The following is a 57,671-nucleotide window of genomic DNA, read 5'->3' on the forward strand; positions in this document are numbered from 1 at the left end:
TTATGTGTATACAAAGGAAAGGAATGCGTGGTCACAAAGATGGACCGCTGGGTCAGAGGTCTAGATATATACCGGTTCCACGTAGGGGTCAATCTTTGAGCGAAGGTGAAAGAATGACGGAAAAAGATGAAATAATTCTTTTGGAGCAGATCCGTAACATGATGGAAAATAAGCCGGTGAGCGGAGAGATAGAAGGAACAGACCAGGTAGGAAAGGACCTTCTGGAAGCGTTAAAAAAGCTTTCTCACTGCCTGACGGAGGCCAATCAGTTTCTTAAAAATCTGGCAGAAGGAAATCTTCTTGCAAAACCTCCTGGACGGGATAATTATATGGCAGGAGAGCTTAAGAAACTTCATGCATCCTTAAAGCATATGGTCTGGCAGACCAGACAGGTGATTCATGGAGATTATAAACAGCGGCTTAATTTCATGGGGGACTTATCAGAAGTATTTAATGAAATGGTGGTTCAGCTGGAACAAAGAGAAAATAAATTAAGGGAACAGGCGGAGAAGGAAAGAAAGTTCAATACCCTTTTGGTGTCCATTATGAACAGCTTAAAGGAGTGGGTGGTGGTTACTGACGAAGAAACCGGGGAGATACTCTATACCAATGAACTGGCGAAAAAGCGGTTTTATGATTCTTCTAATAATACCACAATTTTTGGAAAGGATTTTCCGTTGTTAACCAGGCTTCAGTCCTGCCAGGGGGAAGAACTGGAGCAGAGGTATGAATTTACATGTTCCCATGACCAAATATTTCAGGTAAAAGCATATTCTTTGCTTTGGGAGGATAGAAAAGCAGTGGTTCATCTCATAACAGATATAACCTATCAAAAAGAAAATGAAGCGTTTTTAGAAGTCATGGCTTATAAAGACGAGCTCACTGGACTGAATAACCGTAGAAACTGCCTTCATACCATTGAGTCTTATATAGAAACAGGAGCTCCTTTCTCCATTTGCATGATTGATCTTGATGATTTAAAGCAGATCAACGATATGTACGGCCATTTGAATGGCGATGAATATATCAAGCTGGTATCAGAGGAGCTTAAAAAGTCCGCCGGTGAGGAGGATTACACCTGCCGGTTCGGCGGCGATGAATTCGTGGTGGTATACAAGAACTGCGGCGAAAGGGAAGCACTGGAAAAATTAAGAGCCATTGACGAGAGGGTGTCCGATGGAAAGAAGGAATATCCCATGTCCATCAGCTATGGCGTGGTGTATGTTGGAAACAGCCCTGACATTCTTTCAGAAACTATTTTAAAAATGGCAGATGAAAAAATGTACTGCTTCAAACGGACCCGTAAAGAAAAAAATTGCGGGTAAAAGGGAGTCATTTAGCTCCTTATCTTTCCTTGTGTTTTTTCCGGTTTTCCTTTATAATGATATGCAGGTTAAAAGGAATGGGAGCAAGAAAAGAATGAGATTTATTGGAAGCAAGACACTGCTGCTGGACCAGATCAAGCAAGTCATTGATGAACGGGCTCCAGAAGCAAAAAGCTTTTGTGATATATTTTCCGGCACTGCTGCGGTAGCCAGATATTTTAAACAGTGGTATCAGGTCAGCTCCAATGACCTGTTGTATTTTTCATATGTACTGCAGCGTGCCACCGTTGAGAATGACACGATGCCTGAATTTACCCTTCTTAACGAAGTGTTAGGCATTGAAGATCCGGTGGTTTATTTAAATGAAAGAGAAAAGAAGGATTTAGAAGAGCTTCCAACCGAACGGAGGTTTTTTCAAAATACCTATGCCCCGGTAGGCGGGCGCATGTATTTAAACGACGAGAATGCCCTCCGTATCGACTTTGCCAGATGCACGGTTGAGGACTGGAAGGCTGCCGGTCTGCTAAACGATCATGAGTACTACTACCTGGTAGCCTGCATTGTAGAGGGAATCCCCTTTGTGTCCAACACCTCAGGAACCTATGGAGCCTTTCATAAGACCTGGGAGAGGCGCAGCTACAAACGGTACGAGCTCTACCGCCTTTCTGTGAACAGCAACGGAAAAGAGAACCGAAGCTATAATAAGAACGGGGCAGAGCTTTTAAAAGAGATTGAGGGGGACATCCTCTATATCGATCCGCCTTACAATGCGAGACAGTATCTCTCCAATTACCATGTGCTTGAGACGGCTGCCAGATACGATTATCCGGAAGTAAAGGGAGTCACTGGTCAGAGAGCAGACGAAGGTCAGAAGTCGGAATTCTGCATGAGAAATAAGGTAGTTCCTGCTTTTGAGGAGCTGATTGCCAATGCCCGTTTTTCCCATATCATCTTAAGCTACAGTACCGATGGGCTTATGACAGTGGAGGAGATTGAAACGGCTATGAAGGCCCACGGGAAGCCGGAAACCTTTCATGTGTATGAGATTCCCTATCGAAGATATAAAAGCCGAAAGGTGAAAGAGACAGAAAGGCTTAAGGAGCTGTTGTTCTATATAGAAAAGCAGGTGCCACCATGTACATAAAAAGTCCTCTTAACTATACAGGGGGAAAGTATAAGATACTAGAGCCAGTCTTTCAGGCATTTCCAAAAAGGATAAGGACCTTTGTGGATGTGTTTGCTGGAGGTTTTAACGTGGGAATCAATGCAAAGGCAGAACGGATCATCTGTAACGATCAGATTACTTACCTAATTGAATTGTTCCAGCTGTTTCAAACAACAGAAATCCATGAGCTTTTGAAGGAAATCCAGAGCATCATTGACACGTACCAGTTGACCCAGCAGAATAAGGAGGGCTATTATGCCCTTCGCTCAGAGTATAATAAAAGTAAGGATTTGGTGATGCTGTTCGTGCTCACCTGCTACGCCTTTAATCACCAGATACGCTTTAATAACAGCCATGAGTTCAACTCCCCCTTTGGGAGAAACCGAAGCTCATTTAACAAAAACATTGAAAAGAATCTGACCCAGTTCTGCCAGGCACTGCAGGAAAAGAACATAGAGTTTTCCAACCGGGATTTTATGGAGCTTGACTATTCCTCTCTTGGAAAGGAAGACCTGGTCTACTGTGACCCTCCATATCTGATATCCACAGGAAACTACAACGATGGAAACCGTGGGTTTAAGGATTGGAAGGAAAAGGAAGAAAAGGAATTGTTAGGGCTTTTAGATAAGCTGGATTCCATGGGAACCCGGTTTGCCTTATCCAATGTGCTGTATCATAAAGGCATGTCCAATGAGCTTTTGATTGAGTGGAGTAAAAAGTACAAGATTCATTATATTGACAAGACCTATTCCAATTGCAATTACCAGTTCAAGGAGCGGAATGCGGTTACGGTTGAGGTATTAATAACCAATTATTAATATTAAAAAGAGTAAACATTAAAAAAGCGGAAGCAAGGATTTTAAAATCCAGAACTTCCGCTTTTTCTATTGCATTGATTTAATTTGATTTTACTTCTTTCCACGCTTCATTATAAAGAGAATCAACCTCATCCCCAAGATACTGATAAACTTCACTGTTCTTTAACAAATCATCCCCAGGGAACAGCGCTTTGTTATTTTTAATCTCCGGGTCAAGAAGATCGAAAGCTCCTTTGTTTGGAGTCGGATAAGTGATATATTCAAAGTTCTTCTTAGCGATGTCAGGACGGCATAAGAAATTGATCCATTTCTCTGCATTTTCCTTATTGGGTGCATTGGCAGGAATAACCCAGGAATCCAGCCACAGGTTGGTTCCTTCTTCCGGAATCACATATTCCAGGGAGTAATCCAGGTTTAGATCCTTAACTTCATTTTGAATATAAAGCATTTCGCCAGAGTAGATCACTCCGATTGCAGCCTCTCCACCGATCATCTTATCTCTGACCTGGTCAATGACATAAGCCTGTACCAGAGGCTTCTGCTTAATGAGAAGCTCCTTGGCTTCCTTGATTTCCGCTTCGTTGGTGGTATTCATGGAGTAGCCGAGAGATTTTAAAGCTACCATAAAGGCATCGCGTACGCTGTCCTGCATCAGAATATTGTCTTTGTATTTCTCATCCCAAAGATCAGACCATTTCTTCGGTGCATCCTTTGGGTCTATCATCTTTGTGTTATAAAGAATTCCTACGGTTCCCCAGTTGTAAGGAACGGAATATTTATTTTCCGGGTCAAAGCTTTTGGACATTTCCATGTACTTGGGATCGATTTCCTTTAAGTTTGGAACGTTGTCCGGATTGATCTCAGCCAGAAGATTGTTTTCTCTCATCTTCTGAATCATGTAATCAGAAGGGCAAACCGCATCGTATTTCACCGCGCCAGCCTCAATGACTGGATACATCTCTTCATTGGTCTCAAATAAATCATAGACAACCTTAATGCCGGTTTCATCCTCAAACTGTTTGACGACGGATTCATCAATGTATTCGCCCCAGTTGTATACATAAACCTCACCAGCGCCGCCGGCCTTTGCTTCTTTTTTTCCGCAGCCACTGAGCAAAGCAATGGATAAGAGGGAAAGGGCGCCAAAGGTGAGCACCTTTACTAAACTTTTTTTCATGAGCATATTCTCCTATTTTTTTCTCTTGGGTGCAAAATTGGTGATGAGTAAAAGCACCAGCACCGTGATAAAGATAATGGTTGAAAGTGCGTACATGGAAGGCTTAATGCCTCGGCGCACCTCACTGTAAATCAGGGTGGATAGAGTATTGATTCCGGCTCCTCGTGTAAAATGGGTGATAATGAAATCATCCAGTGACATGGTAAATGCCAGGAGAAAACCAGAAAGCACTCCCGGAAGTATATCCGGAAATACTACCTTAAAGAACGCCCTTATAGACGTTGCGCCTAAATCCATGGCGGCTTCATAGGTACTTTTATCAGTCTGCTTTAACTTCGGCATGACGCTTAATATGACATACGGAATGTTAAAGGTAATATGTGCAATCAAAATGGTGTTAAAGCCCAAAGAGATTCCAAAGGCGATAAATGCAAGCATCAGAGAAATTCCTGTCACAATATCCGCATTCAGCATGGGAATGTTGGTAATTCCCATAAGAACAGATCTTGGCACCCGGTCCATGCTGTTGATGGCAATGGCTGCTGCCGTACCGATAATAACCGCAATGAGAGAAGATAAAAAAGCGATTAAAAGCGTGTTGTAAAGAGCATTCATGATGGTTGCACTGGAAAAGAGATCCGTGTACCAGTTCATGGTAAAGCCGCCCCATTGGGTTCTTGATTTGGAACTGTTAAAGGATAAGACTCCCATGGTGGCAATGGGTGCATAAAGGAACACCAGAATAATCACCAGATAAAAATCCTGAATGATTCGTTTGATAACATCTATTTTTCTGCTCATCAAAATGCGGTTCCCTCCCCGTTCTTATCATATTTGGCAATCAGTGCCATGCTGATCAGGATGAAAATCATAAGGACTAAGGAAAGGCCGGAGCCTAGATTCCAGTTGCTGCCCTTTGTAAATTCCTGTTCAATGACATTACCGATTAAGAGAATCTTACTGCCTCCCAACAGGTTTGAGATAACAAAGGTAGTCAGGGCCGGAACAAATACCATGGTGATTCCGCTGACAATGCCAGGTATGCTTAAAGGAAGAAGGATACGAATGAGCACCTGAAAGGAGTTAGCGCCTAAATCCCTGGCGGCATTAATCACATTGTCATCAATTTTCATCAGTACATTATAAATAGGAAGAACCATAAATGGCAGGAAGTTATACACCATACCAAGGATAATGGCTCCAGGAGTGTTGATAAGGCTCTGTCCGGGAAGATGGAGTGTGGATAAAATTCCGTTAATAACTCCGTTCTTCTCTAAAAGGGTCTGCCATGCCAGGGTGCGTAAAAGAAAGTTCATCCACATAGGCAGAATAAAGATAAAAACAATAAAGCTACCCTGTCCGATTCCTCTGGAACGAAGAATCATGGCAAGAGGGTAGGCTAAGATCAGGCAAAGGACCGTACTGATAAAGGACAGTAAAAGAGAAAGCCATAATGCCTTTGCATGTTCCTCGGTGCTGATGGAAATTACATTCGCCAGGGTAAAGCTGCCGGACCGGTCCGTCAATCCATAAATTACGATTAATACCAGAGGGATGATGATAAAGCCGATCATCCACATGAGATAGGGGCCGGATAATACTTTCTTATTCATTGATTCCAACCGCCTCCTCATCTTCTGACGCAGGCTTATTCATGATCTGGATATCAAATGGGTCCACATGAATGCCTACATTCTGGCCTACCGGGAACATATCAGTGCTGTGTACCAGCCATTCAAAGCCGTCTGGAGTGGTTACCTCCATCTCGTAATGAACGCCTTTAAAAATCAGATGAGTTACAACTCCGGAGATGCTTCCCTGATCTGGTGTAACCAGGTCAATGTCTTCCGGGCGGATAACAACGTCTACCGGTTTGTTCACTCCAAAGCCCTTGTCCACACAGGCAAACTTAGCGCCAAAGATGTTGACCAGCTCATCCCGAAGCATAATGCCGGGAACGATATTGCTTTCGCCGATAAAGTCAGCCACAAATGCATTTTCCGGCTCATTGTAGATGTTCTCCGGGGAACCCATCTGCTGGATATATCCCTGGTTCATAACAACGATGGTATCTGACATGGTAAGAGCTTCTTCCTGGTCATGGGTCACGTAGATAAAGGTGATGCCAAGTTCATTTTTCAGACGGATCAGCTCATACTGCATATCCTGTCTCAGCTTTAAATCAAGGGCTCCCAAAGGTTCGTCAAGAAGGAGTACTCTTGGTTCATTGACAATGGCTCTTGCAATGGCGATTCTCTGCTGCTGACCGCCGCTTAAGGAGCTGACACTGCGGTTTTCAAAGCCGTCTAAGTTTACAAGCTTTAAGGCGTATTTGATTTTATCCTGAATGTAGGTTTTTGGCTTGTTTTTTATTTTAAGGCCGAATGCGATGTTCTCTGCAATGGACATATGTGCAAATAAAGCGTATTTCTGAAATACGGTATTAAGCTGTCTTTTGTTTGGCGGAAGGTTAGTAATATCCTGACCGTCAAAGATCACTTGTCCTTTTCCCGGCCGTTCAAAGCCTCCGATGATTCTCAGGGTTGTAGTTTTGCCGCAGCCGCTGGGTCCTAATAAAGTGACAAATGTGTTTTCTTTCACGGAAAGGTTTAAATCGTCCAGTACCATGGTACCGTCGAAACTTTTTGTAATATTGCGTAAATCAATTAATGGCTGACCCATGACCTTTTATCCTCCTGTCAAAAGCTTGGCGGTGAACTTACCCAGATAAGGGTCGCGCCGGCCTTGCTGCTTAAATAATGTTTTTTATCTGATATAAAGTAAAAGGATTCCCCCTTTTTGGCTTTATATGTTTTATTTCCAATATGAATGGATACACTGCCCTGCATCACATAGCCAAATTCCTCTCCCTCATGAGGGTTGTCCGGGTAGGTTTCGCCGCCGGCTTCCAGGGTAAGAAGAATGGGTTCCATCATGTTTTTCTGGGCATTGGGAATGATCCAGCGAATCTCGTGTTTCAGCTCCCTTTCGTATTTTGCAAAGTAATCCCCTTTGCCAAATACAATCTGCTCTTCCGGGGTTTCATTAAAGAACTCGCCGATGGAGGTTCCCAGACATTGTAATATATCCATAAGAGTCGCAATGGAGGGAGATGTTAAGTCCCTTTCCAGCTGGGATATGAATCCCTTTGACAGCTCTGCACGGTCAGCCAGCTCTTCCTGAGTCAGCCCCTTTAACACACGCAGTTCTTTTAATTTTGTACCGATATCCATGTGCTCCTCCTTTTTATTATGTTAAGCTGAAAGTTTACTTATACTAACTGACTATAGATATAACCTAAAAGTTTAGTAATAATAAACAGGCAGCAAGATACATTATACTTATTTTCCCAGTGATGTCAATACTTTTTAAGGAAGTTTTTCCTTAACAAATAAGGAATCTTATGATATGATATTTCTAGTTTATACAAGGATTAAACCAGGAGGAAATATTATGATGAAGGGCAAATACATGGCGTATGTAGGCTCCTATTCCTACAATGGACAGGCCAAGGGAATTACAGTGTATGATGTGGACGTGGAAAAGGGCCGTTTCGTACCCAGATGCGAGGTGGAGGTAGACAATTCTTCCTATCTGATAGCGTCAAATAATGGAAAGACTCTTTATTCCATCGCAGATGAAGGTGTGGTTTCTTTCCGCATTCATGAGAACGGTTCTATTACAAGACTGAATTCTGCCAATATCAAAGGAATGCGCGGCTGCCACCTGTCTACAGATGCAGAGGATAAATATATATTCGTTTCCGGTTATCACGATGGCAAGTGTACCGTACTCAGATTGAATGAAGACGGTTCTGTGGGAGATATTGTAACAGGAGTGTTTCATAAAGGCTTTGGAAGTGTAGCAGAGAGAAATTTCCGCCCTCACGTAAGCTGTTCCAGAAGAACGCCAGACGGAAAGTTCATTATGGTGGCTGACCTTGGAATCGACCAGGTAAAGATTTACCGGTTTGATGAAAAGGATGAGGAGATGTTTTTAATTGATGCCATCCGCTGCGATCTGGAATCTGCTCCTAAGTGCTTCCGGTTCAGCGAGGATGGAAAATTCTTCTATCTTCTTCATGAATTAAAGAATGTTATTGATGTATATACCTATGAAACCGGAGACCGTCTTCCTAAGATTGAGAAGATTCAGACCATTGAGACCACAGGAAAGGCTCCTCTGACTCAACTGACAGCTGCCTGCTCCATGCGTTTTTCAAACGATGAGACTCACATGTTCTGCGGAAATGCTGGGGATAATACCATTACAGTCTATGACCGGGATAAGAAAACAGGACTTCTTACCTTTTCCTGCTGCCTTCCGGTGAGCGGAAGCTATCCTAAAGATATCTGCGTATTCCCCGATGACAAGCACATTGCTTCTATTAACCATGAAACAGGAAGCATTACATTCTTTACCGTGGACTACGAAAAAGGACTTCTTATTATGAACGGAAAAGAGCTGAAGGTCAATGAGCCAAACAGCTGTATGATTGTAAAGGTCAGCAATTAAAAGGAGAGACATTCATGGCAGGATCAACACTGGGAACAATATGGAAGGTAACCACCTGGGGGGAATCCCATGGAAAGGGCGTAGGCGTAGTGGTAGATGGTTGTCCCGCAGGACTTCCTCTTTCAGAAGCGGATATTCAGGCTTATCTTAATAGAAGAAAGCCGGGGCAAAGTAAGTTTACCACAAAGCGTCAGGAATCAGATGAAGTAGAGATACTTTCCGGGGTGTTTGAAGGAAAGACGACCGGAGCTCCTATTTCCATGGCAGTATGGAACAAGGACCAGCGTTCCAAGGATTACGGCAATATCATGGACGTATACCGTCCAGGTCATGCAGATTATACCTTTGATACTAAATACGGCTTCCGGGATTACCGGGGAGGCGGACGGTCCTCTGGCAGGGAGACCACGGCCAGGGTAGCAGCCGGTGCTGTTGCCGCCGTATTTTTAAAACAGCTTGGAATCCATGTGACTGCCTATACAAAGGCTGTTGGACCGTATGAGATTGACCCGGAACGTTTTAATATAGAGGAAAGGGATGAAAACCGTCTCTATATGCCGGACTTAAAGACGGCTCACATGGCGGAGAAATATTTAGAAGAGATGATGGAGAAAACTGATTCCGTAGGCGGAGTGGTGGAATGCATCATCGACGGTGTACCAGCAGGCATCGGTGATCCGGTCTTTGAAAAGTATGATGCAGCCCTTGCAAAGGCAATCATGTCTATGGGCGCGGTCAAAGGGTTTGAGATTGGAAACGGATTTTTAGCTTCCCGTTCCACAGGCTCTATCAACAACGACCGTTTCATCAAAGGTAAGGATGGCAGGATCGAAAAGGCCACCAACCATGCCGGCGGAATTCTTGGTGGTATGAGCGACGGTTCCCAGGTGGTATTCCGTGCAGCCTTTAAGCCAACTCCATCCATTGCCCTACCCCAGAAAACGGTGACGAGGCAGGGAGAGGAAACGGAGATTGAAATCAAAGGCCGCCATGACCCTATCATAGTTCCAAGAGCCGTAGTGGTGGTGGAAGCTATGGCAGCCCTTACAACCGCAGATCTGCTCCTCGTTAACATGTCATCAAGAATGGACCGGATTCAGTCTTTCTACGGACAGAATCAATAAAGGATCTATAACCAATCAGGTGGTGGAGATACAGGGTTGATAAAATCCTTCATTTGTGGTATGGTAAATGCCGCATATATTATTTATATAGGAATAGAAACGGGAGATTAAATATGAAAATCGCAATGGGAAATGACCATACGGCCATAGAAATGAAGAATGCCATTAAGAAATTTGTGGAAAGCAAAGGATATGAAGTCATTGATTTTGGCACCAATTCCACAGAAAGCTGTGATTATCCAACTTACGGCGAGATGGTAGGACGTGCAGTTGCTGACGGAGAAGCAGATCTTGGAATCGCTATTTGCGGAACCGGAGTAGGAATCTCTCTTGCCTGTAATAAAGTAAAGGGAATCCGTGCCTGTGTCTGCAGCGAGCCTTACACTGCAAAACTTTCCAGAATGCACAATGATTCCAATGTTCTTTGCTTCGGCGCAAGAGTTGTCGGCGATGAGATGGCAAAGATGATCACCGAGAACTGGTTGGATGCCAAGTATGAAGGCGGAAGACATCAGAGACGTGTGGATATGGTTATGGATATCGAGAGCAGAAATTAAGATATGATACGATGATATTAAGGGTGTTGTGAGATGGTAAATTCATTTTGCAGCACCCTCTTTTTATGATACAGGAAAGTTCTACGAACTCCCCTATATCATAAAAAGCACGACCTGCAGGCTGCACGTGACGCTTAAGAGGAAGATAAAAAAGAGGCATGTTTCATCTGTACAAGCCATTTTCAGGGTGCTACAATTAGATTAAAATACTTGATGGGAGAGGGAGATACAAAATGAAAAAAATCGGATTTATCGGCGTGGGAATCATGGGAAAGTCCATGGTGAGAAACTTAATGAAGGCTGGTTTTGAAGTTGGAATCTATACAAGAACCAGAGAAAAGGCAGAGGACGTTATTTTGGAAGGTGCCATCTGGTATCCGGATCCAGCCTCCTGTGCCAGGGATAAGGACTGTGTCATTACCATTGTAGGATATCCCAAAGATGTGGAAGAGGTCTATTTTGGAGAAGAAGGAATCCTGAAAGGGGCAGATCCAGGAACTTGTCTCATTGACATGACGACCACAAGTCCTGAGCTTGCAAAACGGATTTATGAAGAGGCAGGAAAAAAAGGCTGTAAGGCCATAGATGCGCCTGTGACCGGAGGGGATACGGGAGCCAGAGAAGGAACCCTGACCATATTAGCAGGAGGCGATCAGGAAGATTTTGACCGCTGTCTTCCTGTATTTGAAGCCATGGGAAAGGCCATTCGGTATACGGGAGGCCCGGGAAATGGACAGCATACCAAAATGTGCAACCAGATTGCCATCGCAGGTTCTATCGCAGGGGTATGTGAAGCAATCACCTATGCCAGGGCAAATGGACTGGATGACAGGAATATGGTGGAATCCATAGCCACAGGAGCCGCCGGAAGTGCCCAGTTAAATGCCCAGGCCCCAAAGATTCTATCAAATGATTTTGAACCGGGATTTTTTATCAAGCATTTTATCAAAGATATGAAGATTGCGGAGGAAGAGGCTGCGCGGGCTGGTGTCAGTCTGGGAGTCCTTACCTATATCCGCTCCATGTATGAGAATATGGAAGAGAATGGGCATGGAGATGAGGGAACTCAGGCCCTGATTAAATATTATCAGTGGTAAAAGCATTAAAATGCAGACCAGAGATTTCTGGCCTGCATTTTTACTGAATTTTTTTAATCGATGGATAATACCGGAATAAGACCTTTGCAATGATCTTGTTCTTTTTCACATATTTATGATTCCAGCGTCTGGCATCAGCGGAGAAATTACGATTATCTCCCAGCATGAAATAAGAATCTTCAGGGACCGTAAAGTGGGCCTCTTCTTCTGGTTCCATTGGTTCTGGTAAGTATGGCTCGTCCAATGGGGTCTCAGAATTATTTAAGTAAACCTTTCCGTCTCGAATATCAACGGTATCTCCTGGAAGCCCTATGATACGCTTCACGTAATAAGTCTTGCCGGTGGGATCATCAGGAAAGTGGAAGATGACCACATCGTCGCGCTGTGGATCAGAAAAGTAATAGGAAAGCCGGGATCCGATGACCCGGTCTCCTGTCATTATGGTCTTTTCCATAGATCCGCTTGGCACTCTGCTGTTAGCAATGATAAAGTTGTTAAGCACAAACGCAATGACAGCTGCTGTGACGATGATCTTAATCCAGCTTATGATCTCATCCTTCCAGCTAAACGGTTTCTGCTCATTTTGCATGGTTTCGTCTCTCTTCATATTGTTCTCTTCTTTTCTCTGCTTTATGGTTCCTCATTGAGTTTATATGAGTTTTCCACATAACGCAAGGGGGTTCACAAAATGGTAAGAAAATATTCACAAACATTCCATGAAATAGCCATATTATGGCGGTAATATAAAATTATCGAATTGTGCACATAAGGAGGAGGGCCTTTGGAAGAAACAAAGAAGGAAAATAAACGGCTTCTCATCGCATCTGCGGTGATGTTTTTTATCTCCCTGCTTTTGCAGGTCATGGCAAGAAACGTTCCTGGATTTGGGGAGTGGTATTCTAAGTCCATCTATCCTTTGATCGTCGGGATTCTGGGAGGGATCACCGGTCTATTTCCTTTTGCTCTTTTAGAGGTGCTATCCATTCTCTTTTTTCTTTTCTTTCTCATTTATGCCATCCGTTCCATCCGTAATTTGAAGAAAATTCTAATCAGTAGTATTTTTACTCTTACCCTGCTCTTTTTTTTATTTACCATAAATTGCGGCATTAATTATTACCGCAGGCCATTTTCCGCCTATTCCGGTCTTTCTATAAAGGAATCTTCTATTGAGGACTTGATTTTACTTTGTGAGAATCTGACTGAAACTCTAAACCGTATGTCAGGGTCAGAAACAAGTAAGCTGGAATTAAAAGGCATGGGTGCAGAAAGTGTTGCCGCCATGAAACAGCTGGGCCAGTTATATCCGGAGCTTGACGGATTTTATCCTCAGCCAAAGCCGCTTTTATGGTCTTATATTTTCTCCATACAGCAGCTTTGCGGACAGTATTCTCCCTTTACCGCAGAGGCCATATATAACCGTTCCATGCCAGATTATAACATTCCCCATACTCTCTGCCATGAGCTGTCTCATTTAAGAGGCTTTATGAGAGAAGATGAGGCCAATTTTATCGGCTATCTGGCCTGTATCGGCTCCGATGAGCTGTCATTTCAGTACAGCGGGTATCTCACCGGCTGGATCTATGCCACCAATGCCCTGGAAGGAGCAGATCCCCAGGCATACGCAAAGGTCTCCGGCATGCTTTCTGACCGGATTTGGGACGATCTTAAGTATAATACGGAATTTTGGGGCAAATATGAAGGAAAGACGGCGGAAGTGTCAAATCAGCTGAATGATACTTATCTAAAGCTGAACAGCCAGTCAGACGGAGTTAAAAGCTATGGAAGAATGGTAGATTTAATGCTGGCTTATCACCAGTGGGAGAAGGGGACACAGCCTAAGTCTATTGAAATAATTCTCAGGGAATGATAAAATACACAGTAGTTCCACACGGGAAATGAATGAATTAGGAGAAACTCAGATGATATTATATATGCTCACTACCTCAACAGCAGATGAGTCCCTGGCTATTTTTAGTGAAGAGGTCCAGGAGAACTTAGAGCAGTTAAAGCCCAATGTCCTTCTTGAGACCATTAAGGGCTGGGGGCCTCATCTCATAGCATTTGGAATTAAGCTATTGATTGCTCTTATTATATTTTTTATCGGCTCAAGGCTTATCAAGATGACTCATCATATCTTGGAGCGGTCCTTTAAAAAGATGGACATGGAAATCAGCGTAAGGAAGTTTTTGTTGTCCGTACTGAACGCCATGCTGTACTGCTTTCTGGCCTTTGTCATCGCAGACCAGATCGGTGTAAGCTCAGCTTCTATTATAGCACTTCTTGGATCCGCCAGTATTGCCATTGGACTTGCGGTCCAGGGAAGCCTTGCTAATTTTGCCGGAGGCGTATTGATTCTTCTCATGAAACCATTCCGGGTAGGAGATTATATCATTGCCAGAGATGGAGAAGGCACTGTGCGCACCATTGGTCTGGTCTATACCATACTGACCACGGCGGACAATAAGCAGGTTGTTATTCCAAACGGCACTCTGGCAAATTCTGCCCTCACCAACGTAACTGCCATGGACAAGCGGAGGCTTGATGTGCTGATACGGATCAGCTATGGCTCGGATTTAAAAAAGGCCAAACAGGTGCTGGAAGAGATTATTAAAAACCACAGGTGGATTCTAAAAGAAGAGCCCATGGAGGTATATGTCAGCGATCTTACGGAGCAGTCAGTGATCATCGGGATCAGAGGCTGGGCCCTCATGGAACATTACTGGACCGTCCGGGCCGAGGTTTTAGAACAGATTAAGCTTCGGCTGGAGGAGGAAGGAATTGAAGTTCCCCACAATCTCTTATCACTTTACGGGAAAGAACAGGTTTAACATGCTTCATGTTAAGATTTTAAGTCAAGAAGTCTTGGGGGCAAGATTTCTTGACTCTTTTTATACATACGGCCATCTCTAATCAGGCGCATGAAATCCATTCATCTGGTAATATGATAATAAAAAGGTCTTGCATGTATGAGCAGCTATTCAAATGTGGTTTCATGTGAGATAATACATTGAGTTCATGGAAGGGAAAGTGAACGTATCAATGAATGTTCAGGAAAAAAAACAAAGTGAAATCAAGATTACATACCGTATGATTGCATTATACTGTAGGAAAAAGCATGGAACAAGAAATGGGCTTTGCAAGGAGTGCCAAGAATTAGAAGCTTACGCACGCAACCGGACAGAGCGCTGTCCCTTTACAGAGACAAAGACCTTTTGCTCCCAGTGCAAGGTACATTGTTACCGGGACGATATGCGGGAGCGAATCCGGGAAGTCATGGTTTTTTCCGGGAAGCGTTTGTTTTTTCGGCATCCGGTCATGGTGATCCGTCATATGATAGAATCCAGAAAGGAAGTAGAATCATAAAATGAAGATAAAAAAGAAGCTGCTGTGCGCGGCAGGAATTCTTCTTACGGGACTTGGCGCTTTGGGCGCAGTTTTACCGCTGCTCCCTGCGTTCCCCTTTTTAATGGGGGCGCTCTACTGCTTTGCAAGGAGCAGCGATAAGCTGCATGCCTGGTTTTTAAATACCAGTCTTTATAAAAATCATTTGGAAAGCTATGTGAAGAAGCGTGCCATGACAATCAAAACCAAGCTGACACTTTCTTTCAGTTTGACCATTGCCATGGCCATAGGCTTCTTCGCCATGAGCCGGATTCCGGTGGGCCAGATTATCCTGGCAATTGTATGGCTCTGCCATATTGCCTTCTTTTTCTTTGGTGTTAAAACCTTAAAGCCAGAGACTACAGCAGATGGTATTATTTAATACCGTAAGTCACAGTAACCTGAGCTTCCACATCAAGCTGACCAGGTTCCACTGCAATTGATTTTGCATCTGCCTGAGCACCAAATGCAGCGCCTTCAACGCTTTCATAACGGTTTTCGTTATATGTGCTTAATTCTACCACATTGGTGATAGTTCCAAGAGTAACACCGCTTGCAGCTGCAATGGCATCTGCCTTTACCTTAGAAGCGGAAACTGCTTTTTTTAATGCTTCCTGATAGCTTTCATCGTATTTGCTGGACATATAAGCAATGTGATCAATGTTATTGATGCCGGCTTCAATACTGGAAGCCACCAGAGTTCCTAATTTATCCATAGGAAGATCGGAAACAATAATTCCTGTGCGCATCTCATATCCGGTGATTTTTTGTCCGGCATTGTAATCATAAATTGGATTCAGTCCGTAGTTTGAGGTCTGGATGGATTTCTCATCAACGCCTGCTTTCTTTAAGAAATCAATGACCTTGTTAACATCCTGGGTATTGGTTTCCTGGGCAGCCTTTGGATCTGCAGCCTGTGTGGAAACAGAGTAGTTCACCTCTGCCATATCAGGAACGACCTTTACTTTTTCTGTACTCTGTACTTGAATGGTATTGAAAGACTTATTATCAACGGATACATTGGCAGCAGGAGCTGCTGTAGGCTGTGTTGCACATGCGGTAAGACCCATAGCGGCAGCGGCGATAACAATGGCTGCCAGTGGTTTATTTATTTTTCTCATATTAAATTCCTCCTTTTCCTTTTCTACCTTTATTTTACAGGAAAAATGGAAATCGTGTATTTCTTTTCTCTTAACATTCCAGGTCAAAATTCATAGGTTTTGATTACGGATTTCTAACATAGTCATAATGGAATCCTAAGGGTCATAAAATGTCAAAAATAATACCAGGCATCTAAAAAATATTGTATTTCTTCCTCCTCCGTGTTACTGTGTAAACAGACACCATAAGATAATATGGAATGGAAAATATAGGCGTTAAAGGAGAAGATCTATGCGGGAATGCGGTATGTTGCTTCCGGTGTCCAGTCTTTCGTCAAAGTACGGAATCGGGGCATTTTCAAAAGAGGCATATGAGTTTTTGGATCAGTTACAAAGAGCAGGACAGAAGTACTGGCAGATCCTGCCCCTGGGCCCTACCGGCTATGGGGATTCCCCTTATCAGTCTTTTTCTGCCTTCGCAGGAAATCCTTATTTTATAGATTTAACAGAGCTTATAAAGGAAGGACTTCTCACGGAAGAAGAATGTGATTCTACAGATTTTGGGGGAGATTCCAGGTATATCGATTATGAGAAACTGTATCACAACCGTTTTCCCTTATTAAAGAAAGCATATGCCCGCTGGAAAGAGGGGGGACACACATCAGCAGAGGCTATGGAGTCTTTGGGGGAAGAAACGAAACTTTACTGCTTTTATATGGCTTTAAAAGATCATTTTCAGGGGAAATCCTGGATTGAGTGGGAGGAAGATATCCGTCTTCGAAATCCCGAGGCAGTTGTCCGGTATGAGAAGGAGCTTGAAGGTGAGATTGGCTTTTATGCTTTTCTTCAAATGAAATTCACAGAAGAGTGGAACAGGCTTAAGTCCTACGCAGGGGACCGGGGCATTGGCATCATTGGAGATATGCCCATCTATGTGGCCTTTGACAGTGCAGATACCTGGTCTCATCCAGAGCTTTTTCAGTTTGATGAGGATAGAAACCCCATTGCCGTAGCCGGTTGCCCACCGGATGGGTTTTCTCCCACTGGCCAGCTTTGGGGAAATCCCCTTTACCGATGGGGATATCATAAGGAAACGGGCTATGCATGGTGGAAAAAGCGTATGGAATACAGCTTCCTCCTTTATGATGTGGTTCGTGTGGATCATTTCAGGGGATTTGATGAGTACTACTCCATACCGGCAGGAAGTGAAAATGCCATAGGGGGAGCCTGGGAAAAGGGCCCTGGTATCGATTTCTTTGAAGAGATGAAAAAAGCCTTTGGAGAACTTGATATCATTGCAGAGGATTTAGGCTTTCTGACGCCTTCCGTCAAAAACCTGTTAAAGGAAACTGGTTATCCCGGAATGAAGGTACTGGAATTCGCTTTTAATTCCTGGGAGGAGAGCGATTATCTTCCTCATAACCATACTCAAAACAGCGTGGTGTACACCGGAACTCACGATAATGATACCTTAAAAAGCTGGTATTACAGCTTATCCCAGGAGGACAGAAGATTTGCCGATAATTACATGAATACCACGAACCCATCAGAAGAACAGGTTTCCTGGAACTATATCCGTTTAGCACTCCAAAGCGTGGCACGCCTTGCCATTATCCCGGTTCAGGATTATTTGGGCCTTGGCTGTGAGGCCAGGATCAATGAGCCTTCCACCTTAGGAAAGAACTGGCGTTTCAGGCTCCTTCCCGGGGAAGTGACAGAAGATATCTTAAATAAATGCAGGGAGCTTACCTTTCTTTACGGCAGAGGAAAGGAATAAAGGTTCTATACGGAATGTTGGTGTGTGCCCCAAAAGCACACTTCCAACATTCTTTTTTATGAAATAGAGTGTAATTTTCTATTCCATAAAAAAAGATTCCAGTAAGCCCGGAATCTTTTAATTATATTCTAATTCGTATTCTTTTTATTACTATCTGTTGCATTCTCGGTATCTTCTAAAGTCTCATCATCCGGAAGCTGATTCTCTTCGCCATTCAACTCTTCATCATCCACGCTCTGGCCTTTTGGATCATAAGTGACGTGCATTTCGTTTCCAATCTTATCCTTAGCAGAGATGGTCAGATTCTCTTTCTTGATCTCAAACATGATAAGTCCAGTACTCCGGTCAATGGAAAGAGGGAGAATTTCCGGCTTGTCCTCATTATAAGCAGTAACAGAGGAATAATCCACTCCAGACTGGCTGTCATCCAGACGGAAAGAAAGAATTCCTTCCTTAAACATCTTGTCCTTAATGACTGGAGGAGTATCATCCAGAACATTCACCTGCTCGCCGAAAACGGTTCTCATTTTATTAAATCCGGTAAGCTTTACTTCCAGGGCGCCATTATTTTTTAAATTTGCTGTATAGATCTTGGAACCTGTTTTTGTGATTTCCACAGGATTTCCGTCCAAGGTCACCTCCATACTCTTTAAAGGAAGCAGAGAGCTTATTTTAAGTTCCATGGTGGTTGAAATATAATCGCTGCTTTCGCCGATGGAAATATCTCCCTTTGGCTTTTCTGTTACCACAAAGAAGATAAGACCATTGATAAGAATAAAAGGCAGCACATAAAACAGAAGGACCGAAAGAAAACCATGTTTTCCCGCATCTTGTCGGTATTGAGGGCCTGATTGCCTGCGGCCTGATCTTGGCTGATTGTTATACTGGTTCATACTGTTTGACTATCCTCCTGATTGTTTTTACGTTTCCTAGCATAGCAGAAAATGGGGGATCTTACAAGATGAACTGAAAAATCGTAATAATTTAATTTATTCTTACGAGATAACAAGTTTATGTGTGCTTGAGGGAAAAATCATTCGATAAATATTGCAGGTTCTTTGCTCTGGATAAGTATTTTCAGCATGGTTCATTTCCTTGATCGGGGGCTGTTTTATTGGAATTTCAGATAGACCGGGGGACTGCGGCTTCATTTAATCAATCACTTAATAGCAGTGTGTCAGCAGCTAAAATGGTTTATTCATCGGCGCTTATACAATTTGCTATTTAACATTTTAATTTGATATCTTATAGCTTTAAGCCCGTTTCTTAGTAATAACTAAAACACATGAAAGCATGATATAAAGCCTTAATAAAGCCTATTCTAATTCTAGTAAATTCCTGACCTTGCATTTATAACTACCCTTAAAAACAAACACACGTTCTGTTTTCTCACTACTTGTCTGCCAGTGGCATAAAATATAGTATGTCTTATCAAGAAAGGAGTGAGATATATGTGTTGCTGTAATAGAAATTGTTGTGGGCGTAATCACTGGAATAATGGTAATGGTAATAGTAACGATTTTGAAGCCAGAGAGCGTTTCGTAAGAGAAAGATGTGGAGAATCCCGTTGTGGTAACAGAAGAAATTCTAATGGGAACAGAAGCATTAACGATAACTTTAGTGATAATTTTAGCGATAACTTCAGAGATAACTTTAACGATAACTTTAATGACTTTTTAAATGATAACCTAAACGGCAATTTAAACGGAAATTTAAGTAATAACTTCAGCGATAACTTTAGCAATAACGTTATCATCGTCGTGGTTGTTGACGATATCAATATTAACACTGCAGGAGTTGTTTAGTAATAATAGGCAGGTATCCCAGATGTTTGGGACCTGCCTTTACATAGTATAGATTTTAGTTAGAATCGATTACGGTTGTTTCTGGAATCTTACAAGATTGACTGTTAAAACAAAATAATTTGTGTTACTATATATAGTAAGAAACAACCAAAGGAGAATCAGTATGGTCGAGAAAGCGGCTGCATTTGCGGCTAAGTCTCATGAGGGAACTTATCGCAAGGGAAGCAAAATTCCCTATATCGTCCATCCATTAGAAACAGCAGTCATCGTTACCGTAATGGCGGCTGATGAGGAACTCATTTGCGCCGCTCTTCTGCACGACGTGGTCGAGGATGCCGGAGTAACGGAAGAAGAGCTGAAAAAGGAATTCGGACTAAGGGTGGCAAGGCTTGTCATGGAAGAGACAGAAGATAAGACAAAGAGCTGGAAAGAGAGAAAGTGCGCGACCCTTCATCATCTGGAACATGCCTCCCTGGAGTGTAAGAAACTTGTTTTAGCGGACAAGTTAAGCAATCTTCGCTCTACGGCAAGGGATTATTATCTTTTGGGAGATGAAATATGGGAACGCTTTAATGAAAAGAATAAATCAGAGCATGCGTGGTATTACAAAGGAATCGCAGAACGGCTTTGCGGCCTTGAAACGTATCCTGCCTACCAGGAATACACCACTCTGTGCAAGATGGTTTTTGGTTAAGTAATAATATACGGCAGGTCTTCTAAAGAATGGAGGGCCTGCCGTTTTTTCATGAATCATAGGAAATCCGGAATCATAATGATTGCGCACGTTCCTGGATATTTTTATTGAAGTTAATGACTTCGTGCTCATATACTTGTCCCATCAGAGGTGAGGTGATGATAAAGTCGGCTGTTGCCTTTGTATTGGCAATGGGAATATCATAAACCTGGGCGATACGAAGGAGTGCCTTTACATCCGGATCGTGAGGCTGGGCAGTTAAAGGATCAGAGAAAAAGATTACCAGATCGATCCGTCCCTCTACGATTTTTGCACCGATCTGCTGGTCACCGCCTAAAGGACCGCTGTTGTAGCCCTTTACAGGAAGGCCTGTCTGATCGGTAATCATACGTGCTGTAGTGCCTGTCCCACAAAGCTTATGGTCTTTCAGGGTTTCATAGTGCTCTTTACACCAGTCCATGAGCTCATGTTTTTTATTGTCGTGAGCAATCAATGCAATATTCTTTGTTTTTTCTAAAGTGAGTGTAATAAAATCGTCCTGTAACATCCGGTTCCTCCTGTGGTTAGAAATGTGTTTTTTATCTGACGAAAGCTATGCCTGATTGGGCGTAACACTCTGCAGCGAATAAGTAATGGATAAATCTTTTCTGGAATATTCTTTTTTGAAATTCTGAATGATTCTCTTTAAAACATTCTCCCCGTTTTCATAGGTAGCTGTGGGAAGAAGCATTAAGTACTGGCTGACACTGTAACGGCTGAAGATATCACCCCGCCGAAGGGAATTACGTATGGATTCTCCAAGCTCGTCCATGGCTCTCGTCTGAACGGCTGGTTTTAACAGCTCTCCCTTTAAGTTACTGATGGTAAGAAGACATAAAAAGATAGAATCTCCGGTACGCTCAATGGCCCTGGTTTCTAGCTGATAAATGTCCCTGAACACAGAAGGTTCGCAGCAAAAAGCACCTTTGCTGGTACCGCCCTCTAATAGTATTTCCCGAATGTTGCTTAAATCCATGGTAATACCATGTTTTTTATCGCTGATCAGCTTATAAAGCTCCTTAAACCGAAGAGAAGGAGTAATGGCAAATTCATTATAGAACATATCATTGACTCTTTGATAATGCTCCATAGCCATAAGCTGATTTCCGCTCTGGTACAGAGCGCAGATTAAGTAGTAATGGCCGTCCTCGCCGTAAGGGTCGATGGCAATGGCCTGCTGGCATACCTCAATCATAGTGGGATAATCTTTTTTCTCATCCAGCATATTTAAGATCCGGTTTACAAGCTTTTGATAAAGGGTATGATAATAGGTATGAATGGGAACTACCCAGGTTTCCCATTCCGATTTTGGTAGAAAGTTACCCTTATACAAAGTAAAGGCTTCCATACAAAGGGAAAGCCGCTGGTCAAAGGTAAGCTCTAACGCTTCCGATTGTACACACAGATCTTCAAAACGGTCCGTATCACAGACGGTAGTAAGGTGTTTGGTCCACCCATAAGCCTTGCGGTTCTGGAAAATCAGCTCTTGTGTGGGATAGCCAAGTGGTTCCAATAGTTTCCGTACACGGAACATGAGGGTCTTTAATGCGCCTGCGGGATTGTTACTTCCTTCGTCCTTCCAAAACAGATCGATAAGTTCTTCCACAGGAATATCCCGCCCCCGAAAGGTGATAAGGTATTCCAAAAGACTCCAAGGTTTCTTTGCCTGGTTATTCTGATCCACAATAGCCTTATCCCCGATGGATATGGAGAATCCTCCCAGCATATTAACATAGATGACAGATTCCTGATTTTTCATAAGCATCTCCAAATGACGTTTTGTTACTTAAAGTATATAGAAAAATAAGAAAAAAGTCTAGCAGAGCTTATAAAAGATTGAGATTTTTTTGGTCATACGATATAATTAAGGAAAAAATTGCAGAAGTAAGGGAGGATTTGAATGGAAAAAAGAAAGCCGCCCATTGTTATTCTTATAATAGCCCTTGTTTTATTTGCTGCAGGCGCAAGTATCCTTTATTCCGACTACCGGGAAAAAGACAAAGAAAAGCGTCAATATGAAGACCTTGCGAAGCTGGCTACAGAAACAAGCAGGGAAGAATCGGAAGAGAGTACAGACAAAGCTTCAGAGGAAACTGCTGAAAATCAGTATGTTTCCCCCATTCAGTTTGATCAGTTAAAGGCGATGAACCCGGATATCGTCGGCTGGCTTAAAATCGAAGGCACTTCCATAGACTATCCAATCGTTCAGACCGATAATAACGAAACATATCTGGACACTGATTTTGAAGGCAAAAAGAATCCGTCTGGAGCCATATTTCTTGATTATGAAAGCGAACCTGATTTTTCTGGAAGGCATAACATATTATACGGTCATCATATGAAAAATGGATCCATGTTCAAGGACATCATTAAATATAAGGAAGAATCATTTTTTAAAGAACATCAAATAATAACCGTATACACACCAGACCGTGAATATCATCTTCGTCCCTTTACAGTCCTTTATACGGATGCAGACGGGGAAAGACGAAGAACCAAATTTGATACAGAGGAAGAGTTTCAGGGATATGTAGAGAAGATGACCAAAAAGGGCTTCTTTTATCAAACGCCTGACGTCCCCATAGGGACGCTGTGGTCCTTTGTCACTTGCAGCTATGAGCTGGCCGATGCAAGGACTATCCTATATGCCTATGAGGTGCCTCAGGTTGAAAAATAGAAAAGAGTGTGATATATTACATATAATTCTGTATACACTGCAGACTTGTAAAAAAGGAGATATGAGATGGGAAAATATTTTGGAACCGACGGCTTTCGTGGGGAAGCAAACGTCACACTGACAGTAGAGCATGCCTATAAGGTAGGACGCTTTTTAGGCTGGTACTATGGACAGAAAAATCCAGATGAAGTTTGCAGAATCGTAATAGGTAAAGATACAAGACGCAGCAGCTACATGTTTGAATACTCTCTGGTAGCAGGTCTTACCGCTTCTGGCGCAGATGCGTACCTTCTTCATGTTACGACGACTCCCAGCGTATCTTACGTGGTGAGAACCGAAGGCTTTTCCTGCGGTATCATGATTTCCGCCAGCCACAATCCTTTTTATGACAACGGCATCAAGGTCATGAATGAAAAGGGAGAGAAGCTGGAAGAGAGCGTTATCACTGAAATTGAACGGTATATTGACGGTGAGATGGGAGAACTTCCCCTGGCAACCCAGGATAAGATCGGCCGCACCGTGGACTTTGCAGCAGGAAGAAACCGTTACATCGGTTATTTGATTTCCACTGCAACCCGGTCCTTTAAAAATAAAAAAGTAGCCCTTGACTGTGCAAACGGAAGTGCTTCTGCCATTGCAAAGAATGTATTCGATGCTCTGGGAGCCGAGACACACGTCATCAGCAACGAACCCAACGGATTAAACATCAATACCGGCTGTGGTTCCACCCACATCGGCCAGCTTCAGAAATTTGTCAAGGAAGTAGGCGCTGACGTAGGCTTTGCTTATGATGGAGACGCAGACCGCTGCCTGGCTGTGGATGAACACGGCAACATCGTAGACGGCGACGGCATCATGTATATCTGCGGAAAATACATGAAGGAGCAGGGAACCTTAAAGAACAACAAGGTAGTCACTACCATTATGTCAAACTTCGGCCTTTATAAGGCATTCCAGCGGGAAGGCATTGACTATGAAAAGACCGCTGTAGGCGATAAATATGTATACGAAAATATGGTAGCAAACGGCAATTGCCTTGGCGGCGAGCAGTCCGGCCATATTATTTTCAGCAAGCATGCCACCACAGGAGACGGCATTCTTACATCCTTAAAGGTGATGGAAGTAATCTTAGAGAAAAAGGAGAGCCTTGGAAAGCTGGTCTCTGAATTTGAAGTATTCCCTCAGGTCCTTAAAAATGTCCGTGTTCACGATAAAACAGCTGCCCAGGATGATGAAGCAGTGATTGCAGAAGTAGAAAAGGTTGCAGAGCTTTTAGGTGAGAGCGGAAGAATTCTCCTTCGCCAGTCAGGCACTGAGCCAGTGGTTCGTGTTATGGTAGAAGCAGCAGACTTACACACCTGTGAGACTTATGTAGACCAGGTCATTGAAGTGATGAAACAAAAAGGTCATGTCATTTAACCTGTCATATTACGAATAAAGAAAGGCGAGCCAGTTTTTATAAAGAAAGCTGGCCAGCCTTTTTTCGTTACTATTTTCCAGCTTTTTTCCTATGCCCATTCGTTGTAAAATGGTTGGTTTCGTGATATGATATTTTTTAAATATGAAATATTTTGGGAGATCAGAACGTTATGGATAAAAAAGATATATCAAATTTAGGAGATCAGATCCTGGATTCGGTAGAAAGTGCAATCCGTTCCATGGATTTTAAGGGACTTAATAAAACCATTTCTGATTCCGTTAACGACGCCCTTGATGAAGCCAGAAGCCAGTTGAAAAAGCACGGAGATATGGGAAGATTCTCCTCTTATCGCTCCTACCACAGTGAGTCCAGTGAACGGAAGGAATCCTATGCCAGTGAGAAGATGAGCGAGGAATCAGAACCAGGCTACCAGGCGTTTCAAACCAGTAGAAGAAGGGATAGGAAAGCTTCCAAAGGACAAGCCATTTTACCTCGGGAAGAAGGAATTAAGATAAATAACAGTGGCCGTGTGGCAGGTATCCTCTTTACTATATTTGGCAGCATTGGCCTTTCACTCATTACCGTTGTTCTTCTTGTGACCTGGATGATTGCCATGATTGCAAAGCCGGATATCTGGCTCATGTTAGGCTCTACTCTAGTACTTGCTTCTTTTGGTACTTTTTTTGGTCTTATGCTAAAGGGTGGAATTGATATGGGAAGCCGGCAAAAACGTGGAAAGCTTTATGCAAAACAGGCCGGAAGAAAGATGTACTGCACCATTGAGGAGCTGGCGGCTCTCATTGGAAAATCGAAGGAGTTTGTCCGTAAGGACGTACAGAAAATGATTGAGCATAACATATTCTCTCATGCCTATCTGGATGAGCAGAAAACCTGTCTTATGCTAAGTGAGGATACCTACAAGCAGTACTTAGAATGTCAAAAAGCCTTAAAGGAAAGAAACGAAAGAGAAGCAGAGGAAGCACTCGTAAGTGCAAAAGAAGAGGGAACACAGAAGGTCTCCAAAGAATTCGAAGAGATGATGGAGGCTGGACGAAACTATTTGAGAATGCTTAAGGAAGCCAATGATGCCATCCCAGGAGAGGTCATTTCCAATAAGATTTCGGACCTTGAGGATGTCATAAGGCGGATTTTTGATACCGTATCAAAGCACCCGGAACAGGGGAAAGAGATGGAACGCTTTATGGATTACTATCTTCCCACCACCGTAAAGCTTGTAAACGCCTATCGGGATTTTGACAGTGCAGGCTCCAGAGGCGAGAATGTAAACTCCGCCAAGGCAGAGATTGAAACCACTCTGGATACCATTCAAAAGGCTTTTGAACGGCTTTTAGATGACTTATATGAGGATGCGGTCCTTGATGTAACTACCGACGCATCTGTGCTGCAGACCATGTTAAAAAAGGATGGATTTGCAGAAAGTGATTTCGCAGGAGGAAAGCAAAGATGAGCAAAGAGATTGATGAGATGTTAAAAGAAGCACCAGAACTGACCCTGACTCCATTTTCTGATTCTGTCGTAGAAACCACCGGGACAAAGGAAGAACTGCTTAACCTGGGTAAGGAGCCGGAATCTCTTCCCGAAGCTAACTTATCCCCGGAAGAAGAAAAGCTGGTGGCAGACTTTGCAGAAAAAATCGACTTATTAAATTCCAACCTGGTACTCCAGTACGGCGCCAATGCCCAGAAAAAGATCGCTGATTTCTCAGAGACTGCTCTGGAAAATGTAAAGTCAAAGGACTTGGGAGAAGTAGGCCAGATGCTTACGGATGTGGTGGTGGAGTTAAAAGGCTTTGAAACTGCGGAAGAGGAAAAAGGCTTCTTTGGTTTCTTTAAAAAGAGTGCCAACCGTCTGGATGCCATGAAATCAAAGTATGCCAAGGCAGAGACTAATGTAAATCAGATCTGCAAGGTGTTGGAAAACCATCAAATCCAGCTTTTAAAGGATATCGCATTACTGGATAAGATGTATGACTTAAATACCACGTACTTTAAGGAACTGACCATGTATATCCTGGCGGGAAAAAGAAAGCTGAAAAAGGCACAGCAGACAGAGCTTCCCCTGCTTCTTGATAAAGCAGCCAAAAGCGGTCTGCCTGAGGACGCCCAGGCCGCCAATGATATGGCCGCCATGTTAAACCGTTTTGAAAAGAAGATACATGATCTTGAGCTGACCCGTATGATTTCCATTCAGATGGCACCTCAGATCCGTCTCGTTCAAAATAACGATACCCTGATGACAGAGAAGATTCAGTCCACCCTGGTCAATACCATTCCTCTCTGGAAGAGTCAGATGGTACTTGCTATTGGCATCAACCATTCCGAACAGGCAGCCAGAGCTCAAAGAGAGGTTACAGACATGACCAACGAGCTCCTTCGAAAGAATGCAGAGGTATTAAAGACCGCGACCATAGAGACTGCCAAGGAATCTGAGCGGGGCATTGTTGATGTGGAGACCCTTAAGAAAACAAATGAATCCCTGATCTCGACCCTTGATGAGGTGGTGCGTATTCAGGCAGAGGGAAGACAAAAGCGTATGGATGCGGAAGCAGAGCTTGCCCGTATGGAAGGGGAACTGAAAAACAAATTATTACAGCTAAGTAAATAAGTGATAGCAAAAAAGGCTTGCAGCAGAAAAATTATTTTCTGGTTGTAAGCCTTCTTTACTCATGCTATAATAACATAACACTTTACCGTGACACATTGTCAGAGCACGGATGTGATTTTAATGAAAAGGAATGATGAAGATGGGGTTAGACCTATAAAAACCACGTTGTTCATTGTCAAAAAGTACAGCGTGATTTATCGACTCCAAAGCCTGTCATAGTGTTTGCATGAGAAACGAAACAGCTATTTATGGCAGAATCCGGTTTACCCGGAACAGACAGACAAGTGAAAGATTATGGAGGAGATAAGACATGTTGAATTATGAAAGATATAAACGAGTACCGGTTATGAACTACCCGGAAAGACAATGGCCCGGCAACGAGATTAAGAAGGCACCAATCTGGTGCAGCGTGGATTTAAGAGATGGAAATCAGGCTCTGACTGAGCCAATGGTAGTCGAAGAAAAGATTGAGATGTTTCAGCTTCTTATTAAGCTGGGCTTTAAGGAAATCGAGGTCGGTTTTCCGGCAGCGTCCCAGATTGAGTTTGACTTTTTAAGACAGCTTGTGGAACGGAAGTTAATTCCGGATGATGTGGTGGTTCAGGTCCTTGTTCAGTGCAGGGAGCATTTGGTTAAGAGAACCTTTGAAGCCTTAAAGGGCGTAAAAAAGGCAATCGTTCATATTTATAACTCCACCTCAACCCTTCAGCGCGATGTGGTATTTAAAAAGGATATGGATGAGATTAAGGCCATAGCTATACAGGGTGCGGAATGGGTGAAGCAGTACATGAAGGACTTTGACGGAGAAGTGGTACTTGAATATTCTCCTGAAAGCTTTACCGGAACCGAACTGGAATTTGCACTTGATATCTGCAATGCAGTTCAGGAAACCTGGGGAGCCACTCCTGATAAGAAAATTATCTTTAATCTTCCATCTACCGTAGAGATGACGACACCTAATGTCTATGCGGATCGGATTGAATGGATGAATCAGCGCTTTAAGAATCGTGAAAGCATTATCTTAAGCGTACATCCCCATAATGACCGTGGAACCGGAGTTGCAGCTGCAGAGCTTGCCATTCTTGCCGGAGCTGAACGAGTGGAAGGCACTCTGTTTGGCAATGGAGAGAGAACCGGAAATCTTGATATATTGACGGTAGCTTATAATTTATTCTCCCAGGGAATCAATCCGGAACTTCATCTTGAGAATATCCGTGAGATTTCCGAGGTATACGAGCGTTGTACCAAGATGGAGGTAGGGCCAAGACACCCATATGCAGGAAAGCTTGTTTTCACCGCATTTTCCGGTTCCCACCAGGATGCCATCAACAAAGGCATGCAGGCCATGCGGGAAAGAAAGAATGCTTACTGGGAGGTTCCTTACCTGCCCATTGATCCGGCCGATATCGGAAGACAGTATGAGCCGGTGGTCCGCATCAACAGCCAGTCCGGAAAGGGCGGCGTAGCCTTTGTTATGGATACCTTTTATGGCTTCAAGCTTCCAAAAGGCATGCACAAGGAATTTGCCGATGTCATTCAGGCTATTTCCGAAAAGCAGGGTGAGGTTGCTCCAGAGCAGATTCTTGATGAGTTTAACAGCAACTACGTGGATAGAAAAGAACCCATTCACTTCCTTAAGGCCCAGATCACTGAGGCAGAGGAGGATGTGGAATTCTCTACCTTCGCAAGAGTCCGTTACATGGATCACGGCGTAGAAAAGGTATTCGAGGGAGTCGGAAACGGTCCTATCGATGCGGTTCAAAAAGGCCTTGAGAAAGAGCTTGATATTGAAATCCGTGTACTTGATTACAACGAGCACGCTCTTGCTTCAGGTTCTGGTGCAAAGGCTGCTTCCTATATCCACTTGCTGGATGTACGCTCCGGAAAGACAACTTACGGCGTAGGAATCAGTTCCAACATTACCAGATCCTCTATCCGAGGCATTTTCAGTGCAGTAAACCGGTTATTCTATTAAATAGAAATACGGGGCCAGCTTAAGACGCGGCCCCGTCTTTTTGCAGTTCAACAAAATATTTTTAGGGGGAAATTTAAATGAAGCTGACCATAGACCTTAAAAACTACGAACCAGGTAATCCCGTATCTAAGAGAACTGCAGCAAGAGGGATTATAAGACGGGGAGAGGACTGGCTTATGATTTTCAGTAAGTACGGTGATTATAAATTTCCAGGCGGAGGAATGGAGAATGGGGAATCCTTAGAAGAAACCCTGATCCGGGAAGTAAAAGAAGAGACTGGCTACCAGGTAATCAAAGAGTCCATAAGAAAATATGGCCAGGTATTGGAACGGAGAAAGGGAGAAGGCAGTTCAATCCTTGAGATGGATTCCTACTACTATGTATGCGATATAAGGGAGGAAGCCGGGGAACGAAACTTAGATGAATATGAGAAGGAATACGATTATCAGATTGTCTGGATTCCGTTAAAAGAGGCTTTAGAAAATAATAACCGTATCATAGGAAAGAAAGAATGTCCCTGGGCAGCCAGAGAGGCAAAGGTAATGGAGCTTATGATAGAAAAGGATTCATGACCATGTAACAAGGCAAGAGGAATTTACATTTCCTAAGGACTTTAGTATAATAAGAGCAGTTTATAAAAGACAGGAGAACGGAAACTATGAAAAAGTATGATTACGTATTGGTGGGAAGCGGACTGTATTCTGGTGTGTTTGCCTATCTGGCCCGCAAGAAGGGGAAGAAATGTCTTGTAGTAGAGAAGCGCAGCCATATTGGCGGAAATATTTATTGCGAGGAAAAGGATGGAATTAACGTTCACAGCTATGGCGCCCACATTTTCCATACCAGCAACAAAGAGGTTTGGAAATTTGTCAATGAGCTTGTGGAATTTAACCGCTATACCAACAGCCCGGTAGCTAATTACAAAGGGGAAATCTATAACATGCCCTTTAATATGAATACCTTCAGCAAGATGTGGAACGTTGCCACACCGGCAGAAGCAAAGGCTAAAATCGAGGAACAAAAGGCATCTGTAAAAGGAGAGCCAAAGAATTTAGAGGAGCAGGCCATCAGCTTAGTAGGAACGGATATTTATGAGAAGCTGGTAAAAGGATATACGGAAAAGCAGTGGGGAAGAGACTGCAAAGAGCTGCCAGCTTTCATTATTAAGCGGCTTCCCGTTCGTTTTACCTATGATAATAATTACTTTAACGACTTATATCAGGGAATTCCAATGGGCGGATACAATGTTATCATTGAAAAGCTGTTTGAAGGCTGTGACATGGAATTTAATGTAGATTATCTGGAAAACCGGGAGCATTATGACAGTCTTGGTGAAAAGACAGTATATACCGGAATGATCGACGCCTTCTATCAGTATCAGCTTGGAAAGCTGGAATACCGGAGCCTTAGGTTTGAGACGGAGACCCTTGATATGGAAAACTACCAGGGCGTCGCTGTTGTAAACTATACCGACCGGGAAACACCTTATACAAGAATCATCGAGCATAAGCATTTTGAGTTCGGCACCCAGCCAAAGACCGTGATTACCAGAGAGTATTCCGTGGCTTGGGAGGAAGGTATGGAGCCATATTATCCAGTCAATGACGAGAGAAACCAGGAGCTGTACAAGCAGTACGCTTCCCTGGCAGAAAAAGAATCCAGTGTTATATTTGGCGGCCGGTTAGGTGAGTACAAGTATTATGACATGGACAAAGTCATAGAATCTGCCATGAAAGTAGCAAAGCAGGAGTTTTCATAGACCATAAGCCCCAGGCTGTTTACATTTCCTATGAGATATAGTACAATACAACGGAACTAAAGGTACGGATCAGTACAGGACGGAGGGATTTTCATGAATGTTGTATACGCTTCTAATGACGGCTATGCCAGACATCTCGGGGTATCCCTTTACTCTCTTCTGGATCATAACAAAGAGGCGGAAGAAATCCAGATTTATATTTTATCCATGGGTTTATCCGAAGAGAGTAAAAAACGTCTTCTTTCCATTGGCAATCAATTTAAACGTCATGTTACAGTCATAGAGCTGGGGGATTTAAAAGAGCGTTTTCCCTATGAGGTGGATACCGGTGGCTTTGATTTAAGCATTATGGCCCGCTTATTTGTGGGAGAGATGCTGCCGGAAACGGCTGAGCGAGTGCTTTATTTAGACTGCGATACCGTGGTGTGCGCTTCCTTAAAACGGCTGTGGGAAAGCAATCTTGATTCCAATATGGTGGGGGCTGTTATGGAACCCACCATATATTCATCGGTAAAAGAAACAATCGGTCTTTCCCCTGAAGACCCTTACTTTAATTCCGGGGTTCTTTTAATTGATATGAAGCGTTGGCGCGGGGAACATGCCCAGAAGCTTTTGATGGACTTTTATTCTTCCAAGGGAGGAAAGCTCTTTGCCGGAGACCAGGATACCATCAATGGAGCGTTTAAAGGAAGGATAAAACCTTTGCCGCCCCGTTATAATTTCTTTACCAACTACCGGTATTTCCACTACAGCCATTTAACAAGGCTTTCCCCGGTGTATAAAACGATACCAGAAAAGTCCTTCAAAGAGGCGAAAAAGCACCCCGTAATCCTTCATTTTATGGGAGATGAGAGGCCGTGGAAGCAGTGGAATTTAAATTATTACCGAAACATATACGACCATTATCTCTCCCTCACTCCCTGGGCAGGAGCGCCAAAGGAGAAGGGGAGCCGCTTTTACATGGTGCTATACCATCTAATGGATTATGCCACCTTTTTATGTCCGCCCATTCGTGACCTGATCAGCCGCCGTTTTGGTATGCAGATGATTAATTCCAGAAAGGGTTCCTAGAGGAAGGGATATGAATATTATCTGTATTATTTTAAATTATAACGATGCCGTGACCACCAGGAGTCTGGTAACTGCCATAAAGGATTATCAATGCCTCGATACCATTGTCATAGTGGACAATCATTCCACGGATGATTCCCTGACCCTATTAAAGGAGCTTCAAAGTGAAACGGTCCATCTTTTAACATCTCCTTTTAATGGGGGCTATGGAAGCGGCAACAACATTGGAATCCGGTATGCCTATCACACCTTACGCGCGACTCATGTATTAGTCGCCAATCCCGATGTTAAGGTATCGGAAGCTTGTATTATAGCCATGTCGGAAGCCTTTGAAAAGGTAGAAAATCTGGCAATCGCCGCAGCCGTCACCAAAGACCGGACAGGCAGTGTAGCATTATCCAGCTGGAGGCTCAATGGATTGTTATTAGACCTGCTTGATACAGGTCTGATTACAAGGCGTTTGTTTGCCCGTTTTCTCAATGACAGGCCAGAAATAATGGGGAAAAAGGGACTCGCATTTGTGGATGCAGTTCTTGGCTCCTTATTTCTCGCGGATGCAAAGGCTCTTGTGGAATGCGGACTCTACGATGAGAAGGTATTCCTCTATTATGAGGAAAAGATACTTGGATATAAGCTGAAAGAAAAAGGCTATCGGACAGCCCTTCTTCTTGATGAATCTTATTTACATCTTCATTCTGTATCCATTAATAAAAGCGTGGCATCTATTTTAAAGAAGCAGGCGATTCTTCATGAGAGCAAGCTTCATTATTATAAGGCCTATTTAAAGATCAATCCGCTGGAAGAGATGTGTGTCCGTGCCTTCCTTGGTTTTTTGATGATGGAAATCTGGTTTTTAACAAAAATTGTGGGACTGTCCTGGTAGGGAGTCCCTTCTTTTGGGGAAAGGAGGCTTAAGCCATGGTAACGATTCTTCTGGCGACCTATAATGGGGAGACCTACTTAAGGCAGCAGCTGGATTCCTTATTAAATCAGACCCACAAAGAGCTGTTTATCCTGATTTCAGACGATCTTTCTTCTGACAGAACTCCTGGAATCATAAAGGAATATGAGAAAAAGTACCCGAACCAGATCAAGAGCCTTAAAAATATTAAGGCTTCCGGAAGTCCTCAAAACAACTTCTTTCGCCTCTTAAGCAGTGCAGATGACGATTATATCATGCTCTGCGACCAGGATGATATCTGGCTTCCTCATAAGGTAGAGGTGACATTAAAAGAGATGAAGCAGATGGAACTAAAATGGGGAAATGACCTCCCCCTTTTAGTTCACGGAGATTTATCTGTGACCGATGAAGAAGGAACCATTCGCCAAAAGTCTATGGCAAGATTCCAGAACATAGCGGTTCATGACAACCGGTTTACTCATTATCTGGTGGAGAATAACATTACTGGTAATACGGTTATGATAAACCGAAGCTTTCTTTCTTATTTGACCTACATACCAAAGCAGTGTATGATGCATGACTGGTGGCTGGGGCTTTTAGCAAGCTGTTTTGGAAAAATATCCTATATTGACCAGCCACTCCTTCTCTACCGGCAGCATGGAAGCAATCAGGTAGGCTCCAGAGGCCAGATGGAACAGTATGTAAGCCGATTGACCCAAAAGGAGCGGGTAAAGGAAGAGTACCGGAAGATGTTCTTGCAGGCCAGAGCCTTTCTAAAGCAGTACGGTCAGGAGATGGACAGTGAAAAACGGGAAGCTCTGGAGCAATTTGTCACCCTTTCAGACAAGAGCCGGTTAGAAAAGGTAAGGATTATCTGGAAATATAAATTTTATAAAAGCACCATCATAAGGACGTTTGGCCAGATGTTTTCCATCTGACCCCCTTTATGGCAATGGAAAACGGAGGAAATGGAACGTATGATACCGGAAGAAAAAGATATATTAGTGACGAAGGCATCCATGCCTTCCTATGAGGAATTCATAGAGGAGATAAAGCCCATCTGGGAAACAGCCTGGATGACCAACATGGGAGAATTTCATGATCGCTTAAAGGAGCAGTTAAAGGCTTACTTAAAGGCAAAGAACCTTCTTTTGTTCGTCAATGGACATATGGCGCTTGAGATGGCGCTCCAGGCCATGAATCTTTCCGGGGAAGTTATTACCACTCCATTTTCCTTTGCTTCCACCACCCATGCCATCATGAGAAATAATCTGACCCCTGTGTTCTGCGACATCAAAGAAGACGATTACACCATAGATGCAGACCGAATCGAAGCGCTTATCACCGATAAGACAACAGCCATTCTTCCGGTGCATGTATACGGCAATGTCTGTGATATGGAAAAGATAGAAAGAATTGCAAAAAAGCATAACCTAAAAGTCATATACGATGCAGCCCATGCCTTTGGCGTAGAGGTGAATGGCAGAGGAATTGGTACCTTTGGAGACGCCTCCATGTTCAGCTTCCATGCCACCAAGGTATTTAATACCATTGAAGGCGGTGCGGTAACCTTTCAGGACCCTTCCCTGGAAGTTCTTTTAAACTATTTAAAGAACTTTGGTATCACAGGCAAGGAATCCGTGGAATACGTGGGAGGCAATGCCAAAATGAATGAGTTTCAGGCAGCCATGGGCATCTGTAACTTAAGACACGTGGAAGATAATATAGAAAAACGCAGACTGATTACAGAACATTATAGGAAACGTCTGTCCGGGATTCCAGGCATTCGTCTCAATCAGGAAAAGGAAGGCATATTACCTAACTACGCCTATTTCCCTGTTGCCTTTGACGGCTTTTCCATGACCAGGAATGAGGTATATGAGCTTTTGGCCTCTCATCATATATTTGCAAGAAAATACTTCTACCCTCTTATCACTGATTTTGATTGCTACCGGGAACAGTTTCAGGGAGTCAGTCTGCCATGTGCGAAAAAAGCAGCTGACAGCGTACTCACACTTCCTCTGTATGCGGACTTATCCATCAGCGATGCAGACCGTATCTGTGATATTATCTTGGGCGTAAAACCAAAGGGGAGGCTATGATGAAGACAGCACTGGTAACCGCAATCGGATCATTTTCCGCGGATATAGTAATTAAGAATTTAAAAAAGAACGGGATTCGTGTCATTGGCTGTGATATTTACCCCTCCGAATGGATCGCAGATGCAGGCAATACAGACGCGTTTTTTCAGGTACCATATGCAACGGAAGAGCCGCGATACGTGGAACGGCTGCTCTCTATTTGTGACCAGGAACAGGTGGACGCCATCATCATCTTAACCGATGTGGAGGCCGATGTTTGGAACCGCCACAGAGAGGAATTAAAAGCCCATTCCATAACCCTCTGCCTTTCTGAGGAAGAGACCATGCTCTTATGCAGGGATAAGCGGAAGATGAGTTCTTTTCTTTCCCAAAAGAGACTGGGAAATCCCATTGAGACCGTGGACCTTTTAGAGGCAGATATTGATACCATTTCTTATCCAGCCGTTGTAAAGCCATATAATGGAAGGAGCAGCCAGGGACTTCACTACATTTCTTCCCTTGAGGAAATGAAAAGCTTTCTTACCTTTCAGGAAGCAGGAGATTTTGTGGTGCAGCCCTATTATAAAGGAAGTATCATTACCGTTGATGTGGTGCGTCAGGAAGAAACCGGAGAATGTGCGGTCATCTGCCGTAAAGAGCTTCTGCGGACAGGCAATGGCGCCGGAACTTCCGTACTTGTATTTACGAATAAGAATTTAGAAGCTATGTGCAGAGAAATTGCAGAGGCGATTCACATAAATGGCTGTGTGAATTTTGAATTCATCGAAGGGGAAGACGGCATTTACCGAATGCTGGAGTGCAACCCCCGTTTTTCCGGTGGTGTGGAGTTTTCCTGTCTCGCCGGATATGACTGTGTTTCCAATCACATTAAGTGCTTTACCGGAGAGAAGATAGAACCATTTCATGGTATCACCGACATGTATATAGCCAGGAAATATGAGGAATACATTACAAAAATTCTGGGGAAAGAAGGCGAGAGAGAATGAACGGAAATTCTGATTCCAACATTATGGTCAGTGTAAACTGTGTGACCTTTAACCACAAGAATTATATCCGTCAGGCTCTGGATAGCTTTTTGATGCAGAAAACAAATTTTGAATTTGAAATCCTGGTACACGATGACGCCTCCACTGATGGCACCGGAGAAATTCTTAGAGAATACGAGAAGAGATATCCGGGAAAGGTACTGCCTCTCATTCAGACGGAAAACCAGTATTCCCAGGGCATCGACAACATCAGTGGTGCCTTTAATTTTCCCAGGGCAAGAGGTAAATATATCTTTATGTGCGACGGAGATGATTACTGGGTCTCACCGGATAAGATGCAAAAGCAGGTCGATTATATGGAAGCCCACCCGGAATGCACTCTTTGTATTCACAGTGCCAAAATAGACCTGGTGGGAAAAGCAGTGACAGAGGGACAAATGCGGCCTTATTGTGGAAACAAGGTCCTCTCACCAGAAGATATTGTGGATAAGTCTTCTGGCTATGCCATGTCTTCCATGGCATTTCCCAGCCGTATCGTAAAAGAACTTCCCGATTATTATGTGGAATGTCCGGTTGGAGATACCCCCATTCAGATGATTGCAGCAAGCGAAGGATACGGTTATTACTTTGATGAGCCAATGAGCGCCTATCGGGTAGGTGTTGCCGGGTCCTGGACGGTGGAAGGTAAAAGTGGAGATTACGAGAAGAAGCAGAGCGTCTATTACGAGCGGATGAAAAAGGTATATGACCTTTACGATGCGGCAACCGGAGGGCGACTCCGGGAAGCGATTCGAAGTGCTGAAAAGAGAACGTATTATCACACCATGGTCAATACCAGACAGTTTAAGGAAATCTTGAATCCAGAGTATCGAAAGTACTATAAGGAACTCACCAGCCGAACCAGGTTCTTTATCCAGCTGGAATACAGGTTTCCGGGAGTGTACGGATTTTTAAGAAAGAAATATCATGGCTAACATACAAAATAGCAAGGGCAGAAACGTTTTCACACGTTTCTGCCCTTGCTTATGTAAGTAAGACACTTATATTAATGAACAATATTTGGATCAGTAGGATCCCAGGTCTGTGAATCAGGAATAATCTGTTCGATTGCAGGTCGCTCATAAGGTCCTGGTACCGGAGAGTTATAAATGGTAACCGTTGTTCCAAGAGCACAGTGGTCATAAACCCACTTGGCATCTCCCGATAAGAGACGGATACAGCCTGCTGACTCAGCAATGCTTAGATAATTATAAGTACTGGAGTCAAGTGTCATCCCGTTAGGCTTGCTGTAAAGAATGGAATGAATTAAGAATCCTTTCCAGATGCGGGTCGCATACTGGGTGAAAATTCCGTGGTTCATATCCCGCCAGCGGTATTTGGCCGGAGTCTGGAAGGTTCCAAGAGGAGTATCCGGTCCGGTTGAGGTAAGGAAGGATTTGACTGGAATGATAAATCCCCGTTCTCCGTCCTTTGCAAATACGGTCATGGTGTTCATCTGCTTATTGATGCTGATTAAAAATGGTCCATTTGCACCCATAACCGGCTCTAAGTCCTTTAACATCCTGCCAGTTTCATCAAAATAATATTTAAAGCCGTCTATGTACTGCCATCCCGTCACCGGATTGGAATCAACGAAATAATACCGTTCATTGCCTGACCATGCCCAGCCGGTAAAGGCAGAGCCGTCTCCGTTTACGTAACGAAGGGCACCATCAACCTGCTGAATTCCATCTGGAACAGCGGAGATCAGCGGCTTTTCTGTAGAGTAGGGGAATGCAGAATTTTTGGCGTAGAAAGCCATTCGAAAGCCTGTAATATAGTGGCCTGTCCCCATGGTTCCTGTAGCGGTTCCGTTCTTCGCCCAGCCCATAGTAGTACCATCCTCTAATTTGGCGGTATAATAAATATCAAACTGGTTGTTCACATAACCGGAAAAGCGCATCTGAATGGCTTCGATATTCACATCATTGGCATAGTTAGTCGTCTGCTGTCCGTTTAAGACCCAGGGAGACCAGCCTGTGCTTGATGTATAAGTCCGGTAAAGTACATTGCCTACGATATTTGTGAGAAATGTGGATAATCCATGGAATCCTTCCCCATTGTTTGTGATCCAGGCATCGTTTACGAAAGGCTGGGACCAGTTGCTGTCACCTGTCATAACGGTTGTCTGGAGACGGGGGAAATTAGCCTTTAAGGCTTCCTGTGCAGCTTTTGCGGCGGCGTCTTCCACGCCATCTTCGCCGTTTCCTTCTGCTTCTTTTCCGATGTCTATGCCGGCATTAGCCAAAGCGTTTTCCGCTTCCTCTGTAACTTTGCTGCCTTGATCTTTGGTCTCAGTCTGACTGTCATTCTGACTTATTGGGACGCCATTCCTAAATCCCGGTCCACGTGCTTCGTCTGCCCATGCATAAGAAGCATGTCCCGAAACCAGAACAGCCGTCAGGCAAAATGCTGCCAGACCGTATGTCAGTTTACGCATCATGAAAAACCTCCTGAATTCTAGTAAATTGAGTATATTCCTTAATAGTTTATCATGATTAGGGTCAAAATGCTAGAGACGATTTACAATTAATGGGTAATATAGTACAATAAGGCGGAATTGTTAATTGGTAAAACGAGGAGAAAAACCAGTATGTATGAGGAAAATATAAAAAATAAAGTCCTTTCCGGTTTGTTTTGGAAAGTGATGGAAAACGGAGGAACTCAAGGCATTCAGTTCCTGGTATCTATACTGCTGGCCAGGCTCTTAACACCGGCAGAGTCCGGAGAAGTCATGCTCATCATGATCTTTATCACCATTGGAAATGTATTCGTTCAAAGCGGTTTCAATACATCCCTGATACAAAAGCAAAAGGTGGACGAGGAGGATTATTCCTCTGCCTTCTATATCAGTGCAGGAATTGCAGCTGCTTTGTATCTCATTTTGTTCTTTTCTGCCCCGGCCATTGCCTCATTTTATGGACAGCCCTTATTTCGTCCGGTCCTTCGAACCCTTGCAGTTACCTTGTTTTTCGGTGCAGTGACTTCCGTTCAGTCTGCAGCAATTGCAAGAACCATGGAGTTTCGTAAGCTCTGCATTGCCAGTATTTTTGCTGCTCTTGGCTCTGGTGTAATTGGAGTTACCATGGCATTTTTAGGCTATGGAGTCTGGGCCCTTGCCATGCAGCAGTTTTTTTACAGCTTTTTCTTAATGGCAGTTCTTTCTGTTCTTGTAAAATGGCGTCCCAGGCTTTTGTTTTCCGTAGAAAAAGCCAGGGAGCTGTTTTCCTATGGCTGGAAGATCCTTTGTTCCGGCCTCATTGATACGGTATTTACCAATGTCTATGGATTAGTCATCGGAAAAGTATATAATTCCGCTATGATGGGGCAATACTCAAGGGGAAACCAGTTCCCTTCCCTTATTGCAAATAACCTGGGAGCTGCCATCCAGTCGGTTATGCTGCCTGCCTTTTCCGCCTTTCAGGATGACAGAGAACGGGTAAAAGGCATGGTCCGCAGATCCATTGTCACCAGCTCATACCTTGTGTTTCCTATGATGGCAGGCTTAATGGCGGTAGCAGAACCCATGGTGAAGCTGCTCCTTACCGATCAGTATCTACCCTGCGTCCCAATGCTCCGCCTGCTTTGCATCGCCTATGCCACCTGGCCCCTTCATGTAGCCAACTTACAGGCCATTAATGCACTGGGAAGAAGTGAGATATTTTTAAAGCTGGAGATCATTAAAAAGGCAGTCAGCGTTGTCGCCCTTATTATCAGCATTCCCTTAGGAATCTACACCATGGTGGCACTGCGCGCGGTAACCGACTTTATCTGTACCTTTATCAATGCCCACCCCAATAAAAAGCTGTTAAATTACAGCTTTTACGAGCAATGGAAGGACGTGATGCCTTCCCTTATTATCTCGGCAGTCATGGGGCTTTTCGTATACGGTGTACAGTATTTAATAGAAGGAACGCTTCTCACTCTGGTGGTACAGATTCTGGTAGGAGTTGTTGTTTATGCAGGTCTTTCCTGGCTGTTCCGTCTGGAAGCATTTTTATACCTTTGCAAAACAGCAGGAATTGGAAAAGAATCGTAATAGAGGGGTTACGGTTTACATTTAAAGTCTGATATTGTAGAATAAAGGGAACTGTAAGGAAATCAGAGGAATATATATGGAACGAAAAAATGTGGCCTGGAACATGATTGGCAGCTTTATTTACGCTGGCTCCAGCATGCTTCTTACGGCCCTTGTCAATCATATTATAGGCACAGACCAGGGAGGAATCTTTGGGTTTGCCTTCAGCACATTTGGGCAGCAGATGTTTCTGGTGGCCTATTTTGGCATGAGACCCATTCAAAGTACGGACGTCTCCGGGAATTACACCTTCCAGGAATACCGGAGAGCCAGATATCTATCCTGTGTGGCGGCGGTCATTCTGGGAATGGGTTATATCGCCTGGAAGCTTTTCGTGGCCTCTCCTGATTATACCCTGGAAAAATGTCTGGTGGTATTTTTAATGGTGCTTTATAAAGTGCTGGACGGCTTTGCAGATGTATACGAATCTGAATTTCAAAGAGTGGGGCGTCTCTATCGCACGGGACAGGCAATGACGTATCGAACTCTTTTATCTGTGTTCTGCTTTTTAACCACACTTATCATAACAAAAAACCTTGTGTTATCCAGCGGCATCGCAGTGATTTCACAGGGAGCCGGAATCCTGATCTTTGACAAGGGGATGGCAGGAAATATGCCTGAAATTGCCCTTCATAGGAGAGATGGAAAGGAATGGGAGATTCTTAAGGAAGGATTTCTGCTTTTTCTTTCCGTATTTCTCGACGGGCTTATATTTGCCATGGCAAAGTATGCGGTAGACGCCCAGATGACTTCCATTGATAACGCCATTTTTGTGGCTATTTTTATGCCCACTTCCGTGATTAATCTGGCGGCAAATTTTGTAATACGACCGTTCCTTACCAAACTGTCCTACCTATGGGAGGAGAGAAATTTTCAAGGTTTTGTCAGGGAAATCAGTAAGCTATCCGGCGTGATATTAGTTCTTACAGTAATCGCCCTCATAGGCGCCTGGGCCATTGGAGTACCGGTTCTTGGTGCAATCTATAATGTAGACTTAAATCCATACCTTTGGGGCTTACTTGCCATTGTTTTTGGAGGCGGTCTGTTTGCATTGATGAACTTATTCTATTATGTTCTTGTAATTATGAAGCAGCAGAAACGGATCTTTTTAGGCTATGTTCCAGTCTGCATTTTATCATATTTCCTTTCCTTTTCCCTGGTGAAAGCGGGAGGAATTAATGGAGGAGCATTCTCCTATCTGCTTTCCATGCTGCTCCTTATGCTCTGCTTTATGGGGCAGGCGGCTTACGTACTGATAAAGGAAAAGAAAGGGTTATTAAAATGACGGATAAAGTTTTGGTAGTAATACCTGCTTATAATGAAGCTTTGAATATCGAGCGCGTCGTAGGAGGCGTTATAGAAAACTATCCCATGTTCGATTACGTGATTATTAACGATGGCTCCACAGACAATACGGCAGAAATATGCCGGAAGCACAACTGGCGGATCATTGACCTGCCGGTGAACTTAGGACTTGCTGGTGCGTTCCAGACAGGTCTCAAATATGCTCACCGCCATGGATACCGGTATGCCATACAGTTTGATGGAGACGGACAGCACCGGCCGGAGTACATTCTTCCCATGAAGGAAAAAATGAATGAAGGATACGATATTGTCATCGGTTCCCGGTTCGTGTCAGAAAAGAAGCCTCATTCCCTGCGTATGTTTGGAAGCCGCCTCTTAAGCAGTGCCATCTGGTTCACTACCGGAGTCCTGGTCAAAGACCCCACATCCGGAATGCGTATGTTCAGCCATAAGATGATCAAGGAATTTGCAGATGGCTTAAATTATGGCCCGGAGCCGGATACCATCTCTTATCTGATTCGTCATGGTGCCAAGGTAGCTGAAATCCCTGTGGTGATGGATGAGAGAATTCTTGGCGAAAGCTATTTAAATCCACTGAATGCGGCACGGTATATGGGAAAAATGCTTTTCTCCATTTTACTGGTTCAAAGCTTCCGTATCAGGGACAGAAGATAAAAGGGGGAGTTGTCAATGACCGTTATACTTCGATGCGTACTAATATGCGTGTCCATTCTGCTGACATGTTACTTACTTAGAAGAATACGCCATTCTAAAATGAAAATCGAAGATTCAATATTCTGGGTGATGTTTGCACTCTTATTGGTGGTATTCAGCCTGTTTCCAAGGCTGGCGGATTTCATCTCCGGTATGGTGGGAACATATTCCACAGCAAACTTTATCTTTACCTTTATGATTTTTATTTTACTTTTAAAGGTGTTCTTCCAATCCGTTAAAATCTCACAATTGGAACGGAGAGTGACAGAGCTCATTCAGGCTTTTGCCCTGGACCGGGAAGAAGATAAGGAAAAGGAGGAAACAAAACGTGAATCTAACTGGGAATAAAAAAGGCCTGGCACTGACGGCAGGAAGCATCCTGGTTCTCGCATTTCTTTTCCTGCTGCCCTATCATAAAACCATTATTGGTATTCCATCCCCTGAATTTGAAGCAGTCCGACGGTTTTACTGGTGGCTCATACTGGCAGGCTGTGGATTTCTTTTCTGTTTGGGAGCAGTTTTGTGGATAAGTAAAAAGCTTTATCACTGGATGTATCCCGTGGTTATCCTGATTTTAGGAGTATTTTACCTAATCGCTCTTCCTCCCTTTACTGCTCCGGATGAAGCGGCACATTTCATCAGCTCTTACCGATTATCCAGCCAGATCATGGGAAAGCAGGCAGTAGCAGATGAGGATTACTTATCCCGGGCTACGAAAGAAGAAAAGGACCGGATTAACCATGGTGCTAATGTTTTAGTTCGGAGTGGAGATGATGTCAATGGCTTTGAATCAGAGCCAGGACAATTTTCCTATAATATGATGATCACTCAGCTGTTTTCCAAGGATAACAGCCAGGGAGTAACCGTCCGTAGTGAGATTCCAGTCAATACTTCACCGATTATATATCTTCCTCAGGCTATTGGGATTGCCCTTGCCAGAGTGTTTCATATGGGATATGTACCTATGGTCATGCTTGGAAGGTTTTTTAATCTCCTTGCATTCACTATCATGTCCTACATGGCATTTCGGATCATGCCATTTAAAAAAGAGGTGATTATGGCTGTTTCCGCGTTGCCTATGACTCTTCATCTGGCAGCTTCCTATTCCTATGATACTGGATTTATCGGTCTAGCCCTCATGCTTTTGGCCTGGTGCTTTTACCTGGCATTTGAAAAAGACGAGGTGACCATAAAGGATATCGTTATTTTGGCCCTGCTGCTGATTTTACTAGAGCCGGGAAAAATCGTATATCTTCCTTTGGCAGGCATTTGTCTCTTTATCCCGTCAGCTAAATTCCAGTCGAAGAAACGATATTGGATTTCCTTTGCCTGTGTTCTGGCAGCTATGCTGCTGGCTGTATTTTTGGTAAATCATCTGGTTCTTGGCATATGGGCCACCCGTACAGAAAGCTATATTGGGTGGAGCGAGGCGGCAGGCTATACGGTATCCGATGTAATAAACAAACCCTATGATATCGTCATGGTTTATTATAAAACCTTTGTGACCCAGCTGGATTATTATCTGGTGACAATGCTGGGCGGCTTTTTGGGAAATTTGGATCCCAACCTTACCGTTCCACCGTTTTGTCTCCTTCTTCTGTGTTATGGACTTTTCATCAGCGTGGTAAGAAGAGAAGGAGAAGCGGTTCCTTTTAAAAGATGGCAGAAGCTGCTTACTCTTTTGCTGGTATTTTTAAGTGCCTGTCTCATTCTGGCTTCCATGCTTCTTGGCTATACTCCAAGAGAAATGACTTACATCACCGGAGTACAGGGACGCTATTTTATCCCTCTGCTGCCCTTGGTTTTACTGACCATATTTGACAAACGGCTGGTTCTGACCGTTGACTTAAGAAAAAGTGCCTGGTTCTTGCAATGCTTTGTCAGCATTTACGCCCTGATACGCATCTGTTCCACGGCATGTCTGCGCTATTAACAGGAAGGTAGGAAATGGGAATGGAAGAAAAACAAACAGAGAAAAAGACCGTAGATGTAATCATTCCGGTTTATAAGCCAGACGATACCTTAAAGCGTTTGCTTGAGAGACTGGCTGCACAGAACTATCCCATTCGCCGCATCATTGCAGTGAATACGGAAAGGTCTTATTGGAAGGACCATGTCTATGACCATATAGAAAATCTGGAAGTACACCATGTAACAAAAGAAGAATTTGACCACGGCGGAACGAGAAACCAGGGAGCCGGATACTCAAAAGCTGATATTATGGTCTTTATGACCGATGATGCAGTCCCAGCAGATAAAAATCTGATCGGCGCTCTGGTAAATGCATTTGACCAGGAAGGGAAAAATGGGGAAAAGGTAGTTATGGCCTATGCAAGACAGCTTCCCAATCCGGACTGCGGACTTGCAGAACAGTATACCCGGTCCTTTAATTACCCGGAAAACAGCAGAGTAAAGACAAGAGAAGATTTGCAGGGGCTTGGAATTAAGACCTTCTTTGCTTCCAATGTGTGCTGTGCCTATGACAGAGAAGCCTTTTTAGAAGCTGGTGGTTTTACGAGCCGGACGATCTTTAATGAAGACATGATTTATGCAGGAAATGCAATCAGATACCGGGGACAGGCCGTAGCTTATGCAGCAGAGGCAAAGGTGTACCATTCTCATAATTACGGATGCATGGAACAGTTTAGAAGAAACTTTGACTTAGCTGTGTCCCAGGCGGACCACCCGGAAGTATTTGAAGGAATCCGGTCGGAAAGCGAAGGAATCCGTCTTGTGAAGAGGACCATAGCATGGCTGGTGAGTGAAAACAAGATCTGGCTGGTTCCAGGGGTGGTTGTAAAGAGCGGATTTAAGTATATGGGATACCTTGCGGGGAAACGGTATCGCTCGCTTCCAACCTGGTTAATTTTAAGATTTACCATGAATCAGTCCTATTGGAAAAAGGAACCTGGATTTGAAGGGAAAATGTAACTATAAGGCAGTCTGGTTGTGGACGAGAGTTCATGGGCCGGGGTGCCTTTTTTGATTATTGGGTTGTGAAAAGTCTAGAAAACAATTATAATTAGCTAAACGTATATAGTGTTAATTTACTAATAGGAGATGATGAGATATTGAGAAGTCATAAAATCAATAGTGAAGCATTATTTGCTTTGGGTTCTGTATGCTGTTTATTGGTTATGAGATATTATGAAACAGTAATCTATTTTCGTAATATAAATATTTTTCTGGATAAGGTTTATAGTTTTATGGTAATTCCTCTTTTCTACTTTTTAATATCTGCTTGCATTGTGACTATCTTTATTAAACTATCTGACATTAAAATTTCCAACATAATAAAAAGGTTTTTTGGATTTATAGATATTATTTTTTTATTGGTTTATATTGTTTTTCTTGTTTTAAAGTTCGTGGGCTATATTAGCATTGGAATGATTTCCTTTGTCTCAATGTATTGGATTATTTTTATTATTATGGGAGTGATCTTTGCTGTGTGTGCTACTACAGATAAAGAATCGGGCATTCAAACAGACCAAAGTCTTAATTTGAAAGATTAAAACGATTTTGTTTTACAATGGGAGAAATAGTAATGAGTAAGATAAGCAATGAAAATGAAGATTATTTTGTAGAGGACATTATGGTTGCAAGATTATTATCATATGCTATTTTGATATACACGAGGGTGGTGCCGGAGACAGAATATAAAGAAAATCTCCATGCATATTTCTTAAAGGACCCTAATAATTCTTTGTTATTAGAATTGGAGTGGAGGACTTCAGATATACAATATTCAATCAACGTTATTATTGACTATGCTCGTAAAAATGATGTTGATTATGATACCTTTGGAGGATTCTTAATTAGTAAATTAGAAGAGATATATTATCAAGATGATATGGACATAAAGTACTTTGGCTCTAAAATGTATTTAGTATGGAGTGAGTTACCATCTGAAATTCAAAATAAAGAACCGTTTCGGATTTTATGTTATGCGGATGATCCATTGTCTTGGGAAGATGAAAACCAATCAAGAGAAATCTATCAAAGGATGTTTCATTACTATAAATAGGGTGAAAATAAAAAATTATAACCCCCTATTTGCAGATAGGAGAAATTGCCTTATATAGTAGCAATTTTTATTAAGAATCTGAAGAATAAATATTATGAAACAATACATTAAGAGGTGCGTCCAATATGACAGTAAAAGAAATAAAGGAAAAGCTTGCAAAAAAGGCTGTTATTTTTGAAACAGGAGGAAAAAGACCAACCAGGGAGTTACTAGAAAGCTGGATTGGAAGTGTTTGCTGGCAGCATGAAGGTGAGGACATTCCTAAAGATAAAAACGGAAATAATATGGCTTCTGTCGCAACAATATTCTTAAAAGATTTGCCCTTTGTCCCGCTAGAATTAACTGGGATCGAGCTTGTCACAGTATTCATGTCAAAAGATGTTTGGGATAACCTTATATCAGATGATTTGAGTCCATGGTTCTACATCCGTACCTATACTTCATTAGAGCAATTAGTCCCGTGTGAATACCAAACTGATATGATAAAGCCATTTCCACTAATCCCTCAATTGATAGAAAATGATTATCCCTGTTGGGATGGTGGAGGAATTCCCGAAGAAATTGAAGATACAATTCTTCAATTAGAAACAACGGAAGGAATCGATTATTTTGATGATATATGCGAAGAAATATATGCCCAGCACAAGGTTGGTGGTTACCCCGCTTTTTGCCAATCTGGTTATAGCTTTGGAGATGAATATGAATTTGTTATGCAAATTTCGTCAGATGCAAAAGCCTTATTTAATATTGTAGACAGTGGAAAATTCTATTTCTTCTACAATCCTCTAATATCAGATTGGAAAGTATATTGTGATTTCTATTAATACGATAAAAATCCTCTGATATAGAATGAATCAATTCCATTATAAACATATACATATGTACTACATAAACAGGATAAAGCGCGGAATGACCGTGCTTTTCCCATTACATAGAAATTAATATAACCTATCAAATTATTCTAACCCATAATACCTATCATCACACTCATAACAAAAAAATGCTACTCCCCCGCAAGATTCTCCTGCTTACGTTTTCCACCCCAATTTAGTATAATAAAAACAGCATAAATTGAGACAAGAGGATACCCATGGATAAAAGAAAAAAAAGCCTGCTTTTGTTAGTATTTGCCGGATTGCTCATTATCGTGTTCTTAACGAGACTGACCTCCTCCTTCTACGGATACGTCCTGAAAAAAACAGGACTGGAGCATGCAGAAAAGAATTCGGCTTATGAATATCATTATGTCATGATCATAGATAATCTGGATTCCCAGTTCTGGAACGACGTATACAAAAGTGTAAAGGAAGAGGCGGCTCTTCACGATGCCTATGTAGAACTAAAGGGAAAGGACCAATCCTCAGAATATACCACAGTTGATTTTATGGATATGAGCATAGCAGCAAAAGTAGATGGAATCCTACTGGAATTCACGGGAGAATCCCGGCTTGAGGATAAGATTAACGAGGCAGCAGCCAGAGGCATCCCTGTTGTGACCATGTTAAACGATGCCCCCACATCCAACAGAAAAAGCTATGTGGGAATCAATTCCTATCAGCTGGGACAGGAATATGGAAATCAGATCATAAAAATACTTCCCAAAGAGTCCAGGAAGATGAGAGTCATGATGTTCCTTCATGACAATTCCTCCGACAGCAGCCAATCCCAGATATTCAACCAAATCAATAACCGAATGGTTACTTCCAGTGATACCGCAAACCCCATCATAGTGGAAGAAATCAAGGTCCCCTCGGGACGTGCCTTTGAATCAGAAGAAATCGTCCGCAATCTTTTCCAGAATGATCAAGGCCCGCCTGATATCATTATCTGCATGGATGAGGTGGACACAGAAGCCGTATATCAGGCCGTAATTGATTACAACAGTGTGGGAAAGACCCAGGTGATTGGCTATTATAAATCAAAGGCCACCCTGGACGCCGTTTTAAAAGGGACAATGGCCATGTCACTTTACATTGACACCAGACAGATGGGAATATATAGTGTACAAGCCCTAACAGAGTCCATACATGACGGAAGGACCAATTCCTTTAACAGCGTGGACCTGGAGTTTATATCAAAGGAAAATGCCCTAAGTTTCGTAAATGACCAGTGGAGCAGCCATGAAAAATAAGTTAATCCATGTATGGGAAAATCTCCCCATCACCCGAAAACTGTTCTTAGAAATCGCCGTAACGGCTGTCGTACTCTTTTCCAGCAACTTATTTATCTATGCCCAGATTAATCAGATGGTGGAACGGATGAACTCTGTCTATATGAGCAATGTAAACTTAAACGAGTTATCAGACAGCCTATCCAATGTACAAAATTATATGTACCGGTACCTTCAGGTAAAAGATTCTGAATCCCTGACCAATTATTACCGAGCCGAGCAGGACTTAAGAAAGCTGCTGGAGGGGCTTAACGTATCTGTCACCGACAATCAGATCCAGATACTGGAAAAGAATATCAGGAACATGTCAGACAGCTATCTGACCATAACCGATGAGACCGTCCAGGCAAAGCGGGGCCAGAATGTAGAGAAATATAAGGTTTCCTACGAATCCGCCTTAAAACTGTACCGTTTTATCGGCAACGACGTCTCTGTCTTAAACAGCCTTCAATTTAAAAATAACTCAGCCAGCTACCAGACCCTGCAGGCAGCCCTCCAGTATCTGGAGGTCATAAGCTCTATCATTCTGGTCATAGTCATGATCACAAGCATCACCGTCATGATGATGATTACAAAGGACATGGTAACACCTCTGATTAACTTAGCCCACACGGCAAAGCTGGTTGGCGAAGGTAATTTCAATGTGAAGGTACCTTCCGTTCAGGCAGGAGATGAGCTTGGAATCGTAACCGGAACCTTTAACCAGATGGTAGAAAGTCTGGATGATTACGTCCAGAAAATCAAGGAAAGCGCAGAAAAAGAACAGGAGATGAAGGAGAGGGAGCTTCTGATGGAAAACCATTTAAAAGAGGCTCAGCTAAAATATCTCCAGTCTCAGATCAATCCTCATTTTCTGTTTAACTCCTTAAATGCGGGAGTTCAGCTTGCCATGATGGAGGACGCGGAAAAAACCTCTGTATTCATGGAAAAGATGGCAGACTTTTTTCGCTATAACGTAAAAAAAGGTTCCGAGGATGCCACCATTTTAGAAGAGGTGGAAACTGTAGAGAACTATATCTATATCTTAAACGTACGTTTTGCAGGAGATATCCAGTACAGCTCCTCCATTGATGAAGGAGCGTTAAACATTTCCATTCCCAGCATGACCCTGCAGCCACTGGTTGAAAATGCTGTCACCCATGGCATCCGAAACATTGAATGGCCAGGGAAAATCCATCTGTCCGTAGAGGACAGGGAGGATGAGATTGAGATTCGCATTGAAGACAATGGGAAGGGAATCGAGGAAGAAACGTTAGAAAGAATACGAGCCGGGCGTCAGAACGGCGATAAAAGGGAATCCACCGGAATTGGTATTTACAATGTCATTTCCAGATTAAGACTGTATTACAACTATGACGACATTTTCCACATCTTTAGTGAAGGAGAAGACAAGGGCACCACGATAGTCTTAAGGATTCCTAAAAGAGGAGGGGTTTCATATGTTTCGGATATTGGTGGCGGATGACGAAGGAATCATGCTGGAAGCAATAAAAAACATCATACAGTCTAATTTCGGAAGTGATTGCGAAATCGTCTGTGTTAAGACAGGAAGGGCAGTCATCGAGCAGGCAGGCTCCTTTCGGCCGGATATTGCCTTTGTGGATATTCAGATGCCAGGCTTAAGCGGCATCCAGGCTATCAAGGAGGTCAGAAAGTTCAATCCTTCCATTGTCTTTATCATCATGACAGCCTTTGATAAATTCTCTTATGCCCAGGAGGCAGTGAATCTGGGGGTCATGGAATTCATCATGAAGCCAGTCAATAAAAAGAAGATTTTAGAGACCTGCGTAAAGGCCATGCATCAGGTGGAGGAGGCAAGACAGAAGTTAAGTGACGATCTTAAAATCAGGGAGAAGCTGGAAATCGTAATACCCATGATAGAGAGCGGCTTTATTTATAACGTCCTTCAGGATGACTCAGACATATTAAATAACGGGTATGCAGAAATGCTGGATATCCAGACCTCCTATGGATTTATGATGGTTCTGGAATTCGGAGACAGCATTGAAAGCGGAACCATGACAAACGCCATTGGGGTAGGCGTTCGCGTCAGCAAGTATTATGCCATGATTCGGGAAATCCTTAAGGATTACTTTGATTGTGTTATAGGCCCGGTTATGGGAAACCGTCTTGTCCTGTTTCTGACCTTTGAAGAAGAAAAGATGCGCTACGAGGAACGGGTGGAGATCATCACCAGAACGAGAAATATGATTCATAAGCTGGAAAACAGCGCAGACATTAAATGCAGAGGCGGCATTGGCTCTGTAAAGCCATTGACCGCAATCCGGGATTCCTATAAAGAAACTTTAAAGTCATTGAGAGAAAGTGACAGCCATGTGGTACATATTACAGACATTCCAAACGTGGCAGATTACGACGGAGAATATCCCCTGGAGCTAGAACATATGTATTTGCAGCGAGGGGCGAAAGGAGACCGGGAGGGGGCCTTATCCTGTGCCAATGAATTCTTTGACTGGATGCTGGTGCATAACAACAATAACCGTTCCAACATTGAAGTAAAGATATTAGAACTGATTATGAGGCTGGAAAAGATGGCCTTTGAAGGCGGCAATCTCCGGTATGGCTTCCGTTACCGGGAGAATTACCTAAGCGAATTAAGAGAAGCCGCAGATACCGAAAGTCTGAGGATGTGGTTTCAGGAAAAGACAAGGGACATCTGTGACTGCATCAGTACAGCCAGGGACAGGGAATATGAAAATGTGGTTTCCAGGGTAAAAGCATATATCAATGAGAATTACGCAAAAAATATTTCACTCGATGATGTATCCAGAATGGTGGATATCAGCCCATATTATTTCAGTAAATTGTTTAAACAGGAGGTGGGAGAGAATTTTATTGAATATGTAACAGGAGTCAGGATGAAGCATGCGAGACATCTTTTGGAGGATCCCAAGTACAGCATCAAGGAGGTGTGTGTAATGTCCGGCTATGGCGACCCTAACTATTTCAGCCGTATTTTCAAGAAATACGAAGGGATGACGCCGAGTGAATACAGGGAGAGGTAAAGGTTATGAAAATGTGGAGAGGGAAATGGTTACTGATGATTATGCTCTGCTGCGTTTTTATGGTTGGCTGCAGAGATGCTGTTGCAGAGATGGAAAAAGGAACCGGACAGGATGAAAGTGAAAGGCCTGTAACAATCGGTCTCAGCATAGATTCCTTCGTAATCGAACGATGGATCAGAGACCGGGATGTGTTTGTATCTACGGCAAAAGACTTAGGGGCGGAAGTAAATGTTCAGAATGCAAATGGGGATGTAAATGAACAGATTGAACAAATCAAATATTTCATCAAAAAACAGATGGATGTTATTGTAGTAGTAGCGGGGGACAGTGAAGCACTTTCTGATGTGCTGAAAAAAGCAAAGGATGCGGGGATAAAAACCGTAAGCTACGACCGACTGATAAAAAATGCAGGCGCAGATATGTACATATCCTTTAATAATGAAGAGGTGGGACGGCTGATGGCAGAAAGCCTGAATCAGAATATTCCAGAGGGAGGGAAAATATTCATGATACAGGGACCTGAGACAGACAATAATGTACGCTTAATCCGTGATGGTTTTGATTCGAAAATTAACAATAACCTTCAAGTCGTATATGAAAACAATTGTGATGGCTGGCTGGCAGAGAATGCCTATACCCATGCAAAGGAAGCCCTGGAGGCTCATCCTGATGTAAAGGGGATTATGTGCGGCAATGACGATCTGGCCACCCAGGTATTTCGCGCGCTATCGGAAGACCGTCTGGCTGGCAAGGTATATCTGGTAGGCCAGGATGGGGATTTAATGGCATGTCAGAGGATTATGGAAGGAACCCAGACCATGACCGCATTTAAGTATGTGGAAGAGGAAGCCAGACTTGGGGCAGAATATGCCGTTAAACTTGGAAAGGGAGAGCCCTTAGAGGGAGTCAATAAAACCATTTACGACGGCACCTATGAGGTCCCCTATCTGGAACTGAAACCGGTAGCAGTCAATAAGGGAAATATGGATTCTGTCATCATTAAGGGCGGATTCCATTCCAAAGAAGATGTCTACTTAAATGTAAAACAGTAATACCAATAAACAGCATAGCATTTTTCTGAAACGAAAAAGTCCTGGGGGGTCAGGGCTTTTTTTATGTGGATGAATGAGTGCTAATGGTTCACAAACATATCCAGATAGGTTGGTGATAAGATAAAGCTACAAATAAAGTATTGGAGGAGGAACAAAGAACCATGAAAAGAAAACTTTTAGCAGTTGCAATGACTCTTGCCCTTGCTGCTACTGCCTTAGCAGGCTGTGGAAGCAAAACAAGCTCTGTGTCCGAAAGCAAAGAGACTCAGGCAGCAACAACGGCAGCAGAGACGACAAAAGCAGCGGAGAGCAAAGCAGAAGAAACAAAGGCCGGAAAAGCCGATGGTGTTTTAATCGGAGTTGCTATGCCGACCAAGGATCTTCAGCGGTGGAACCAGGATGGAACCAATATGAAAAAAGAGCTGGAAGATGCCGGTTATAAGGTTGACCTTCAGTTCGCAAGCAATGATGTTCAGACCCAGGTATCCCAGATTGAGAACATGATCTCAAACGGCTGCCAGCTCCTGGTTATTGCTTCCATTGATGGAAGCTCCTTAGGTGAGCCTTTGGCTCAGGCAAAGTCAATGGGCATTCCGGTCATTGCATATGACCGTCTGATCATGAACTCCGATGCCGTAACCTATTACGCAACCTTTGATAACTATAAAGTAGGCCAGAAGCAGGGCGAGTATCTGGTAGAAGCATTGGGACTGGAAAAAGCAACCGATTCTAAGAACATTGAGCTGTTCACCGGTGACCCGGCAGACAACAACTGTAAGTTCTTCTTCGGAGGAGCTATGGATGTCCTTAAGAAATACATCGACAATGGCAAACTGACTGTAAAATCCGGCCAGACCGCATTTGAGCAGGTTGCTACTGCTAACTGGGATTCTGAAAAAGCTCAGAACCGTATGGATACCATTATTGCAGGAAACTACTCTGATGGAACCGTACTTGATGCAGTTCTTTGCTCCAACGACTCAACCGCTCTTGGTGTAGAAAATGCACTAGCATCTTCTTATACCGGAAAATATCCGATTATTACTGGTCAGGACTGTGACATTGCCAATGTAAAGAACATGATTCAGGGCAAGCAGGCCATGAGCGTATTCAAAGATACCCGTACTCTCGCTTCCCAGGTTGTTAAGATGGTAGATTCCATTATTAAGGGTGGAGAAGCAGAAATCAACGATACCAAGTCTTATGACAACGGAACCGGAATTATCCCGACCTATCTTTGCGATCCTGTGGTTGTAACCTTAGATAACTATAAAGATATGTTAATTACATCCGGATACTACAAAGAAGATCAGCTGAAATAAAAATGATTTCCTAAAGGGGCGGCTTCTGCCAAGCGGGAGACGCCCTTTCATGATAATGGGAAGGGAGGGTTAATCTTGGCTAAAATACTGCTAGAAATGAAAAACATAACAAAGACATTTCCTGGCGTTAAGGTATTAAGTGATGTGAACCTCCAGGTGGAGGAAGGCGAGATTCACGCCCTGGTGGGCGAAAACGGAGCAGGAAAGTCAACTCTCATGAACGTGTTAAGCGGGATATACTCATATGGGTCCTATGAGGGGGACATCATCTACGACGGACAGATCTGTGAATTTCACGACATCAGTGACAGCGAGCACAAAGGCATTGTCATCATTCATCAGGAGCTTGCAATGGTTCCGTATATGACAATTGCAGAAAACATGTATCTTGGAAATGAAAAGGGAAAAAAATATGCCATCGACTGGAATGAAACCTATGGAGAGGCAGACAAATACTTAAAGACTGTGGGTCTTACAGAATCCTCCCATACATTAATTAAGGATATCAGCGTAGGAAAGCAGCAGTTAGTAGAGATTGCAAAAGCATTAGCCAAGCGGGCAAGGCTGTTGATCCTTGATGAGCCTACCGCATCACTGAACGAAGACGATTCAAAAGCTCTTCTGGAGCTTTTATTAAAATTCAAGAAAGAGGGAATGACCTCCATCATCATTTCCCACAAATTGAATGAGATAGCCTATGTGGCAGATAAGATAACCATTCTTAGAGATGGTCAGACCATAGAGACTCTGGACCGGAAGGTAGATGATATCTCTGAGGACCGTATCATTAAAGGAATGGTAGGCCGGGAGCTTGTGGACCGTTTCCCAAAACGCCACGATGTGACCATTGGTGAAATGGCCATGGAGGTGGAGCACTGGAATGCCTACCATCCCCTCTATTCCGACCGGAAGGTAGTAAGTGACGTATCCTTTCATGTAAGAAAAGGAGAAGTCCTTGGAATCTGCGGCCTGATGGGAGCCGGAAGAACTGAGCTTGCCATGAGTATCTTTGGCAAAAGCTATGGCGCCAATATTTCGGGCACCGTTCGCATTCATGGGGAAGAGGTGAACTTATCCTCGGTAAAGGACGCCATAAAGCATAAGCTTGCCTATGTAACAGAAGACCGGAAAGGCAATGGGCTCATTCTTGGAAATCCCATTAAAATCAATACCACCTTGTCTAATTTAAAGGCCATTAGCCGCCGGACCATCATAGACAAAGACAAAGAGTTTGGTGTGGCCCAGGAATACCGGGATAAATTAAAGACGAAATGCTCCTCCGTGGAACAAAACGTAGGAAATCTAAGCGGTGGAAACCAGCAAAAGGTGCTGCTTGCCAAATGGATGTTTGCAGAGCCGGATATTCTTATTTTAGATGAACCTACCAGGGGAATCGACGTAGGTGCCAAATATGAAATCTACTGCATCATCAACCGCCTGGCAGCAGAAGGAAAATCAGTGATTATGATTTCCTCCGAGCTTCCGGAAGTCCTTGGAATGTCTGACCGCATTTATATAATGAATGAAGGCAGGATGGTAGGAGAGATCGATGCAGAAGAGGCAACTCAGGAAAAAATCATGGCCTGTATTTTAAAATCAGATAAATACTCTGATGGGACAGAGAAAGCCCCCCTAGAACGGGCAGAACAGCAGAAGGGAGAGTAAGCAATGAAAAATAAGATTAAATTATCTGAGGGATTAAAAAAATATACCATGATAATCGTTCTTTTAGTAGTGGTCATTCTATTTACAGTCAATACAGGCGGGAAAATGCTTCTGCCCCAGAACGTAAATAACTTAATCGCACAGAACGCCTATGTATTTATTCTTGCTACCGGTATGCTGTTTTGTATTCTCACCGGAGGCAATATTGATTTATCCGTAGGTTCCCTGGTCTGCTTTATTGGAGCGGTTGGGGGAACCATGATGATCACATTTGGCATCAATCCCTATCTGACCTTACTGGCTATGGCCATCATCGGAATATTAGCCGGAGCATGGCAGGGGTTCTGGATTGCCTATGTAAGAATTCCTCCGTTTATCGTAACCCTGGCCGGAATGCTCATGTTCCGTGGACTTTCTAATGTAGTTCTACAGGGTATGACATTATCTCCGATCCCGGACCCATTTCTATCTCTGTTTAACTCCTATGTCCCGGATATTTTTGGAATGGAAGGCTTTAACCTGACCTGCTTTTTAATCGGAATTATTGCCTGCCTGGTCTTTATCGTTCTGGAGCTTTTAAGCCGTAGAAGAAGACAACAAAAAGGATACCATGTAGATCCATTATTTGGGACCATTGTAAAGCTGTCACTCATCAGCTTTGTCATTCTTGCTTTTATGTATAAGCTGGCAAAATACAAAGGCATTCCAAACGCTCTTATCTGGGTCACAGTCATCATCGGAATTTACAGCTATATTTCCTCGAAAACCACCACTGGACGTTATTTCTATGCCGTAGGAGGCAATGAAAAGGCCACAAGATTATCTGGTATTGATACCAATAAGGTATATTTCCTTGCGTATTTAAACATGGGCCTCTTAGCAGCTGTTGCAGGCATGGTAACCGTAGCCCGTCTTAATTCCGCAAACCCAACCGCAGGAAACAACTACGAGATGGATGCCATTGGCGCCTGCTTCATTGGAGGAGCCTCTGCCTACGGCGGAACCGGAACCGTACCAGGAGTTATTGTAGGTGCTACGCTTATGGGTGTACTTAATCTTGGAATGAGTATTATGGGAGTAGACCAGAATCTCCAGAAGGTAGTAAAAGGAGCGGTTCTTATGGCAGCAGTTATCTTTGATGTTGTGAGTAAGAGAAAATCATTCATTGCCAAACAGTAAATATCTGCATACGAAGACCACTTTCTGCCTGGCAGACGGGATAAGGAATAAAGAATAAAACATAATGTGTGCCGTTTGGCTGATGAACCTTCAGTCAGGCGGCATTTTTGACACCAGAGGGGAAAAACAGGCCCCGAATGGGGCTGAAACCAATAAATATTTTGCTATATATGGAAATCTGAGCTGAGTTGTGGTAGAATGCTACAAGTAAAAGAATGTTTTAAATGATAAAGGAGCATAAATTATGGGAAAGATAAAAGTATCAGAGTGCGGAATAGAAGGACTTTATGTCATTGAGCCAACAGTATTTCCAGATTCCAGAGGCTATTTTGTAGAGACCTATAATCAGAACGATTTTAAAGAAGCAGGCCTTACCATGAATTTCGTACAGGATAATCAGTCCATGTCAGTAAAGGGCGTTCTTCGTGGCCTTCATTTCCAGAAGGAGTTTCCACAGGGAAAGCTGGTTCGTGTAATCAAAGGCAAGGTATTCGATGTGGCAGTGGATCTTCGTTCCACTTCCGAAACGTATGGAAAATGGTTCGGCGTTGAGCTGACAGCAGAAAACAAAAAGCAGTTCTATATTCCGGAAGGCTTTGCTCATGGATTCCTGGTTCTGTCTGATGAAGCAGAATTTGCTTATAAATGTACTGATTTCTATCATCCTGGTGATGAAGGCGGCCTTCTTTGGAGTGATCCGGAAATCGGAATCCAGTGGCCGATCGAAGAAGGTATGGAGCTGATTATTTCTGAAAAGGATCAGAAGTGGGGCAGCATTAAGGATACCTTTAAATTTTAGTGAGAGGAGAAAACCATGAATTATCTGGTTTCCTTGTTAAAAGAAATTATAACAAAAAGAAAGCTAATCCTGGAGCTGTCAAAAGCAGATTTTAAGAAACGATTCGTAGGTTCCTACTTTGGGATTGCCTGGATGTTCTTACAGCCTATGGCAACGGTGCTGGTCTACTTTTTCGTATTCCAGATGGGATTTAAAAGTGTGCCGCCGG

Annotated in this window: 57 protein-coding genes (2 of these 57 cut by a window edge); 46 read left to right on the plus strand and 11 right to left on the minus strand. The window is 43.2% G+C overall.

What is annotated here, in order from left to right; translation table 11 throughout:
* The 4 genes from OW255_RS02825 to OW255_RS02840 all read left to right on the plus strand — a co-directional run.
* Window positions 1-99, plus strand: the 3' end of a protein-coding gene (locus OW255_RS02825; protein ID WP_268115577.1) for a 4-vinyl reductase. The gene continues 435 nt to the left of window position 1, outside the view; the window shows 99 of its 534 coding nt (coding positions 436-534); the start codon falls outside the window, past its left edge; it ends in the stop codon at window positions 97-99.
* The gene (locus tag OW255_RS02830; protein ID WP_268115578.1) at window positions 96-1,325 is read left to right on the plus strand and encodes a sensor domain-containing diguanylate cyclase; all 1,230 of its coding nucleotides are present in this window, start codon (window positions 96-98) and stop codon (window positions 1,323-1,325) included. The genes OW255_RS02825 and OW255_RS02830 overlap by 4 nt, the downstream gene beginning before the upstream one ends.
* Window positions 1,326-1,419: 94 nt before the next feature.
* Window positions 1,420-2,469: a DNA adenine methylase gene (locus OW255_RS02835; RefSeq protein WP_268115579.1), complete on the plus strand. Its 1,050-nt coding sequence runs from the start codon at window positions 1,420-1,422 to the stop codon at window positions 2,467-2,469.
* Window positions 2,460-3,308 (plus strand): DNA adenine methylase, encoded by an 849-nt coding sequence (locus tag OW255_RS02840; protein WP_268115580.1) that lies wholly within the window; start codon window positions 2,460-2,462, stop codon window positions 3,306-3,308. The genes OW255_RS02835 and OW255_RS02840 overlap by 10 nt, the downstream gene beginning before the upstream one ends.
* Window positions 3,309-3,387: 79 nt before the next feature.
* Here the strand turns inward: OW255_RS02840 and OW255_RS02845 are convergent, their stop codons facing one another.
* The 5 genes from OW255_RS02845 to OW255_RS02865 are packed head-to-tail and all read right to left on the minus strand — an operon-like array spanning window position 3,388 to window position 7,718.
* Window positions 3,388-4,485 carry an ABC transporter substrate-binding protein gene (locus OW255_RS02845; RefSeq protein ID WP_024837413.1) on the minus strand — a complete coding sequence of 366 codons (1,098 nt, stop codon included), beginning with the start codon at window positions 4,483-4,485 and terminating at the stop codon, window positions 3,388-3,390.
* 12 nt (window positions 4,486-4,497) lie between these two features.
* Complete coding sequence (locus tag OW255_RS02850; RefSeq protein ID WP_268115581.1) at window positions 4,498-5,286, minus strand: ABC transporter permease; 789 nt, start codon at window positions 5,284-5,286, stop codon at window positions 4,498-4,500.
* Complete coding sequence (locus OW255_RS02855; RefSeq protein WP_024837411.1) at window positions 5,286-6,098, minus strand: ABC transporter permease; 813 nt, start codon at window positions 6,096-6,098, stop codon at window positions 5,286-5,288. The genes OW255_RS02850 and OW255_RS02855 overlap by 1 nt, the downstream gene beginning before the upstream one ends.
* Entirely contained in the window at window positions 6,091-7,167 is a 1,077-nt protein-coding gene (locus tag OW255_RS02860; protein ID WP_268115582.1) for an ABC transporter ATP-binding protein, read from the minus strand. The genes OW255_RS02855 and OW255_RS02860 overlap by 8 nt, the downstream gene beginning before the upstream one ends.
* Window positions 7,168-7,184: 17 nt before the next feature.
* Window positions 7,185-7,718, minus strand: coding sequence for a helix-turn-helix domain-containing protein (locus OW255_RS02865; RefSeq protein WP_024837409.1), 534 nt, complete (start codon window positions 7,716-7,718; stop codon window positions 7,185-7,187).
* A 223-nt stretch (window positions 7,719-7,941) separates the two neighbouring features.
* Here OW255_RS02865 and OW255_RS02870 point away from each other — a divergent pair, with 223 nt between their 5' ends.
* The 4 genes from OW255_RS02870 (at window position 7,942) to OW255_RS02885 (ending at window position 11,778) form a co-directional block, all read left to right on the plus strand.
* Window positions 7,942-9,000, plus strand: a complete 1,059-nt coding sequence (locus OW255_RS02870) for a lactonase family protein (RefSeq protein WP_024837408.1) — start codon at window positions 7,942-7,944, stop codon at window positions 8,998-9,000.
* Window positions 9,001-9,014: 14 nt separating this feature from the next.
* Complete coding sequence (aroC, locus tag OW255_RS02875) at window positions 9,015-10,124, plus strand: chorismate synthase (RefSeq protein ID WP_268115583.1); 1,110 nt, start codon at window positions 9,015-9,017, stop codon at window positions 10,122-10,124.
* Window positions 10,125-10,237: 113 nt separating this feature from the next.
* Window positions 10,238-10,681, plus strand: coding sequence for a ribose 5-phosphate isomerase B (rpiB, locus tag OW255_RS02880; protein ID WP_024837406.1), 444 nt, complete (start codon window positions 10,238-10,240; stop codon window positions 10,679-10,681).
* A gap of 233 nt (window positions 10,682-10,914) precedes the next feature.
* Window positions 10,915-11,778 carry an NAD(P)-dependent oxidoreductase gene (locus tag OW255_RS02885; protein ID WP_268115584.1) on the plus strand — a complete coding sequence of 288 codons (864 nt, stop codon included), beginning with the start codon at window positions 10,915-10,917 and terminating at the stop codon, window positions 11,776-11,778.
* Between the two features lie 40 nt (window positions 11,779-11,818).
* Here the strand turns inward: OW255_RS02885 and lepB are convergent, their stop codons facing one another.
* Complete coding sequence (gene lepB / locus OW255_RS02890) at window positions 11,819-12,385, minus strand: signal peptidase I (protein ID WP_268115585.1); 567 nt, start codon at window positions 12,383-12,385, stop codon at window positions 11,819-11,821.
* A gap of 174 nt (window positions 12,386-12,559) precedes the next feature.
* Here lepB and OW255_RS02895 point away from each other — a divergent pair, with 174 nt between their 5' ends.
* From OW255_RS02895 to OW255_RS02910, 4 genes are all read left to right on the plus strand, one after another.
* Window positions 12,560-13,645: a DUF3810 domain-containing protein gene (locus OW255_RS02895; protein WP_268115586.1), complete on the plus strand. Its 1,086-nt coding sequence runs from the start codon at window positions 12,560-12,562 to the stop codon at window positions 13,643-13,645.
* 52 nt (window positions 13,646-13,697) lie between these two features.
* Entirely contained in the window at window positions 13,698-14,606 is a 909-nt protein-coding gene (locus tag OW255_RS02900) for a mechanosensitive ion channel family protein (protein WP_024837402.1), read from the plus strand.
* Between the two features lie 199 nt (window positions 14,607-14,805).
* Window positions 14,806-15,141, plus strand: a complete 336-nt coding sequence (locus OW255_RS02905) for a nitrous oxide-stimulated promoter family protein (protein ID WP_268115587.1) — start codon at window positions 14,806-14,808, stop codon at window positions 15,139-15,141.
* Window position 15,142: 1 nt separating this feature from the next.
* Complete coding sequence (locus OW255_RS02910; RefSeq protein WP_024837400.1) at window positions 15,143-15,541, plus strand: YbaN family protein; 399 nt, start codon at window positions 15,143-15,145, stop codon at window positions 15,539-15,541.
* Here OW255_RS02910 and OW255_RS02915 read toward each other — a convergent pair.
* Window positions 15,534-16,280 carry an SIMPL domain-containing protein gene (locus tag OW255_RS02915; RefSeq protein WP_024837399.1) on the minus strand — a complete coding sequence of 249 codons (747 nt, stop codon included), beginning with the start codon at window positions 16,278-16,280 and terminating at the stop codon, window positions 15,534-15,536. The two genes, OW255_RS02910 and OW255_RS02915, sit on opposite strands and share 8 nt — an antisense overlap.
* A gap of 271 nt (window positions 16,281-16,551) precedes the next feature.
* Here OW255_RS02915 and malQ point away from each other — a divergent pair, with 271 nt between their 5' ends.
* Complete coding sequence (gene malQ, locus OW255_RS02920; protein WP_268115588.1) at window positions 16,552-18,036, plus strand: 4-alpha-glucanotransferase; 1,485 nt, start codon at window positions 16,552-16,554, stop codon at window positions 18,034-18,036.
* A gap of 128 nt (window positions 18,037-18,164) precedes the next feature.
* Here malQ and OW255_RS02925 read toward each other — a convergent pair whose 3' ends face one another.
* Complete coding sequence (locus tag OW255_RS02925) at window positions 18,165-18,929, minus strand: hypothetical protein (RefSeq protein ID WP_024837397.1); 765 nt, start codon at window positions 18,927-18,929, stop codon at window positions 18,165-18,167.
* 558 nt (window positions 18,930-19,487) lie between these two features.
* Between OW255_RS02925 and OW255_RS02930 the strand changes: the two genes are divergently transcribed.
* Both OW255_RS02930 and OW255_RS02935 read left to right on the plus strand, forming a co-directional pair.
* On the plus strand, window positions 19,488-19,841 hold the full coding sequence (locus OW255_RS02930) for a hypothetical protein (protein ID WP_024837396.1): 354 nt from the start codon (window positions 19,488-19,490) through the stop codon (window positions 19,839-19,841).
* A gap of 163 nt (window positions 19,842-20,004) precedes the next feature.
* Window positions 20,005-20,535, plus strand: coding sequence for an HD domain-containing protein (locus OW255_RS02935; protein ID WP_024837395.1), 531 nt, complete (start codon window positions 20,005-20,007; stop codon window positions 20,533-20,535).
* A 73-nt stretch (window positions 20,536-20,608) separates the two neighbouring features.
* Here the strand turns inward: OW255_RS02935 and OW255_RS02940 are convergent, their stop codons facing one another.
* Both OW255_RS02940 and OW255_RS02945 read right to left on the minus strand, forming a co-directional pair.
* On the minus strand, window positions 20,609-21,082 hold the full coding sequence (locus OW255_RS02940; protein ID WP_024837394.1) for a methylglyoxal synthase: 474 nt from the start codon (window positions 21,080-21,082) through the stop codon (window positions 20,609-20,611).
* Between the two features lie 45 nt (window positions 21,083-21,127).
* Window positions 21,128-22,333: a BTAD domain-containing putative transcriptional regulator gene (locus tag OW255_RS02945; RefSeq protein ID WP_024837393.1), complete on the minus strand. Its 1,206-nt coding sequence runs from the start codon at window positions 22,331-22,333 to the stop codon at window positions 21,128-21,130.
* Window positions 22,334-22,474: 141 nt separating this feature from the next.
* Here OW255_RS02945 and srtB point away from each other — a divergent pair, with 141 nt between their 5' ends.
* From srtB to OW255_RS03010, 13 genes are all read left to right on the plus strand, one after another.
* Complete coding sequence (gene srtB / locus OW255_RS02950; RefSeq protein ID WP_024837392.1) at window positions 22,475-23,251, plus strand: class B sortase; 777 nt, start codon at window positions 22,475-22,477, stop codon at window positions 23,249-23,251.
* Between the two features lie 66 nt (window positions 23,252-23,317).
* Window positions 23,318-24,670, plus strand: a complete 1,353-nt coding sequence (glmM, locus tag OW255_RS02955) for a phosphoglucosamine mutase (protein WP_024837391.1) — start codon at window positions 23,318-23,320, stop codon at window positions 24,668-24,670.
* Between the two features lie 170 nt (window positions 24,671-24,840).
* Window positions 24,841-26,139, plus strand: a complete 1,299-nt coding sequence (locus tag OW255_RS02960) for a 5-bromo-4-chloroindolyl phosphate hydrolysis family protein (RefSeq protein WP_024837390.1) — start codon at window positions 24,841-24,843, stop codon at window positions 26,137-26,139.
* On the plus strand, window positions 26,136-27,296 hold the full coding sequence (locus OW255_RS02965) for a toxic anion resistance protein (RefSeq protein ID WP_024837389.1): 1,161 nt from the start codon (window positions 26,136-26,138) through the stop codon (window positions 27,294-27,296). Before OW255_RS02960 ends, OW255_RS02965 begins: the two co-directional genes overlap by 4 nt.
* A 310-nt stretch (window positions 27,297-27,606) precedes the next feature.
* Entirely contained in the window at window positions 27,607-29,271 is a 1,665-nt protein-coding gene (gene leuA / locus OW255_RS02970) for a 2-isopropylmalate synthase (protein WP_268115589.1), read from the plus strand.
* Between the two features lie 77 nt (window positions 29,272-29,348).
* Window positions 29,349-29,843, plus strand: a complete 495-nt coding sequence (locus tag OW255_RS02975; protein WP_268115590.1) for an NUDIX hydrolase — start codon at window positions 29,349-29,351, stop codon at window positions 29,841-29,843.
* An 86-nt stretch (window positions 29,844-29,929) separates the two neighbouring features.
* Window positions 29,930-31,030, plus strand: a complete 1,101-nt coding sequence (gene glf / locus OW255_RS02980) for a UDP-galactopyranose mutase (RefSeq protein ID WP_268115591.1) — start codon at window positions 29,930-29,932, stop codon at window positions 31,028-31,030.
* A gap of 93 nt (window positions 31,031-31,123) precedes the next feature.
* A complete protein-coding gene (locus tag OW255_RS02985) occupies window positions 31,124-32,101 on the plus strand; it encodes a glycosyltransferase family 8 protein (RefSeq protein WP_024837385.1) in 978 nt (325 codons plus the stop codon).
* 10 nt (window positions 32,102-32,111) lie between these two features.
* The gene (locus OW255_RS02990; protein ID WP_268115592.1) at window positions 32,112-32,984 is read left to right on the plus strand and encodes a glycosyltransferase family 2 protein; all 873 of its coding nucleotides are present in this window, start codon (window positions 32,112-32,114) and stop codon (window positions 32,982-32,984) included.
* A gap of 35 nt (window positions 32,985-33,019) precedes the next feature.
* Window positions 33,020-33,940: a glycosyltransferase family 2 protein gene (locus tag OW255_RS02995; protein ID WP_024837383.1), complete on the plus strand. Its 921-nt coding sequence runs from the start codon at window positions 33,020-33,022 to the stop codon at window positions 33,938-33,940.
* A gap of 30 nt (window positions 33,941-33,970) precedes the next feature.
* Window positions 33,971-35,104 carry a DegT/DnrJ/EryC1/StrS family aminotransferase gene (locus OW255_RS03000; RefSeq protein ID WP_331485760.1) on the plus strand — a complete coding sequence of 378 codons (1,134 nt, stop codon included), beginning with the start codon at window positions 33,971-33,973 and terminating at the stop codon, window positions 35,102-35,104.
* Window positions 35,104-36,090 (plus strand): ATP-grasp domain-containing protein, encoded by a 987-nt coding sequence (locus OW255_RS03005; RefSeq protein ID WP_268116569.1) that lies wholly within the window; start codon window positions 35,104-35,106, stop codon window positions 36,088-36,090. Before OW255_RS03000 ends, OW255_RS03005 begins: the two co-directional genes overlap by 1 nt.
* Window positions 36,087-37,064, plus strand: coding sequence for a glycosyltransferase family 2 protein (locus OW255_RS03010; RefSeq protein ID WP_268115593.1), 978 nt, complete (start codon window positions 36,087-36,089; stop codon window positions 37,062-37,064). Before OW255_RS03005 ends, OW255_RS03010 begins: the two co-directional genes overlap by 4 nt.
* Before the next feature lie 71 nt (window positions 37,065-37,135).
* Here the strand turns inward: OW255_RS03010 and OW255_RS03015 are convergent, their stop codons facing one another.
* Window positions 37,136-38,569, minus strand: coding sequence for a L,D-transpeptidase (locus OW255_RS03015; RefSeq protein WP_024837379.1), 1,434 nt, complete (start codon window positions 38,567-38,569; stop codon window positions 37,136-37,138).
* Between the two features lie 153 nt (window positions 38,570-38,722).
* On the opposite strand from OW255_RS03015, the gene OW255_RS03020 reads away from it, so the two are divergent.
* The 18 genes from OW255_RS03020 to OW255_RS03105 form a co-directional block, all read left to right on the plus strand.
* Window positions 38,723-40,168 (plus strand): lipopolysaccharide biosynthesis protein, encoded by a 1,446-nt coding sequence (locus tag OW255_RS03020; protein WP_268115594.1) that lies wholly within the window; start codon window positions 38,723-38,725, stop codon window positions 40,166-40,168.
* A 76-nt stretch (window positions 40,169-40,244) separates the two neighbouring features.
* Window positions 40,245-41,492, plus strand: coding sequence for a lipopolysaccharide biosynthesis protein (locus tag OW255_RS03025; RefSeq protein ID WP_268115595.1), 1,248 nt, complete (start codon window positions 40,245-40,247; stop codon window positions 41,490-41,492).
* Window positions 41,489-42,187, plus strand: coding sequence for a glycosyltransferase family 2 protein (locus tag OW255_RS03030; RefSeq protein WP_024837376.1), 699 nt, complete (start codon window positions 41,489-41,491; stop codon window positions 42,185-42,187). The genes OW255_RS03025 and OW255_RS03030 overlap by 4 nt, the downstream gene beginning before the upstream one ends.
* Window positions 42,188-42,202: 15 nt before the next feature.
* Window positions 42,203-42,574 carry a DUF2304 domain-containing protein gene (locus OW255_RS03035; protein ID WP_024837375.1) on the plus strand — a complete coding sequence of 124 codons (372 nt, stop codon included), beginning with the start codon at window positions 42,203-42,205 and terminating at the stop codon, window positions 42,572-42,574.
* Entirely contained in the window at window positions 42,555-44,159 is a 1,605-nt protein-coding gene (locus tag OW255_RS03040) for a DUF2142 domain-containing protein (protein WP_268115596.1), read from the plus strand. The genes OW255_RS03035 and OW255_RS03040 overlap by 20 nt, the downstream gene beginning before the upstream one ends.
* A gap of 20 nt (window positions 44,160-44,179) precedes the next feature.
* Window positions 44,180-45,157 (plus strand): glycosyltransferase family 2 protein, encoded by a 978-nt coding sequence (locus OW255_RS03045; protein WP_268116570.1) that lies wholly within the window; start codon window positions 44,180-44,182, stop codon window positions 45,155-45,157.
* Window positions 45,158-45,297: 140 nt separating this feature from the next.
* Window positions 45,298-45,738 (plus strand): hypothetical protein, encoded by a 441-nt coding sequence (locus OW255_RS03050; protein WP_024837372.1) that lies wholly within the window; start codon window positions 45,298-45,300, stop codon window positions 45,736-45,738.
* Window positions 45,739-45,770: 32 nt separating this feature from the next.
* Window positions 45,771-46,250, plus strand: coding sequence for a hypothetical protein (locus OW255_RS03055; RefSeq protein WP_268115597.1), 480 nt, complete (start codon window positions 45,771-45,773; stop codon window positions 46,248-46,250).
* Between the two features lie 125 nt (window positions 46,251-46,375).
* Window positions 46,376-47,074 (plus strand): DUF1963 domain-containing protein, encoded by a 699-nt coding sequence (locus OW255_RS03060; RefSeq protein WP_268115598.1) that lies wholly within the window; start codon window positions 46,376-46,378, stop codon window positions 47,072-47,074.
* 266 nt (window positions 47,075-47,340) lie between these two features.
* On the plus strand, window positions 47,341-48,381 hold the full coding sequence (locus OW255_RS03065; RefSeq protein ID WP_024837369.1) for a substrate-binding domain-containing protein: 1,041 nt from the start codon (window positions 47,341-47,343) through the stop codon (window positions 48,379-48,381).
* Window positions 48,371-49,885 carry a sensor histidine kinase gene (locus OW255_RS03070; RefSeq protein ID WP_024837368.1) on the plus strand — a complete coding sequence of 505 codons (1,515 nt, stop codon included), beginning with the start codon at window positions 48,371-48,373 and terminating at the stop codon, window positions 49,883-49,885. The genes OW255_RS03065 and OW255_RS03070 overlap by 11 nt, the downstream gene beginning before the upstream one ends.
* Window positions 49,860-51,446, plus strand: a complete 1,587-nt coding sequence (locus OW255_RS03075; protein ID WP_268115599.1) for a helix-turn-helix domain-containing protein — start codon at window positions 49,860-49,862, stop codon at window positions 51,444-51,446. Before OW255_RS03070 ends, OW255_RS03075 begins: the two co-directional genes overlap by 26 nt.
* A 59-nt stretch (window positions 51,447-51,505) precedes the next feature.
* Window positions 51,506-52,498, plus strand: coding sequence for a sugar ABC transporter substrate-binding protein (locus OW255_RS03080; protein WP_268116571.1), 993 nt, complete (start codon window positions 51,506-51,508; stop codon window positions 52,496-52,498).
* 161 nt (window positions 52,499-52,659) lie between these two features.
* On the plus strand, window positions 52,660-53,820 hold the full coding sequence (gene chvE / locus OW255_RS03085; RefSeq protein ID WP_268115600.1) for a multiple monosaccharide ABC transporter substrate-binding protein: 1,161 nt from the start codon (window positions 52,660-52,662) through the stop codon (window positions 53,818-53,820).
* 75 nt (window positions 53,821-53,895) lie between these two features.
* Window positions 53,896-55,485, plus strand: coding sequence for a multiple monosaccharide ABC transporter ATP-binding protein (gene mmsA, locus OW255_RS03090; protein ID WP_268115601.1), 1,590 nt, complete (start codon window positions 53,896-53,898; stop codon window positions 55,483-55,485).
* Between the two features lie 3 nt (window positions 55,486-55,488).
* Window positions 55,489-56,664 carry a multiple monosaccharide ABC transporter permease gene (gene mmsB, locus OW255_RS03095; protein WP_024837363.1) on the plus strand — a complete coding sequence of 392 codons (1,176 nt, stop codon included), beginning with the start codon at window positions 55,489-55,491 and terminating at the stop codon, window positions 56,662-56,664.
* 244 nt (window positions 56,665-56,908) lie between these two features.
* Window positions 56,909-57,463 (plus strand): dTDP-4-dehydrorhamnose 3,5-epimerase, encoded by a 555-nt coding sequence (rfbC, locus tag OW255_RS03100; protein WP_024837362.1) that lies wholly within the window; start codon window positions 56,909-56,911, stop codon window positions 57,461-57,463.
* 15 nt (window positions 57,464-57,478) lie between these two features.
* On the plus strand, window positions 57,479-57,671 hold the 5' end (the start) of the coding sequence (locus OW255_RS03105) for an ABC transporter permease (protein WP_024837361.1). Its footprint extends 620 nt past the window's final position; 193 of the gene's 813 nt are visible here — the first part of the coding sequence; the start codon lies at window positions 57,479-57,481; its stop codon lies off the right edge, out of view.

It is taken from the genome of Lacrimispora xylanolytica, from assembly GCF_026723765.1.
GTDB lineage: Bacteria > Bacillota > Clostridia > Lachnospirales > Lachnospiraceae > Lacrimispora > Lacrimispora xylanolytica.

What these genes read in the sequence shown, in the direction of transcription:
- OW255_RS02835 (WP_268115579.1), top strand. Translation starts at nt 1,420, where the DNA reads ATGAGATTTATTGGAAGCAAGACACTGCTGCTGGACCAGATCAAGCAA.
- OW255_RS02840 (WP_268115580.1), top strand. Translation starts at nt 2,460, where the DNA reads ATGTACATAAAAAGTCCTCTTAACTATACAGGGGGAAAGTATAAGATA.
- OW255_RS02845 (WP_024837413.1), bottom strand. Translation starts at nt 4,485, where the DNA reads ATGAAAAAAAGTTTAGTAAAGGTGCTCACCTTTGGCGCCCTTTCCCTC.
- OW255_RS02850 (WP_268115581.1), bottom strand. Translation starts at nt 5,286, where the DNA reads ATGAGCAGAAAAATAGATGTTATCAAACGAATCATTCAGGATTTTTAT.
- OW255_RS02855 (WP_024837411.1), bottom strand. Translation starts at nt 6,098, where the DNA reads ATGAATAAGAAAGTATTATCCGGCCCCTATCTCATGTGGATGATCGGC.
- OW255_RS02860 (WP_268115582.1), bottom strand. Translation starts at nt 7,167, where the DNA reads ATGGGTCAGCCATTAATTGATTTACGCAATATTACAAAAAGTTTCGAC.
- OW255_RS02865 (WP_024837409.1), bottom strand. Translation starts at nt 7,718, where the DNA reads ATGGATATCGGTACAAAATTAAAAGAACTGCGTGTGTTAAAGGGGCTG.
- OW255_RS02870 (WP_024837408.1), top strand. Translation starts at nt 7,942, where the DNA reads ATGAAGGGCAAATACATGGCGTATGTAGGCTCCTATTCCTACAATGGA.
- aroC (WP_268115583.1), top strand. Translation starts at nt 9,015, where the DNA reads ATGGCAGGATCAACACTGGGAACAATATGGAAGGTAACCACCTGGGGG.
- rpiB (WP_024837406.1), top strand. Translation starts at nt 10,238, where the DNA reads ATGAAAATCGCAATGGGAAATGACCATACGGCCATAGAAATGAAGAAT.
- OW255_RS02885 (WP_268115584.1), top strand. Translation starts at nt 10,915, where the DNA reads ATGAAAAAAATCGGATTTATCGGCGTGGGAATCATGGGAAAGTCCATG.
- lepB (WP_268115585.1), bottom strand. Translation starts at nt 12,385, where the DNA reads ATGAAGAGAGACGAAACCATGCAAAATGAGCAGAAACCGTTTAGCTGG.
- OW255_RS02900 (WP_024837402.1), top strand. Translation starts at nt 13,698, where the DNA reads ATGATATTATATATGCTCACTACCTCAACAGCAGATGAGTCCCTGGCT.
- OW255_RS02910 (WP_024837400.1), top strand. Translation starts at nt 15,143, where the DNA reads ATGAAGATAAAAAAGAAGCTGCTGTGCGCGGCAGGAATTCTTCTTACG.
- OW255_RS02915 (WP_024837399.1), bottom strand. Translation starts at nt 16,280, where the DNA reads ATGAGAAAAATAAATAAACCACTGGCAGCCATTGTTATCGCCGCTGCC.
- malQ (WP_268115588.1), top strand. Translation starts at nt 16,552, where the DNA reads ATGCGGGAATGCGGTATGTTGCTTCCGGTGTCCAGTCTTTCGTCAAAG.
- OW255_RS02925 (WP_024837397.1), bottom strand. Translation starts at nt 18,929, where the DNA reads ATGAACCAGTATAACAATCAGCCAAGATCAGGCCGCAGGCAATCAGGC.
- OW255_RS02930 (WP_024837396.1), top strand. Translation starts at nt 19,488, where the DNA reads ATGTGTTGCTGTAATAGAAATTGTTGTGGGCGTAATCACTGGAATAAT.
- OW255_RS02935 (WP_024837395.1), top strand. Translation starts at nt 20,005, where the DNA reads ATGGTCGAGAAAGCGGCTGCATTTGCGGCTAAGTCTCATGAGGGAACT.
- OW255_RS02940 (WP_024837394.1), bottom strand. Translation starts at nt 21,082, where the DNA reads ATGTTACAGGACGATTTTATTACACTCACTTTAGAAAAAACAAAGAAT.
- OW255_RS02945 (WP_024837393.1), bottom strand. Translation starts at nt 22,333, where the DNA reads ATGAAAAATCAGGAATCTGTCATCTATGTTAATATGCTGGGAGGATTC.
- srtB (WP_024837392.1), top strand. Translation starts at nt 22,475, where the DNA reads ATGGAAAAAAGAAAGCCGCCCATTGTTATTCTTATAATAGCCCTTGTT.
- glmM (WP_024837391.1), top strand. Translation starts at nt 23,318, where the DNA reads ATGGGAAAATATTTTGGAACCGACGGCTTTCGTGGGGAAGCAAACGTC.
- OW255_RS02960 (WP_024837390.1), top strand. Translation starts at nt 24,841, where the DNA reads ATGGATAAAAAAGATATATCAAATTTAGGAGATCAGATCCTGGATTCG.
- OW255_RS02965 (WP_024837389.1), top strand. Translation starts at nt 26,136, where the DNA reads ATGAGCAAAGAGATTGATGAGATGTTAAAAGAAGCACCAGAACTGACC.
- leuA (WP_268115589.1), top strand. Translation starts at nt 27,607, where the DNA reads ATGTTGAATTATGAAAGATATAAACGAGTACCGGTTATGAACTACCCG.
- OW255_RS02975 (WP_268115590.1), top strand. Translation starts at nt 29,349, where the DNA reads ATGAAGCTGACCATAGACCTTAAAAACTACGAACCAGGTAATCCCGTA.
- glf (WP_268115591.1), top strand. Translation starts at nt 29,930, where the DNA reads ATGAAAAAGTATGATTACGTATTGGTGGGAAGCGGACTGTATTCTGGT.
- OW255_RS02985 (WP_024837385.1), top strand. Translation starts at nt 31,124, where the DNA reads ATGAATGTTGTATACGCTTCTAATGACGGCTATGCCAGACATCTCGGG.
- OW255_RS02990 (WP_268115592.1), top strand. Translation starts at nt 32,112, where the DNA reads ATGAATATTATCTGTATTATTTTAAATTATAACGATGCCGTGACCACC.
- OW255_RS02995 (WP_024837383.1), top strand. Translation starts at nt 33,020, where the DNA reads ATGGTAACGATTCTTCTGGCGACCTATAATGGGGAGACCTACTTAAGG.
- OW255_RS03000 (WP_331485760.1), top strand. Translation starts at nt 33,971, where the DNA reads ATGGAACGTATGATACCGGAAGAAAAAGATATATTAGTGACGAAGGCA.
- OW255_RS03005 (WP_268116569.1), top strand. Translation starts at nt 35,104, where the DNA reads ATGAAGACAGCACTGGTAACCGCAATCGGATCATTTTCCGCGGATATA.
- OW255_RS03010 (WP_268115593.1), top strand. Translation starts at nt 36,087, where the DNA reads ATGAACGGAAATTCTGATTCCAACATTATGGTCAGTGTAAACTGTGTG.
- OW255_RS03015 (WP_024837379.1), bottom strand. Translation starts at nt 38,569, where the DNA reads ATGCGTAAACTGACATACGGTCTGGCAGCATTTTGCCTGACGGCTGTT.
- OW255_RS03020 (WP_268115594.1), top strand. Translation starts at nt 38,723, where the DNA reads ATGTATGAGGAAAATATAAAAAATAAAGTCCTTTCCGGTTTGTTTTGG.
- OW255_RS03025 (WP_268115595.1), top strand. Translation starts at nt 40,245, where the DNA reads ATGGAACGAAAAAATGTGGCCTGGAACATGATTGGCAGCTTTATTTAC.
- OW255_RS03030 (WP_024837376.1), top strand. Translation starts at nt 41,489, where the DNA reads ATGACGGATAAAGTTTTGGTAGTAATACCTGCTTATAATGAAGCTTTG.
- OW255_RS03035 (WP_024837375.1), top strand. Translation starts at nt 42,203, where the DNA reads ATGACCGTTATACTTCGATGCGTACTAATATGCGTGTCCATTCTGCTG.
- OW255_RS03045 (WP_268116570.1), top strand. Translation starts at nt 44,180, where the DNA reads ATGGAAGAAAAACAAACAGAGAAAAAGACCGTAGATGTAATCATTCCG.
- OW255_RS03055 (WP_268115597.1), top strand. Translation starts at nt 45,771, where the DNA reads ATGAGTAAGATAAGCAATGAAAATGAAGATTATTTTGTAGAGGACATT.
- OW255_RS03060 (WP_268115598.1), top strand. Translation starts at nt 46,376, where the DNA reads ATGACAGTAAAAGAAATAAAGGAAAAGCTTGCAAAAAAGGCTGTTATT.
- OW255_RS03065 (WP_024837369.1), top strand. Translation starts at nt 47,341, where the DNA reads ATGGATAAAAGAAAAAAAAGCCTGCTTTTGTTAGTATTTGCCGGATTG.
- OW255_RS03070 (WP_024837368.1), top strand. Translation starts at nt 48,371, where the DNA reads ATGAAAAATAAGTTAATCCATGTATGGGAAAATCTCCCCATCACCCGA.
- OW255_RS03075 (WP_268115599.1), top strand. Translation starts at nt 49,860, where the DNA reads ATGTTTCGGATATTGGTGGCGGATGACGAAGGAATCATGCTGGAAGCA.
- OW255_RS03080 (WP_268116571.1), top strand. Translation starts at nt 51,506, where the DNA reads ATGGTTGGCTGCAGAGATGCTGTTGCAGAGATGGAAAAAGGAACCGGA.
- chvE (WP_268115600.1), top strand. Translation starts at nt 52,660, where the DNA reads ATGAAAAGAAAACTTTTAGCAGTTGCAATGACTCTTGCCCTTGCTGCT.
- mmsB (WP_024837363.1), top strand. Translation starts at nt 55,489, where the DNA reads ATGAAAAATAAGATTAAATTATCTGAGGGATTAAAAAAATATACCATG.
- rfbC (WP_024837362.1), top strand. Translation starts at nt 56,909, where the DNA reads ATGGGAAAGATAAAAGTATCAGAGTGCGGAATAGAAGGACTTTATGTC.